Source organism: Comamonas sp. B-9, assembly GCF_000410635.1.
Lineage (GTDB): Bacteria > Pseudomonadota > Gammaproteobacteria > Burkholderiales > Burkholderiaceae_C > Comamonas.
Genome location: NZ_KE148631.1, coordinates 1 through 48,160 on the forward strand (window position 1 = coordinate 1; position 48,160 = coordinate 48,160).

Annotated in this window: 41 protein-coding genes; 23 read left to right on the top strand and 18 right to left on the bottom strand. The window is 64.2% G+C overall.

Annotated elements, in window-relative coordinates:
* The coding region (locus H928_RS28585) for a hypothetical protein (protein WP_373604928.1) at window positions 1-201 on the bottom strand (201 nt) is incomplete at its 3' end.
* 157 nt (window positions 202-358) lie between these two features.
* Between H928_RS28585 and H928_RS0117640 the strand changes: the two genes are divergently transcribed.
* The 3 genes from H928_RS0117640 to H928_RS0117650 all read left to right on the top strand — a co-directional run bounded on the left by H928_RS0117640 (window position 359) and on the right by H928_RS0117650 (window position 2,676).
* Complete coding sequence (locus H928_RS0117640; RefSeq protein WP_021027680.1) at window positions 359-820, top strand: RidA family protein; 462 nt, start codon at window positions 359-361, stop codon at window positions 818-820.
* Between the two features lie 124 nt (window positions 821-944).
* Window positions 945-1,406, top strand: coding sequence for a RidA family protein (locus H928_RS0117645; RefSeq protein ID WP_021027681.1), 462 nt, complete (start codon window positions 945-947; stop codon window positions 1,404-1,406).
* Window positions 1,407-1,527: 121 nt separating this feature from the next.
* The gene (locus tag H928_RS0117650; RefSeq protein ID WP_021027682.1) at window positions 1,528-2,676 is read left to right on the top strand and encodes an MBL fold metallo-hydrolase; all 1,149 of its coding nucleotides are present in this window, start codon (window positions 1,528-1,530) and stop codon (window positions 2,674-2,676) included.
* A 39-nt stretch (window positions 2,677-2,715) separates the two neighbouring features.
* Here H928_RS0117650 and H928_RS0117655 read toward each other — a convergent pair whose 3' ends face one another.
* Window positions 2,716-3,696, bottom strand: coding sequence for a tripartite tricarboxylate transporter substrate binding protein (locus tag H928_RS0117655; RefSeq protein ID WP_027011082.1), 981 nt, complete (start codon window positions 3,694-3,696; stop codon window positions 2,716-2,718).
* 130 nt (window positions 3,697-3,826) lie between these two features.
* Complete coding sequence (locus tag H928_RS0117660) at window positions 3,827-5,287, bottom strand: amidase (RefSeq protein ID WP_021027684.1); 1,461 nt, start codon at window positions 5,285-5,287, stop codon at window positions 3,827-3,829.
* A 107-nt stretch (window positions 5,288-5,394) separates the two neighbouring features.
* Between H928_RS0117660 and H928_RS0117665 the strand changes: the two genes are divergently transcribed.
* Window positions 5,395-6,309, top strand: coding sequence for a LysR family transcriptional regulator (locus tag H928_RS0117665; RefSeq protein WP_021027685.1), 915 nt, complete (start codon window positions 5,395-5,397; stop codon window positions 6,307-6,309).
* A 79-nt stretch (window positions 6,310-6,388) separates the two neighbouring features.
* On the opposite strand, the gene parC is transcribed toward H928_RS0117665, so the two are convergent.
* Window positions 6,389-8,749 (bottom strand): DNA topoisomerase IV subunit A, encoded by a 2,361-nt coding sequence (gene parC / locus H928_RS0117670; protein ID WP_021027686.1) that lies wholly within the window; start codon window positions 8,747-8,749, stop codon window positions 6,389-6,391.
* Between the two features lie 87 nt (window positions 8,750-8,836).
* Window positions 8,837-10,813 (bottom strand): DNA topoisomerase IV subunit B, encoded by a 1,977-nt coding sequence (locus tag H928_RS0117675; protein ID WP_021027687.1) that lies wholly within the window; start codon window positions 10,811-10,813, stop codon window positions 8,837-8,839.
* Between the two features lie 456 nt (window positions 10,814-11,269).
* Here H928_RS0117675 and H928_RS0117680 point away from each other — a divergent pair, with 456 nt between their 5' ends.
* The 6 genes from H928_RS0117680 (at window position 11,270) to H928_RS0117705 (ending at window position 16,113) form a co-directional block, all read left to right on the top strand.
* Window positions 11,270-12,493, top strand: a complete 1,224-nt coding sequence (locus H928_RS0117680) for an MFS transporter (protein ID WP_021027688.1) — start codon at window positions 11,270-11,272, stop codon at window positions 12,491-12,493.
* Window positions 12,494-12,506: 13 nt separating this feature from the next.
* Window positions 12,507-12,680, top strand: a complete 174-nt coding sequence (locus tag H928_RS32755; protein WP_021027689.1) for a hypothetical protein — start codon at window positions 12,507-12,509, stop codon at window positions 12,678-12,680.
* 3 nt (window positions 12,681-12,683) lie between these two features.
* A complete protein-coding gene (locus H928_RS28590; protein WP_021027690.1) occupies window positions 12,684-13,229 on the top strand; it encodes a bifunctional 2-polyprenyl-6-hydroxyphenol methylase/3-demethylubiquinol 3-O-methyltransferase UbiG in 546 nt (181 codons plus the stop codon).
* Window positions 13,230-13,488: 259 nt separating this feature from the next.
* On the top strand, window positions 13,489-13,746 hold the full coding sequence (locus tag H928_RS0117695) for a hypothetical protein (RefSeq protein ID WP_021027691.1): 258 nt from the start codon (window positions 13,489-13,491) through the stop codon (window positions 13,744-13,746).
* Between the two features lie 136 nt (window positions 13,747-13,882).
* On the top strand, window positions 13,883-15,421 hold the full coding sequence (locus H928_RS0117700) for an ATP-binding protein (RefSeq protein WP_306729951.1): 1,539 nt from the start codon (window positions 13,883-13,885) through the stop codon (window positions 15,419-15,421).
* Window positions 15,418-16,113, top strand: a complete 696-nt coding sequence (locus tag H928_RS0117705; protein ID WP_021027693.1) for a response regulator — start codon at window positions 15,418-15,420, stop codon at window positions 16,111-16,113. Before H928_RS0117700 ends, H928_RS0117705 begins: the two co-directional genes overlap by 4 nt.
* Before the next feature lie 64 nt (window positions 16,114-16,177).
* On the opposite strand, the gene H928_RS0117710 is transcribed toward H928_RS0117705, so the two are convergent.
* The 5 genes from H928_RS0117710 to H928_RS0117730 all read right to left on the bottom strand — a co-directional run bounded on the left by H928_RS0117710 (window position 16,178) and on the right by H928_RS0117730 (window position 21,778).
* Window positions 16,178-16,897, bottom strand: coding sequence for an MgtC/SapB family protein (locus H928_RS0117710; RefSeq protein WP_021027694.1), 720 nt, complete (start codon window positions 16,895-16,897; stop codon window positions 16,178-16,180).
* 37 nt (window positions 16,898-16,934) lie between these two features.
* Window positions 16,935-19,682 carry a magnesium-translocating P-type ATPase gene (mgtA, locus tag H928_RS0117715; protein ID WP_021027695.1) on the bottom strand — a complete coding sequence of 916 codons (2,748 nt, stop codon included), beginning with the start codon at window positions 19,680-19,682 and terminating at the stop codon, window positions 16,935-16,937.
* Between the two features lie 123 nt (window positions 19,683-19,805).
* A complete protein-coding gene (locus tag H928_RS0117720; protein WP_204366326.1) occupies window positions 19,806-20,012 on the bottom strand; it encodes a hypothetical protein in 207 nt (68 codons plus the stop codon).
* Window positions 20,013-20,337: 325 nt separating this feature from the next.
* Window positions 20,338-21,348: a tripartite tricarboxylate transporter substrate binding protein gene (locus H928_RS0117725; RefSeq protein ID WP_027011084.1), complete on the bottom strand. Its 1,011-nt coding sequence runs from the start codon at window positions 21,346-21,348 to the stop codon at window positions 20,338-20,340.
* Window positions 21,349-21,409: 61 nt separating this feature from the next.
* Window positions 21,410-21,778: a helix-turn-helix domain-containing protein gene (locus tag H928_RS0117730; protein ID WP_021027698.1), complete on the bottom strand. Its 369-nt coding sequence runs from the start codon at window positions 21,776-21,778 to the stop codon at window positions 21,410-21,412.
* 201 nt (window positions 21,779-21,979) lie between these two features.
* Between H928_RS0117730 and H928_RS0117735 the strand changes: the two genes are divergently transcribed.
* Window positions 21,980-22,987 carry an NAD(P)-dependent alcohol dehydrogenase gene (locus tag H928_RS0117735; protein WP_021027699.1) on the top strand — a complete coding sequence of 336 codons (1,008 nt, stop codon included), beginning with the start codon at window positions 21,980-21,982 and terminating at the stop codon, window positions 22,985-22,987.
* Between the two features lie 123 nt (window positions 22,988-23,110).
* On the opposite strand, the gene ilvD is transcribed toward H928_RS0117735, so the two are convergent.
* Together ilvD and H928_RS0117745 are read right to left on the bottom strand one after the other, a co-directional pair.
* On the bottom strand, window positions 23,111-24,976 hold the full coding sequence (ilvD, locus tag H928_RS0117740) for a dihydroxy-acid dehydratase (RefSeq protein ID WP_021027700.1): 1,866 nt from the start codon (window positions 24,974-24,976) through the stop codon (window positions 23,111-23,113).
* 245 nt (window positions 24,977-25,221) lie between these two features.
* Complete coding sequence (locus H928_RS0117745) at window positions 25,222-25,464, bottom strand: TIGR04438 family Trp-rich protein (protein WP_021027701.1); 243 nt, start codon at window positions 25,462-25,464, stop codon at window positions 25,222-25,224.
* A 146-nt stretch (window positions 25,465-25,610) separates the two neighbouring features.
* On the opposite strand from H928_RS0117745, the gene H928_RS0117750 reads away from it, so the two are divergent.
* The gene (locus H928_RS0117750; RefSeq protein ID WP_021027702.1) at window positions 25,611-25,916 is read left to right on the top strand and encodes a c-type cytochrome; all 306 of its coding nucleotides are present in this window, start codon (window positions 25,611-25,613) and stop codon (window positions 25,914-25,916) included.
* 94 nt (window positions 25,917-26,010) lie between these two features.
* Here the strand turns inward: H928_RS0117750 and H928_RS0117755 are convergent, their stop codons facing one another.
* Both H928_RS0117755 and acs read right to left on the bottom strand, forming a co-directional pair.
* Complete coding sequence (locus tag H928_RS0117755; protein ID WP_021027703.1) at window positions 26,011-26,475, bottom strand: hypothetical protein; 465 nt, start codon at window positions 26,473-26,475, stop codon at window positions 26,011-26,013.
* Window positions 26,476-26,634: 159 nt separating this feature from the next.
* Window positions 26,635-28,635, bottom strand: a complete 2,001-nt coding sequence (acs, locus tag H928_RS0117760) for an acetate--CoA ligase (protein ID WP_021027704.1) — start codon at window positions 28,633-28,635, stop codon at window positions 26,635-26,637.
* A 322-nt stretch (window positions 28,636-28,957) separates the two neighbouring features.
* Between acs and H928_RS0117765 the strand changes: the two genes are divergently transcribed.
* The 6 genes from H928_RS0117765 to H928_RS0117790 all read left to right on the top strand — a co-directional run bounded on the left by H928_RS0117765 (window position 28,958) and on the right by H928_RS0117790 (window position 35,847).
* Complete coding sequence (locus H928_RS0117765; RefSeq protein WP_027011086.1) at window positions 28,958-29,560, top strand: TIGR00645 family protein; 603 nt, start codon at window positions 28,958-28,960, stop codon at window positions 29,558-29,560.
* 849 nt (window positions 29,561-30,409) lie between these two features.
* Entirely contained in the window at window positions 30,410-31,714 is a 1,305-nt protein-coding gene (gene proV / locus H928_RS0117770) for a glycine betaine/L-proline ABC transporter ATP-binding protein ProV (protein WP_021027706.1), read from the top strand.
* Entirely contained in the window at window positions 31,711-33,000 is a 1,290-nt protein-coding gene (proW, locus tag H928_RS28595; protein WP_021027707.1) for a glycine betaine/L-proline ABC transporter permease ProW, read from the top strand. Before proV ends, proW begins: the two co-directional genes overlap by 4 nt.
* Window positions 33,001-33,162: 162 nt before the next feature.
* On the top strand, window positions 33,163-34,170 hold the full coding sequence (gene proX / locus H928_RS0117780; RefSeq protein ID WP_021027708.1) for a glycine betaine/L-proline ABC transporter substrate-binding protein ProX: 1,008 nt from the start codon (window positions 33,163-33,165) through the stop codon (window positions 34,168-34,170).
* A gap of 227 nt (window positions 34,171-34,397) precedes the next feature.
* Entirely contained in the window at window positions 34,398-35,411 is a 1,014-nt protein-coding gene (gene proX / locus H928_RS0117785; RefSeq protein WP_021027709.1) for a glycine betaine/L-proline ABC transporter substrate-binding protein ProX, read from the top strand.
* Window positions 35,412-35,526: 115 nt separating this feature from the next.
* Window positions 35,527-35,847 (top strand): YkgJ family cysteine cluster protein, encoded by a 321-nt coding sequence (locus tag H928_RS0117790; RefSeq protein WP_021027710.1) that lies wholly within the window; start codon window positions 35,527-35,529, stop codon window positions 35,845-35,847.
* A gap of 29 nt (window positions 35,848-35,876) precedes the next feature.
* Here the strand turns inward: H928_RS0117790 and rtcA are convergent, their stop codons facing one another.
* From rtcA to H928_RS0117810, 4 genes are all read right to left on the bottom strand, one after another.
* Window positions 35,877-36,947, bottom strand: a complete 1,071-nt coding sequence (gene rtcA / locus H928_RS0117795; RefSeq protein ID WP_021027711.1) for an RNA 3'-terminal phosphate cyclase — start codon at window positions 36,945-36,947, stop codon at window positions 35,877-35,879.
* 51 nt (window positions 36,948-36,998) lie between these two features.
* A complete protein-coding gene (locus H928_RS30275) occupies window positions 36,999-37,655 on the bottom strand; it encodes a zinc-ribbon domain containing protein (RefSeq protein WP_021027712.1) in 657 nt (218 codons plus the stop codon).
* Window positions 37,656-37,697: 42 nt separating this feature from the next.
* Window positions 37,698-38,918: an RtcB family protein gene (locus H928_RS0117805; RefSeq protein WP_027011088.1), complete on the bottom strand. Its 1,221-nt coding sequence runs from the start codon at window positions 38,916-38,918 to the stop codon at window positions 37,698-37,700.
* A 617-nt stretch (window positions 38,919-39,535) separates the two neighbouring features.
* Window positions 39,536-41,113, bottom strand: a complete 1,578-nt coding sequence (locus tag H928_RS0117810; protein WP_021027714.1) for a TROVE domain-containing protein — start codon at window positions 41,111-41,113, stop codon at window positions 39,536-39,538.
* 264 nt (window positions 41,114-41,377) lie between these two features.
* Here H928_RS0117810 and rtcR point away from each other — a divergent pair, with 264 nt between their 5' ends.
* The 5 genes from rtcR to H928_RS28605 form a co-directional block, all read left to right on the top strand.
* Complete coding sequence (rtcR, locus tag H928_RS0117815; RefSeq protein ID WP_021027715.1) at window positions 41,378-42,994, top strand: RNA repair transcriptional activator RtcR; 1,617 nt, start codon at window positions 41,378-41,380, stop codon at window positions 42,992-42,994.
* 1,133 nt (window positions 42,995-44,127) lie between these two features.
* On the top strand, window positions 44,128-45,495 hold the full coding sequence (locus H928_RS0117825) for an amino acid permease (RefSeq protein WP_021027717.1): 1,368 nt from the start codon (window positions 44,128-44,130) through the stop codon (window positions 45,493-45,495).
* Window positions 45,496-45,509: 14 nt separating this feature from the next.
* Window positions 45,510-46,187 carry an arylformamidase gene (gene kynB, locus H928_RS0117830; protein ID WP_021027718.1) on the top strand — a complete coding sequence of 226 codons (678 nt, stop codon included), beginning with the start codon at window positions 45,510-45,512 and terminating at the stop codon, window positions 46,185-46,187.
* Window positions 46,188-46,260: 73 nt separating this feature from the next.
* Window positions 46,261-47,577, top strand: coding sequence for a kynureninase (kynU, locus tag H928_RS0117835; protein ID WP_021027719.1), 1,317 nt, complete (start codon window positions 46,261-46,263; stop codon window positions 47,575-47,577).
* 30 nt (window positions 47,578-47,607) lie between these two features.
* Window positions 47,608-48,160 (top strand): PolC-type DNA polymerase III (locus H928_RS28605; RefSeq protein WP_239645004.1); only part of this gene is annotated, 553 nt, incomplete at its 3' end.

A 48,160-nucleotide genomic window follows, 5' to 3' on the forward strand; every position in this document is an offset into this window, starting at 1 on the left:
CCAGCGGCTCAGCAGCAGGCTGGCCACGGCCCCCAAGAGCGCCAATGCCGCGTACTGCCAGACAGGCGCCAGGCTGGCCTGCTGCAGCTGCAGCGCCGTGCCCGCCAGGATGCCCCAGAGCCAGGCCGCCGGTCGCCAATAGCCCGCCCAGCCCGGCCCCACACTGCGCTGGTCTGCCCGCTTGCAGGAAGAGGTCTCCATCATCTCCACATGCTAGGCAGCGCTGCCTGCAGGCCCGATCAGGGCTTGCCCTAGAGTTCGCCGCCGCCCCTCTCAGGCGACATGGGACATGGCGCCCTGGCAGGGCATTTGTGCCACACTTGGCGCTTTGCCCCGCCTCCACTTTTGAAAGGACTCCATGAGCGTTTACGACAAACTCCAGGCCCTCGGCATCAGCCTGCCGCCACTGGCGGTACCCGCAGCCGCCTATCTGCCCTATGTACAGACCGGCAACATGGTGTTTTTGAGCGGCCATATCGCCCGCAAGGATGGCAAGCCCTGGGTGGCGCAGTTTGGCCGCAACATCAACACCGAAGAAGGCAAGCTCGCGGCCCGCGCGGTGGCCATCGACCTGCTGGGCACCTTGCAGCATGCAGCTGGCGGCGATCTGAACCGTGTCAAGCGCGTGGTCAAGCTGATGAGCCTGGTCAACAGCACCGGTGACTTCACCGAGCAGCACCTGGTGACCAATGGCGCCAGCGAGTTGTTCGCCGAAGTGTTTGGCCCTGAAAAGGGTGCCCATGCCCGCAGCGCCTTTGGCGTCGCCCAGATCCCCATGGGTGCCTGCGTCGAGATCGAGCTGATCGCCGAACTGGCCTAAGCCAGGCAACCCGCCATGCGGCGCCCATGCCCTGCGGGTATGGCGCCGCATTGTTTTTGCATGCATCCACGCCCGGCGGGGGCTCTAAGATGCCTGTCTTCCACCCAGCAAGGACAACACCGGCATGAGCATCTACGACCAACTCAAAGCGCTGAACATTGAACTGCCGCCCGTGCGCACACCGGCTGCGGCTTACGCACCGTTTGCACAAACCGGCAAACTGGTCTTTATCAGCGGCCACACGGCCAGCAAGAACGGCCAGCCCTGGACCGGCAAGCTGGGCAAGACCATGGACACCGCCGAAGGCCAGCAGGCAGCGCGCGCGGTCGCCATCGACCTGATGGGCACCCTGCAGGCAGCAGTGGGCGGCGATCTGAACCGGGTCAAGCGCATTGTCAAGCTGATGAGCCTGGTCAACAGCACGGAAGACTTCACCGAGCAACATCTGGTCACCAACGGCGCCAGCGAATTGCTGGCCCAGGTATTTGGTCCCGACAAGGGGGCGCATGCCCGCAGCGCCTTTGGCGTGGCCCAGGTCCCCCGGGGCGCCTGTGTCGAGATCGAAATCATCGCCGAAGTGGAATAAATCTGTCGATTAATCAATAGATTTTTCGCTAAATCCCTACAAAAGCCGCAGCCATGCGGCTTTCTTATGGGCGCCGTATCATGGCAGTCGCTAACGCCCCCCTGCCTGATTGACACACCCCATGCAAGAGCCCCGCCCCGCGCCCTCCTCCAGCAACACCACCCGCGGCAACGGCGGCTTTCAGCGCCTGCGCAGCGGCTGGCTGGTGGCCACTGCCTGCTCATTGGTGGCCTGCGCCTCCACCCCCGACGAGGACAGCCAGCGCCGCTACCAGGCATCGCCCCAGTATTCCTCGGCCGACAAGCGCTTTCAGAACCCGCCCAACCCGGCTGCCAAGCCCCATGCCGGAGGCTTTCAGATCTGGTCGCGCTTTTTGTTTGGTGACAAGAGCGGCACCACACCGCAGGACAGCATTCCGGTCCACACCGTCACCCCGGCGCAGCTGCAAGCGCTGCCCGCCGATGCCAACCATGTGATCCGGCTCGGCCACTCCTCGCACCTGCTCAAGCTCCAGGGCCAGTACTGGCTCATCGACCCGGTGTTTGGTGAGCGTGTATCGCCGTTCAGCTTTATCGGCCCCAAGCGCTTCCACCCCACGCCGCTGCCCTTGCAGGACCTGCCGCCGATTGCTGGTCTCATCTTGTCGCACGACCATTACGACCACCTGGACGAGCCGACGATCAAGTTCCTGCTGGGCAAGGTCGAGCGCTACTTTGTGCCGCTGGCCGTGGGCGCGCGCCTGCGGGACATGGGCGTGGCGCCCGAGCGCATTGTCGAGCTGGACTGGTGGCAGCAGGAGCAGCACGCCGGCGTCGAAGTCACCGCCACGCCCAGCCAGCATTTCTCGGGCCGCACGCTCAATGACCGCAACAGCACGCTCTGGGCATCCTGGGTGCTGCAGACCGGTGGCCAGCGCATCTACTACAGCGGCGATACCGGCTACTTCCCCGGCTTCAAGGCCATTGGCGACAAATTTGGCGCGATGGACCTCGCACTGATGGAAAACGGCGCCTACGACGCCTACTGGCCCTCCGTACACATGACGCCGGAAGAAACCATCCAGGCCTTCAGCGATGTGCGCGGCCAGGTGCTCTACAGCGTGCACAACAGCACCTTTGCGCTGGCCATGCACGGCTGGCGTGAGCCGCTGGACCGGCTGGCGGCGCTGGCGCAGCAGCAGGGCATCCAACTGGCCACGCCCGAGATCGGCGAGGTGCTGACCGTGGGCCAGCCGCGCAGCAACAAGCAGTGGTGGGAAGCGCTGCGCTAAGCGCCGCTCCCAAGTTTCCCCAGCCGCTCAAACCAAGGCTTACTCCACCTCAATCTGGGCGCGCTGCGCCACATCGCGCATCAGCGGCAGCTCGCGCTCCACCCGTGCCTGCAGCGCACGGCCATTGCCCCAGGCGGGCGTGAGACCAATGCTTTCTAGCTTTTGCTGGGTAGCGGGCTGGGCCATCACATCGGCCAAGGCGGCTTCGAGCTTGGCACGCACCGGCTCAGGCAGGCCAGCGGGCGCCAAAAAGGCAAACCAGGTGCTCATGTCAAAACCGGGAAAGCCGCTTTCGGCCACGGTCGGCACCTCGGGCAGCAAGGCCAGGCGCTGGGCGCCCAGCGCGGCAATCGGTTTGATCTTGCCGGCCTTGATCAGCGGCGTGGTCGCCACCACGGTGTCCACTGCCAATTGCACCTGGCCACCCATCAGCGCCGTCAGGCTCGGCGTGCTGCCGTTGAAGGGCACATGCAGCATGCGCATGCCGGTCGCCGTCTTGAGCATCTCGCCGGCAAAGTGCACCGACGAGGCCGGGCCGAAGGAGCCGTAGGAAAAGCGGTCTGGCGCCGCCTTCGATTGCGCCACCAGGTCCTGCAGCGATGTGGCCTTGACGGCCTGGTTCGCCACCAGCACCAGGCCCATGTCTGCGACCAGGCCCAGCATGCTGAAGCTGCGCATCGGGTCATAGGGCAGCGCCTTGCGCACCACCGGGTTCATCGCCAAGGTGGAGCTGGCACCCAGAAACAAGGTATAGCCATCGGCAGCCGACTTGGCCACCTGGCCGCCCGCCACGGCCGTGCCGGCCCCCGGCCGGTTCTCGACAAACACCGACTGGCCCAGCTCCTCGCTGAGCTGCGAGGCCAATAGCCGGCCCAGGATATCGGTGGCTCCACCGGGCGCAAAAGGCACCACCAGCTTGATCGCGCGGTCGGGGTAGCCCTGGGCCCATGCAGGGCGCAAGGCCAGGCCGGCGGCACCTGCGGCCAGGTAGGTCAAAAAGCGGTGACGGGATATCGGCATGGACATGGGATCTACCTTTTTTGCGGAAAACGGGGGCAAGGGAGGGACCAGACAGGCGTTGCAGCAACGCCTTTCTGGGTGGAAGCGCAGCCTTAGAAGACGCGCCGGGTCAACGATCTACAGCGTGCTGTCAGCCCAGCAAAGGGCTGCGCACCCGGGCATGGCCGCTGGCCTGGTCATAGGCATGGCCGATCTGCAGCAGCGCCTTGTCGGCCTGAGCCGGCCCGATGATCTGCAGACCGGCAGGCAGCCCGTTGGGGCCAAAGCCGGCCGGCACCGACAAGGCCGGCAAGCCCGCCATCGTGGCGCCCACCACCGTCTGCATCCAGCGGTGGTAGGTGTCCATGCTGCGGCCGCCCACGGCATGGGGCCAGTCCAGCTCGGCCTCGAACGGGAACACCTGCGCGGCGGGCAGCACGACAAAGTCATAGCGCTCGAACAGGCGGCGCAGCACCTCGTACCAGCTGCTGCGCACCTTGGCGGCGGCATAGATATCCATGCCCGACAGCGCGCGGCCGCGCTCCATCTCCCACAGCGCTTCGGGCTTGAGCAGCGCCCGCTTTTGCGGGTCGTCATACAGCGCCGCATTGGCGCCTGCCACGCTGAAGCTGCGCAGATCGATCCAGGCCCGCCACAGCTGCTCCAGGTCAAAGTCGGGCAGCACCTCATCCACCGTGCAGCCGATATCAGCAAAGGCGCCCAGCGCCGCGCGGCAGGTCTCGAGCAGGCCCGGCTCGGTCGGCAAGTGCCCGCCCAGGTCGCCCAGCCAGGCGATCTTGCGGCCCCGGAAGTCACGCTCCAGGCCCTGGCCCCAGTCCTGCGCGCCTTCGCTGCGGCGCGTGAGCGGCAAGCGCGCATCAAAGCCCGCCTGCACCGACAGCAGCAAGGCCAGATCGGGAATATCACGTGCCATGGGCCCGGCCACGCTGAACTGCTGGAAGAACACCTCGTCGCCCGGGCCATGCGGCACACAACCCACGGAGGTGCGCAGGCCGTAGACATTGTTGAAGGCCGCCGGCGTGCGCAGCGAGCCCATCATGTCCGAGCCATCGGCCACGGGCAGCATGCGCAAGGCCACCGCAACGGCTGCACCGCCGCTGCTGCCACCGGCCGAGCGGCTCTGGTCAAACGCATTGCGCGTGGTGCCGTAGACCGGGTTGTAGGTGTGGCCGCCCAGGCCAAATTCCGGTGAATTGCTGCGCGCTACAAAGAGCGCGCCGCCTGCGCGCATGCGCTCAAAAATCACCGCATCGCTGCTGCTGACCTGACCCTGGAAGATCGGCGAGCCCTTGGTGGTGACCATGCCGGCGGCGGGCGAGATATCTTTGGGCGCCTGCGGAAAGCCGTGCAGCGGCCCCCGGCTTTTGCCCTGGGCCAATTCAGCATCGAGCTGCGCGGCCTGGGCCAGCAGGGGCTCGCGCGGCATGGGCGCGACCAGCGCATTCACCTGGGGGTTGAGCCGGTCGATCTGGCCCCAGAAGGCCTGCAGCACCTCGGTGCAGGACAGCGCACGCCGCTGGATAGCGGCGGACAGCGCCACGGCGCTCAACTCGACGATGCTGTGGTCGGCGGGAACAGGCTGGGATGGCATGGGAGGTATGTCTCTTGGATGTCAGAAAAATCCAGCATAGGCAATGCGGCCTATTTCGACAATCACAATTTTTTGCGGTTATCGTTGCGTTTTTTGCAAAGCAGACCATGACCCCCTCGCAGCACCTCCAGGACACCGCCATCCGCTATTTTCTGGAAGTCGTGCGCAGCGGCTCGGTGAGCGAGGCCGCACTGCGCCTCAATGTCTCGGCCTCGGCCGTCAGCCGCCAGATCGCATCGCTGGAAGAAGTGCTGCAGGTGCCGCTGTTCGAGCGCCGCCCGCGCGGCATGGTGGCCAGTGCGGCCGGTGAGCTCTTGGCCACCCATGCCAAGCGCCATGCGCTGGATGCCGAGCGCGTGGTCGCCGATATCGAGGCACTGCAAGGCCTGCGCCGGGGCCAGGTGCGGGTCTGCGCATCAGCCGGCTTTGCATTTGAGTTTTTGCCCCTCGCGATGGCCACGTTCCGCGAGCAGCACCCGGGCATGCAGTTCCAGCTGGTCTCGGCCTCGCCCGCCCAGGTGACCCAGGCGGTGCGCAATGGCGAGGCCGATGTGGGCCTGACCTACAGCCGCGCTGCCGTGCGCGATATCGATGTGCAGCACCGCCAGAACTCTCCCGTCATCCTGATCATGCCGCCCGGCCACCCACTGGCCCGCTTTGCCAGCGTCAGCCTGGCGCAGATGCATCCTTACCCGCTCGCGCTGCTGGACGACGGCAATACCGCGCGCCAGCTGTTTGACATTGCCAGCGGCCAGCGCGGCCTGGTGTTTGACCCGGTGCTCGAGAGCGGGCAGTTCGATGCGCTGGTGCGCTTTGTATTGCACGGCGGCGGGCTCACCCTGGGCGGCGAGGTCACCGTGCGCGAGTATGTGCGCCGGGGCCTGCTGCACACCGTGCCCATCCGTGAGCGCGGCATGCATGCACGCTCCATCGAGCTGCAAACGCTGACGGGCCGCAATCTGCCCCGGGGCGTGCGCGCCTTTGTCGACCATCTGCGGGCGCTGCTGCCGGCGCAGCGCTGATCATCGCTGCAACAACGGGGCATGAAAAAGCCCTGCCGGGCAATGCCGGGCAGGGCTGGGGCGTGATGGACCGCGCGTTTTATTCGACGCGGAACACGGCGCTGGGCTTGAAGCCCAGGTCGGCGAGCTTGCCCTTTTTGGCGCGGCAAGCCTTGGCGTTGTTCAGGCTGCGGATCTCCAGGGTTTCCTCGCGGGCCTTGCCGCCGCGCCCCACGCCTTCGATGCGGATGCTGCGCGTGTAGACGGCCACACCGGCCAAGCGGTCCTTGTCTTCCAGGTCAATCAGCTTGAGCCCCTTGCCGCCCTTGGCCATGTGATTGAGCTCGCCGATCTCGAACGTGAGGATGCGGCCACCCACCGAGGCGCAGGCCACATGGCTGGCATCGGCCAGCGGCAGGCTGCCGCTGCTGCCCGAGATATGCGAGGGGGCGCAGAGCGTATCGCCATCGTCTAGGCTGACAAAGGCCTTGCCGCCCTTTTGGCGCGAGACCATGTTTTCCACCAAGGCCGTGAAGCCATACCCCGCGCTGCTGGCCAGCAACAAATGGGCCGACAGCGGACCGGCAAAGTAGTACTGGATCTGGGTGCCCGCTTCAAGCTCCATCAAGGTGGTGACCGGCTGGCCATCACCGCGGCCGCCGGGCAGGTTGGCGACGGCGACCGAGTAGACCCGGCCGTTGCTGCCAAAGACCAGCAGCTGGTCGACCGTGCGGCATTCGAAGGTGCCATACAGGCTGTCACCCGACTTGAAGCTGAAGCTGTCGGCCGCATGGCCGTGGCCGGTGCGGGCGCGCACCCAGCCTTTTTCCGACACCACAACGGTGACCGGCTCATCGACCACCTTGACTTCGGCGACGGCCTTTTTCTCTTCCTGGATCAAGGTGCGGCGCGCATCGGCAAACTGCTTGGCGTCCGCTTCGATCTCCTTGACCATCAGGCGCTTGAGCGAGGCGGGGTTGGCCAGAATGTCTTCGAGCTTGCCCTGCTCTGCGCGCAGCTCGGTCAGCTCCTGCTCGATCTTGATCGCTTCAAGACGAGCCAGCTGGCGCAGGCGGATTTCCAGGATGTCGTCGGCCTGGCGCTCGCTCAGGTCAAAGCGCGCCATCAGCGCGGCCTTGGGCTCGTCGCTGGCGCGGATGATGGCGATCACCTCGTCGATATTGAGCAGAATGGTCTGCCGGCCTTCCAGGATATGGATGCGGTCGAGCACCTTGGCGAGCCGGTGCTCGGAGCGGCGCGTGATCGTCGTCTGGCGGAACTCGATCCACTCTTCCAGCATCAGGCGCAGTGACTTTTGCGTGGGCTTGCCGTCGATGCCGATCATCGTCAGGTTGACCGACGAGGAGCTCTCCAGGCTGGTATGCGCCAGCAGGCAGGTGATCAGCTCGGATTGCGGCGTCTTGCCGGTCTTGGGCTCGAACACCAGGCGCACGGCCGCATCCTTGCTCGACTCGTCACGCACCACATCGAGCAAGGACAGCACGGTGGCCTTGAGCTGGCTTTGCTCCTGCGTCAAGGTCTTCTTGCCGGTCTTGATCTTGGGGTTGGTCAGGTCCTCGATCTCTTCGAGCACCTTTTGCGAGGACACACCGGGCGGCAGCTCGTTGACGACCAGCTGCCACTGGCCACGCGCCAGCTCTTCGATGGTCCAGCGCGCACGCACCTTGATCGAGCCGCGGCCCGTGCGGTAGGCATCGGCAATGTCCTTGTCGCTGCTGATGATCTGGCCGCCACCGGGGAAGTCAGGACCGGGAATGATCTGCTGCAGATCGAAGTCGGTCATCGCCGGCTTCTTGATCAACGCCACGCAGGCATCGGCCACCTCGCGCAGGTTGTGGCTGGGGATTTCGGTGGCCAGGCCCACTGCAATGCCGCTCGCGCCATTGAGCAGCGAGAACGGCAGGCGCGCGGGCAGCTGGCTGGGCTCCTGGGTGGAGCCGTCGTAGTTGGGCACAAAGTCCACCGTGCCCATGTCGATCTCGTCAAGCAGCAAGCTGGTGATCTTGGACAGGCGCGCCTCGGTATAACGCATGGCCGCTGCGCCATCGCCATCGCGGCTGCCAAAGTTGCCCTGGCCATCGATCAGCGGGTAGCGCTGGGCAAAGTCCTGGGCCATGCGCACCAGCGCGTCATAGGCCGATTGGTCGCCATGCGGGTGAAAGCGGCCCAGCACATCGCCCACCACACGGGCGCTTTTGACGGGCTTGGCCGCCGTTGCGCGGTTGGGGCCGCTGTAGCCCAGGCCCATGCGCTCCATCGCAAACAGGATGCGGCGCTGCACGGGCTTCAAGCCATCGCAGACGTCGGGCAACGCACGGCCCTTGACCACCGACAGCGCATATTCCAGATAGGCGCGCTGGGCGTAATTGCCCAGGTCCAGGCTGTCGCCGTCGTCGGGCACCGGGTTGGACAACAGGTCCTGACCGTTCTCTTCACTCATAGGGGTTCAGCTTTCTTTGCTTGTGGCACGGCTGCGCGCGGCTGGCTTGGGTTCGATTGTTTATTCAGCGGCGTGGGCAGCAGGACATCAGATATCAATTTCGACCTCATGGCCGTGCAGCTCCATCAGGTCGCGGCGGGCCGCAGCCTCGCCCTTGCCCATCAGCTGGGTCATGACCTCACGGGTTTGCAGCACATCGGTCTGGCTCAGGCGCACCGGCAGCAGGCGGCGCGTGTCCGGGTTCAGCGTGGTTTCCCACAGCTGCTCGGCATTCATCTCGCCCAGACCCTTGAAGCGGCTGACCTGGCATTTCTCGCGCGGCACGCCGTCCTTGGCGGCCTTGTCAAAGATGGCATGCATCTCGGCCTCGTCCAGTGCGTAGACCTTGGCAGCGGGCTTCTTGCCCCGGGCAGGAATATCGACGCGGAACAGCGGCGGCCGCGCCACGCAGACATGGCCCTTGTCGATGAGCTGCGGGAAATGCTTGAAGAACAGCGTCAGCAGCAGCACCTGGATGTGCGAGCCGTCCACGTCGGCGTCGCTCAGGATGCAGATCTTGCCGTAACGCAGACCGCTCAGGTCGACCTCGTCATCGGGGCCATGCGGGTCCACGCCGATGGCTACCGAGATATCGTGGATTTCAGTGTTGGCAAACAGGCGGTCGCGGTCCACTTCCCAGGTGTTGAGCACCTTGCCGCGCAGCGGCAGGATGGCCTGGGTTTCCTTGTCGCGGCCCATCTTGGCGCTGCCGCCGGCCGAATCGCCCTCGACCAGAAACACCTCGTTGTAGGCCAGGTCACGGCTTTCGCAATCGGTCAGCTTGCCGGGCAACACGGCCACGCCGCTGCCCTTGCGCTTTTCCACCTTCTGGCCGGCGCGCTGGCGCGTCTGCGCCGCCTTGATCGCGATCTCGGCGAGCTTCTTGCCGTATTCGACATTCTGGTTCAGCCACAGCTCCAGCGCCGGCCGCACCATGCCCGAGACCAGGCGCACCGCATCGCGCGAGTTCAGGCGCTCCTTGATCTGGCCCTGGAACTGGGGATCGAGCACTTTGGCCGAGAGCACATAGCTGGCACGGGCAAACACGTCCTCGGGCATCAGCTTGACGCCCTTGGGCAGCAGCGAATGCAGCTCGATAAAGCTCTTGACCGCCTGGAACAGGCCATCGCGCAGCCCGCTTTCATGCGTGCCGCCCGCCGTGGTCGGGATCAGGTTGACATAGCTCTCGCGCACCGGCTGGCCTTCGTCGGTGAAGGCCACGCACCACGATGCCCCTTCGCCCTCGGCAAAATGGTCATCGCTGCGGCCGGCAAAGCCCTCGCCCTCGAACACGGGAATGATCGGGTCCACCGGCAAGGTCTGCAGCAGGTAGTCCTTGAGGCCGCCCTTGTACAGCCAGGTCTGCGTCTCGCGGCTCTTGTCCTGCGTCAGCTGCACGCTCACGCCCGGCATCAGCACGGCCTTGCTGCGCAGCAGGTGCACCAGCTCGCCCATCGGCAGGTGGCTGGATTCGAAATACTTGGCATCGGGCCAGACGCGCACCGTCGTGCCCTGCTTGCGGTCACCGCTGACCATCGCGCGCACCTGCAGGGGCTCGACCACATCGCCACCGGCAAAGGCCATCGTGGCGACCGAGCCATCGCGGTGCACCGTCACCTCCATGCGGGTGGCCAAGGCGTTGGTCACCGAGACACCCACGCCGTGCAGACCGCCCGAGAAGCTGTAGGCACCGCCCTGGCCCTTGTCGAACTTGCCGCCCGCATGCAGGCGGGTGAAGACCAGCTCCACCACGGGCGCATGTTCTTCGGGGTGCAGGCCAAAGGGAATGCCCCGGCCATCGTCCTCCACGCTCACCGAGCCATCGGTGTGCAGGTAGACGCGAATTTTCTTGCCAAAGCCGGCCAGCGCCTCGTCGGCCGCGTTGTCGATCACCTCCTGGATGATGTGCAGCGGATTGTCGGTGCGGGTATACATGCCCGGGCGCTGCTTGACCGGCTCAAGCCCCTTGAGAACCCGTATCGAGCCCTCTGCGTATTCACTGGTAGACGTGTTTTTGCTTGCCATAACTTTCCATTCTAGCGGCTGCCATTGTAAATAGCTGTATAGATAAACAGGTGGAACTTGTTGACGATTCACGACGCTTGGCCGCAAAAGCCTGCAATGGGCTTGGGCGGCCACCGGGCAATATGCGGGCGACAGCCGGTTTTTGGCGTTGGAGTAACAATTTCTAGAACGTGCTTACGATCTCCTCGCGCCGCGACAGCGGTTTGGCGGGATGGGGTGCTAGGCGCAGTGCGCAGCCAATAGCCAGCTACTGGCAAGCGCTGCAACGCCGCAGACCGCCCGCAAAGCCACTGTCCCTACGGGTTGGAGTGAAATCGGGCGATTTCTGCGCGCTGGCCCTTGCTTGCACCCCGGTGCAAGCTGCGTTCCATCCCTTCGAACTCGTCCCGATTGCGCTCCAACGCGGCTGCGTAGAGACCGTAATCACGTTCTTAAATAACGAGACATCCTTAGACTATGCAAAACAACGCACAACGATTGTCCATGGCCCGCGTGCTGCTCTGTGGCGGCGCCGTAGTGACCCTGTCCATGGGCATCCGCCACGGTTTTGGCCTCTGGCTGCAGCCGATCACCCAGGAGATGGGCTGGACGCGCGAGTCCTTCGCCTTGGCGCTGGCGGTGCAAAACCTCAGCTGGGGGCTGATCGGCATCTTCACCGGCATGCTGGCCGACCGCTTTGGCGCCAGCAAGGTGCTGGTCTGCGGCGCGCTGCTGTACGCGCTGGGCCTGGCCGGCATGGCCTGGGCGCCCAATACGCTGATGTTTGCGCTCACCGCCGGCCTTTTGATCGGCATGGCGCAAACGGGCACCACCTATGCGGTGATCTATGGCGTCATCGGGCGCCAGTTGCCCGCTGAGAAACGCTCTTGGGCCATGGGGGTGGCCGCGGCTGCGGGCTCCTTTGGCCAGTTCTTCATGGTGCCGGTCGAGGGCCAGCTGATCGCCAGCCTGGGCTGGCAGAACGCGCTGCTGGTCTGCGCGGTACTGGTGCTGACCATCGTGCCGCTGGCCATTGCGCTGCGCGAGCCCAATTTCCATGCGCTCAAGCGCAGTGCTGGCGCTGGCGCGCAGCAAACCATTGCCCAGGCCGTGGCAGAGGCCTTTCGCAACCCCAGCTTTTTGCTGCTGACCGCAGGCTATTTTGTCTGTGGCTTCCAGGTGATGTTCATCGGCGTACACATGCCCAGCTACCTGAAGGACTTTGGCCTGCCACCCCATGTGGCCAGCTATTCGCTGGCGCTGATCGGCCTCTTCAATATCTTTGGCACCTACCTGGCCGGGTCGCTCGGCCAGCGCATGGCCAAGCGCTACCTGCTCTCGGGCATTTATTTCATCCGCGCCATCGCCATCGTGGTGTTCCTGCTGGTGCCCCTGTCGCCCTGGTCGGTCTATGTCTTTGCCGCCGTGATGGGCTTTTTGTGGCTGTCCACCGTGCCGCTGACCAATGGCGCCATCGCGCAGATCTTTGGCGTGCAGCACCTGTCCATGCTCAGCGGCTTTGTGTTCTTCAGCCACCAGATCGGCAGCTTCCTGGGCATCTGGCTGGGCGGTTACCTCTATGACCACACCGGCAGCTATGATGTGGTTTGGTACGTGGCCATTGGGCTGGGCGTGTTCGCCGGCCTGGTCAATCTGCCGGTCAAGGAAGAGCCCGTGCAGCGCCTGCCGCTGACGGCCTGATAAGCGAACTTTCATGCAACAGCCTGCACCACCCTCACTCCCCACTGCTGGCGCCGCGCCGCTGCGCGGCTGGCAGCGCGCCGCCATCTGGCTGCTGGTGGCGGTGCTGCTGACGCTGGTGTTCATGCTCTACACGCAACCGGAATTCATGGTGCAGATGGCCGACCATGTCTGGGCCTGTTTCTAGCGCATGTCCCATAGCCCCGCCCCCTCGCCCTGGATCACCCGCTTTGCGCCGCTGATTCCCATCGGCGGCCAGGTGCTGGACCTGGCCTGCGGCCAGGGCCGCCATGCCCGCTACCTGCAAGCACAGGGCTTGCGGGTGACAGGCGTTGACCGCGATGGCGCAGCGCTGCAATTGCTGCAAGCAGATACGGCGGGCGAATGGCTGCTGGCCGATATCGAAAACGGGGCCTGGCCGCTCGAAGGCCGGGTGTTTGATGCGGTGGTCGTCACGCACTATCTGTGGCGCCCGCTGTGGCCGCAGATTCTGGCCAGTGTGGCGCCCGGCGGTCTGCTGCTGTACGAGACCTTTGCCCAAGGCAATGCCGCCTATGGCAAGCCTTCCCGGCCCGACTTCCTGCTGCAGCCCGGCGAGCTGCTGCAAGTCTGTGCCGGCTGGTCCGTCATCGCCTATGAAGCGGGCCTGCTGCGCACGCCGGAGCGGGTGGTGCAGCGCATTGCGGCACGCCGCCCACTGGGTGACAGCCCACCGCCACCCGCGCCGCTGCCCTGAAGCCAGGGCCGCTTTGCATAACTTTGCGGCGCTGCAAAATCGGCCTGACCCCGCCCAAACCCAATGGGCATGCGGTTTTCGCTTTGTCACACCTGCCACAAAGCCGGCCCAACTTCCTCCACATTTGGCTCCTATAGTTCAGTCATGGGCTCTGCGGAGAGGCGTAAACACACTCCAGTTTCTCTGTTTCACCCGCTTCTTTCTGTCCCACACCAGATCGCGGCCTGGCCGCAGAGCCTCTTTTTACACAAGGAATGCCATGAGTTCTCAACCACTTCGCCACCGGCTGCTGTGCAGCACCGCCGTGACTGCAGCCCTCTGGATCGCCGCCGCCCAGGCCTACGCGGCCAGCCCCGCCAAGCCCGCGCCGTCCAAGCAAGCCATTGAGGCCTGCCAGGGCAAGAAGGCCGGCGATAGCGTGCAGCTGACGCTGGACAACGGGAAAACAGCCAAGGCCACCTGCCGCCTGGTGGGCAAGCAGCTGGTGGCGCAGCGCGGCGCCACCATCGGGCCTTGATAAGACCGCTGGCATTGCGCCGATCAAGCAACACTTTTACACACCCACGCACTGTGTAAGAGAATAGCCGGGCAGGCATTGCGCCTGCCCGTTTTTGCCGTTTGGCCCTCTCCGTCCATTTGCCCACCTGCCCTCTGTGACCACACCCCGCCTTCAGCTGTTTCGCTTTACCCGTCTGCAAACACGGGTGCTGCTGGCCATGGTGCTGCTGCTGCTGGGCCTGCTGCTGGGGTTTTTCGGCTTTTCGTACTGGAGCCTGCAGCGCGGCCTGGGCGGCTATGTCGCGCAGATCGAGCTGGGCCGGCTGGAATACCTGGAGAGCCAGCTGCGGCGCGAGTATGCCAAGGACCCGCACTGGGTCTCGCTGACGCCGGAGCGCTGGAATGCGCTGACCCGCTTTGGCAGCCAGGCGGCTGTGCCCGTCTCGCCCCCGGCGGAGAGCGAGGCGCCGCGCCGCGCCACGATTGGCCCCATGCTGACCCAGCAGTTGCGCCCCATCGAGCGCCACCCGCTGCACCAGCGCCTGGGCCTGCTCGACAACCAGGGCAAGCTGATCGCTGGTGTAGCGCCCACACCAGGCAGCGCCAAAAACCCGCTGTTCGACAGCCAGCACATGCTGATCGGCACCCTGACGCTGAACCAGCCTGAAGACCTGAAAAACCAGATCGACAATGCCTTTTTGAAGGAGCACCTGGTGTTCCTGGCCATTACCGGTCTGCTGGGCCTGCTGCTGGCCGGCGCCCTGTCCTGGTGGCTGAGCCGGCGCTGGATTCGCCCCATCGAGGCTTTGAGCGAAGGCGCCAAGGCCTTTGCCAGCGGCCAGCTCGACTACCGCATCGCCGTGGCGGGCCACGACGAGCTGGTGGAGCTGGCCGACCGCTACAACCACATGGCCGAGCAGCTCTCCCAGGCCCAGGCCCAGCAGCATGAATGGCTGACCCAGGTGGCCCACGAGCTGCGCACGCCGCTGGCCGCAGTGCGGGCCGAGATTGAAGCGGTGCAAGACGGCATCCGCAGCTTTGATGCGCAGACGGCTGCGCGCCTGCACCGCCAGATTCTGCGCCTGACCCAGCTGGTCAGCGACATGCGCGCCACCATTCCCACAGCCCTGGTCGTGCATGCGCCCGAGGCCGCACCCGCACTGCAGCTGACCGCCCACCTGCCCGCCACCGCGCGCCCGCTCGATATGCGGGCGCTGACCATCGAGGCCGTGGAAGCCGTGCAGATCCGCTTTGGCCAGGCCGGCATCGCGCTGCCCACGGCGCAAGAGCTGCACACCGCGCTGCCGCCCGCCTGGGTGCAGGGCAATGCCCAGCAGCTGCACCAGGTGCTGGGCAATATTTTGGAAAACAGCCTGCGCTACACCGATGCCCCCGGGCGGCTGAGCATCAGCGCCAGCCTGCACGGGCCCGCGCCCGCGTCGGGCCAGCGCTGGCTGGAGCTGCACCTCGATGACAGCAGCCCCTCCGTGCCGCCTGCGGAGCTGCCCCGCATTTTTGAACGCTTTTACCGCGTAGAGACTTCGCGCAGCCGCGCCAGCGGCGGCTCCGGCCTGGGGCTTGCGATTTGCAAAAGCATTGTGCAAGCCCATGGAGGACAATTGCAGGCCTCCATCTCGTCCTTGGGCGGGCTGCGCCTTACCTTGATCCTGCCCTTGATAGACCCTGTTGCATGAACACCGCCAAACCCCGCATTCTGTACGCCGAAGACGAGGCCGATATTGCCTCGGTGGTCATCGACTACCTGCACCATGCCGGCTTCGAGGTCGAGCATTTTGCCGATGGCAGCCAGGCCATGGCTGCGCTGCGCGCGCGCCCGCCGCAGCTGGCCATTCTTGACCTGATGCTGCCCGGCACCGATGGCCTGAGCATTCTGCGCGAATGCCGCGCCCGCCAGATCTGCCCCGTCATCTGCCTGACTGCCAAGGTCGAGGAGGTGGACCGCCTGGTGGGCCTGGAGATGGGCGCCGACGACTACATCTGCAAGCCCTTTTCACCGCGCGAGCTGATTGCCCGCGTCAAGGTGATCTTGCGCCGCCACGCGCCGCCCGCCCCTGGTGCGCCAGCCAGCCTGGCCGCCAGCGACTGGCAGCTGGACGAGACCACCAGCCAGGCCAGCTGGCGTGGCCAGGACCTGGGTCTGACGCGGCGCGAGTTTGCATTGCTGCACATCCTGCAGCGCCACCCCGGCAAGATCTACCCGCGCAGCCAGCTGCTGGATCTGGCCTATGCCGATGCGCTGGAGGTGAGCGACCGCGCGATCGACAGCCATATCAAGAACCTGCGCAAGAAGCTGCGCACGGTGATGGGCGATGATGCGGACTGCATCCGCTCGATCTATGGCGTCGGCTTTGCGTTTGAAGACTGAGCAAGCCGCCAGACACCGCACTGTGGTGGTCTGGGCGGCCTGAGCACCTGCCCTGGCGCCCTCATCAATCCCGCGTGCTGGGGCTCCAGAACGCCTGGCGCACGCCCGGCTTGGCCGCCAGCTGCTGCACCATCGCATCGAGCTCCTCGCCCTCCACCGATTGCGCGGCCAAGGTCGCTTCGATGACGACCTCGCCCTCGCCAAAGGGCTGGATGTCGATGTCGCCAGGCGGGTAGCCGCCGCGCTCGAGCACATCCTGCAGCATGGCCAGCGCCAGCCGCTGGTGCAGGCGCTCGGCCACGACAAACACGGCATTGGTCATTTCGGCGGAGGCCACATCCAGCGGCTTGCGGTTGATGGCGTTGACCAGCGGCCGCAGCAAAGTATTGGCCGCCAGCACCAGCACGGTGCCCATGGCCGCCTGCACGATCAGATCGGCGCCTGCGGCAGCGCCCACTGCGGCCGAGCCCCAGAGCGTCGCGGCGGTGTTCAGGCCGCGCACATTGCCCTCTTCGCGCATGATGACACCGGCGCCCAGAAAGCCGATGCCCGAGACCACATAGGCCATCACGCGCACCGCGCCATCCGGCCCGGCAATGGTGTTGGCGCTGTCGACAAAGATGGCCGCCCCCACGGCGACCAGCACATTGGTGCGCAACCCGGCCGTGCGTTGGCGGTACTGGCGCTCCAGGCCAATGACCGTGCCCAGCACAAAGGCGGTGACCAGGCTGATGGCCGTGTTGATCAGCGAATTGGCTTGTGTGTAGTTCAGCGCTTCGAGCATGGCGCCCTCCTTAGCAAATGGTTATTTTTCATGGCGCTTATTGCCAGCCGTAGCGACGGATGTACCACTTTTTCATGACCTGCGTAAGACCCATATAGGCCAGCAACACGGCAACGAGGAACACAAAGTACATGCCAGGCAGGGGCTCCAGCTTGAAATAAGGGGCCAGCGCACCCATGGGCAGGTAGATGCCGATGGCGACCACCACCAGGGTCATCAGGCCCACCGGCCAGGCAGCGCGGCTTTGGATGAACGGGATGCGCATGGTGCGGATCATGTGCACGATCAGCGACTGCGTGAGCAGCCCCACGACAAACCAGCCGGACTGGAACAGCGCCTGGCGCTCGGGCGTGTTGGCGCCAAACACCTTCCACATCACGACAAAGGTGGTGATATCGAAGATCGAGCTGATGGGGCCGAAGAACAGCATGAAGCGGCCCACATCGGCAGGGTTCCAGCACTGGGGCTGGGTCAGCAGTTCAGGGTCCACATGGTCAAACGGAATCGCCGATTGCGAGAAGTCATACACCAGGTTCTGCACCAGCAGCTGCATCGGCAGCATGGGCAGGAAGGGGATGAAGGCACTGGCAATCAACACCGAGAACACATTGCCAAAGTTCGAGCTCGCCGTCATCTTGATGTACTTGAGCATGTTGGCAAAGGTGCGCCGGCCTTCCTGCACGCCCTGGTCGAGCACCATCAGGCTCTTGTCCAGCAAGATGATGTCGGCCGCCTCCTTGGCTACATCGACGGCCGTGTCCACCGAGATGCCGATATCGGCCGTGCGCAGCGCTGCGGCATCGTTGATGCCATCGCCCATGAAGCCCACCACATGGCCATTGGCCTTGAGCATGCGCACAATACGCTCCTTGTGCGCGGGGCTCAGTTTGGCAAAGATATGGGCTTCTTCGACCACCTGGGCCAGGCGCTGGTCGTCCATCTGCTCGATGTCGCCACCCAGCACGATGTGCTGCGCGGTGATGCCCACTTGCTCGCAGACCTTGGCGGTGACAGCGGCATTGTCGCCCGTCAGCACCTTGGTCTGCACGCCATGCCGGGCCAGCGCCTGCAGCGCCGGCGCTGCGCTTTCCTTGGGCGGATCGATAAAGGCCAGAAAGCCGCACAGCACCATGCCGGCCTCATCGGCCACGCCAAAGTTGTCTTGGCCCGCCTGGGTCTCGCGCGTGGCCACGGCCACCACACGCAGCCCCTGGGCATTGAGCGCCTCGGCTGTTGCCACAATGCGCTTGCGCAGGCCCGCATCGAGGTCCAGCACGCCGCCTGCGGCCTGCACCGTGCTGCTGACCTGCAGGATTTCCTCGACCGCGCCCTTGGTGATGATCTTGCCGACGCCAGCAGCGTCACTCACCACCACCGACATGCGCCGGCGCACAAAGTCAAACGGCACTTCATCGACCTTGGCGTAGGCATCGACCAGCGGGGCGCGCTCGGCATGGGCGAGCACGGCCACATCGAGCAGGCTCTTGAGGCCCGTCTGGTAGTAGCTGTTCAAGTAGGCCATGTCCAGCACATGCTGCGAGACATCACCCCAGGCATCGAGGTGGCGCTCGACCGAGATGCGGTCCTCGGTCAGGGTGCCCGTCTTGTCGGTGCACAGCACATCCATCGCGCCAAAGTTCTGGATGGCGTCCAGGTGCTTGACGATCACTTTCTTGCGCGACAGAAACACCGCGCCCTTGGCCAGGGTGGCGGTCACGATCATCGGCAGCATCTCCGGCGTCAGGCCGACGGCCACCGACAGCGCAAACAGCAGGGCCTCGGTCCAGTCGCCCTTGGTCAGCCCATTGATCAGCAGGACCAGCGGCACCATCACCAGCATGAAACGGATCAGCACCCAGCTGACCTTGTTGACGCCCATCTGGAACGCGGTGGGGCTGCGGTCCATTGCCGAGACCTTGCCGGCCAGCGCGCCCAGGTAGCTGTGGTTGCCGGTGGTCAGCACCACGGCCAGGCCAGCGCCCGAGACCACGTTCGTGCCCATGAACACCAGGTTGCACAGCTCCACCGGGTTGTGCTGTGCGCCATCGGGCAGCTGGGCAAATTTCTCCACCGGCATGGACTCACCGGTCATCGCCGATTGCGCCAGAAACAGGTCCTTGGCGCTCAGCAGGCGGCAGTCAGCGGGCACCATGTCACCGGCAGCCAGCTGGATGATGTCGCCAGGCACCAGCTCGCGCACGGGCAGCTCGCGCACGGCCTGCAATGCCGACAGGCGCGAGGGTGGTGCATCCAGCGCCCGCCCCTCTTCATCTTGCGCCATGCGGCGCAGCACGGCGGCAGTGTTGGAGACCATCGCCTGCAGGCCGGCAGCGGCCTTATTGGCGCGGCCCTCCTGCCAAAAGCGCAGGCCGGTGGCCAGCGCCACCATGCTGCCGATCACCACCGTAGCCTTGGTATCGCCGGTCAGCCACGAGACGGCAGCCAGCACCGTCAAGAGCAGGTTGAAAGGCGTGCGAAAGCACAGCCACAGGTGCTCGCTGCGGGTCATCGCCTGGTCCTGCGCAATGCTGTTCCAGCCCGCTTGCGCACGGGCTTGCTGCACCTGTGCATCGTCCAGGCCCTGGCGGCTGGTGTTCAGGCTGTGCAGCAATGCGGGTTCAGGGGCATGGGCGGCGTCGCGCAGCCGCTCGCCCATGGCCTTGGAAATACCGGCATCCACCGGTGTCTGGGCCAGTTGCTCCAACATGGGCAAGCGGCGGAAATGCACGCCCCAGTGGCGCGAGCGCAGAAAGTTGACAAATCCATTCTTCAGCAGGTTCAACATGACCAATCTCCCAGCCAGGGGCGCGGCTGATCCACGCCGCATGGCGTCTGCAAGCAATACAGGCGTGCAGCTGCGCTGCCGCTGCAGTGCGGCCGCACATATGCACCTCAGACAGAAGAAAGGTCAGCGACTGAAGGGGTCCAGCGCAGCCGATGCCGAGCAGGACTGCGCTGCGCCCTTGCCCACCGGGGCGCGGCGGCGCAGCATGGTCGCGAGCTGGCGCTGCAGGCGGCAGGACAAGCCCAAACCGCAGCAAGGCGTGATGGCCCATGGCGCAGCCTTGCGCCGCAGTGCGCGCAAGGGGGCCAGCGAAGACATACGCAGTGGCATGAAAAGCTCCCACACCCGGCGTGGCAGCGCGCAACAAAGGCACTCGCCACGGGGCAAGACTGGAAGATCGAATGGGATGCCGTAGGCGCGTAGGTCTAAAAAACTACGGCGCCTGACAGCTGCCCGCCTGGTTGGGCAAGGCAGCGCGCAAAGCTGGGGCGTTTGCGATTACCTTGCCTGTGGTCGGTTGGCCGCTGGCCAACAACTCGGTAAGTCCACAGGGTTACTCCTGATAAAAAAGTTGGCCGATTGTAGATCAACGCTCCCGAAACTGCCAGTGGTTTGGAAAGCGCAAATCACGCTTTACCTGCGCTTTTCAAAACGCTCAATCCAGCACCAGCTTGCGCTGCTGCACCAGTTGCAGGATCTGGGCGCGCGTATCACTGATCAGCAGCGCAAAATCTTGCGGGCTGCCGCCCATGGGCACAACACCCAACTGCACCAGGCGCGCCTGCACGGCCGGTTGGCGCATCGCTTCTTGCGCTGCGCGGTTGAGGGTGTCGACCACGGCCGGCGGCGTGCCAGCGGGCGCCACCAGGCCAAACCAGGTGATCGCCAGGCGGTTGAGCGCGGGGTAGCCGGCCTCCACCAAGGTCGGCACGTCCGGCAGCGCCGGCAGCCGCTGGGGCGCGGCCACGGCAAACGGAACCAGCCGCCCCGATTGCACCAGGCTGCTCGACGAAGGGTACTGGTCGCTCAGCACCTGGGTCTCGCCGGCCAGCGCACTGTTGATCACCGGGCCCTGGCCTTTGTAGGGAATATGGCGCAGGCGCACGCCCAGCGCTTCATTCATCGCCTCGGCAATCAGGTGGCCGATGGAGCCCACACCCGCCGATCCGATCGTGTAGTGCTCAGGCTTGGCGCGCAACGCAGCCACCAGGCCCTGCAGGTCGTGTACCCCCAGGCTGGGATGGGTGGAGAACACCGACGGAATCTGCGCCAGTGCAATGACCGGTGCCAGCGCTTGCAGCGGATCGCGGCGCACCGATTTGAGCATCACCGTATTGACGGCCAGGGTGCTGATGGTTCCCACGCCAAGGGTGTAGCCATCGGGCTGGGCACGGGCCACTGCCTCGGCGCCGATGAGGCCTGCGGCACCAGCCTTGTTTTCCACCACCACCGGCTGGCCCAGCGGCTCGCGCATCGCATCGGCCAGCAGGCGCGCCACGATATCGGTCGAGCCGCCCGGCGCAAAAGGCACCACCAGCTTGACCGGCTGGCTCGGGTAGACGGGCCGCTCCTGCGCCTGCGCCGTCACAGCGCCGGCCAACGCCAGGCCCAGGCAGAGCAGCGCGGACAGCAGCGCAAAGGGGCGCAGGATGGGAAAGCGGGACATCATGGCAGGTGGGCACGCAACATCAGAGAGGAGAATTATCCTCCCGAGCGGGGACCTAGGACTAGGCCGCGCAGCTGGCCTGCACGCCTGGCGCCTCGTCCTCCAGCCCTTGGGATTGCGCATAGTCCATGCCCCAGTCGCGCATCGCAATCAGCACCGGTTTGAGGCTGCGCCCCATGTCGGTCAGCGCATAGTCCACGCGCGGCGGTACCTCGGCATAGACGGTGCGCGCAACAATGCCGGCCTCTTCGAGCTCGCGCAGCTGCAGGGTCAGCATGCGCTGGGTGACATTGGGAATGGCCCGGGACAGTTCGCTAAAGCGCTTGGTGCCATGGAGCAGATGGAAAAGCACAATCGGCTTCCAGGTGCCGCCCATGACGGACAAGGTCACCTCCACCGCGCAACCACTTTTGCTGTTCAAACGCTTCATATTCTCTCCACCGAGCCAGACGACCAGGATGCCATCCTAGCGCCAAGCCAATGCCCATGCATTGCTTACATTTTTAATACTAGACCACAAATATGTTGGTTCTGGCTTTCTGCGCCCGGCGCTTGCATGATGGCCGGGTGGCTGCGCCGTGCAGCCTTCACCGCTCTTCAACGTGATAGCAACCCAGGAAAGAGAAACGCCATGAAAGCCATACAAGTTGCCGCCCCCGGTGGCCTGGACCACCTGCAGTTGGTCGACCTGCCAGCGCCTGCTGCGCCCCGCGCAGGCGAAATCCAGGTGCGCCTGCATGCCAGCTCGCTCAACTACCACGACCTGGCCATTGCCGCTGGGCGCTCGCCCACGGCCGATGGCCGCATCCCGATGGCCGATGGCGCCGGTGTGGTCACGGCCGTGGGCGAAGGCGTGACCGAGTTTGCCGTCGGCGACGCCGTGGTGTCCTGCTTTTTCCCGCTGTGGCAATCGGGCAAGCAGGTGCCGTCCACCTTTTCCACCGTGCCCGGCGATGGCGTGGACGGCTTTGCGCGCGAGCAGGTCACGATGGCCGCCACGGCCTTTACCCATGCACCCAAGGGCTATACGCATGAAGAAGCCGCCACCCTGACCACCGCTGGCCTCACGGCCTGGCGCGCTTTGGTGGTTGACGGCCGCATCGAAGCGGGGCAAACCGTGCTGGTGCTGGGCACCGGTGGCGTCTCCATCTTTGCGTTGCAACTGGCCCATGCGATGGGCGCCAAGGTGATTGCGACCACCTCCAGCGCCGCCAAGGCTGAGCGCCTGCGTGCCCTGGGCGCCGATACCGTCATCAACTACCGTGACCAGCCCGAATGGGGCGATGCGGTGCTGCAGGCCACCGGCGGTCGCGGCGCCGATATCGTCGTGGAAGTGGGCGGCCCCGGCACGCTGCCACAGTCCATCCGCGCCTGCGCGCCTGGCGGCCATATTGCACTGATTGGTGTGCTGACCGGCTTTGCCGGCGCTGTGCCCACCGTGGAGCTGATGCGCAAGCAGCAGACCTTGAAAGGCCTGATCGTCGGCAGCCGCGAGCAGCAGCAAGACCTGGTGCGTGCGCTCGAGCAGCTGGCGCTGCGCCCCATCATCGACAGCAGCTACCCGCTGGAGAAAATCGCCGATGCCTTTGCGCACCAGATCAGCGCCCAGCACTTTGGCAAGATCTGCCTGAGCTGGTAAGTGGTGGCGGTGGGGCAAGCGCGCTGCCGTCTGCCCCCATGCCCCCAATGGCCCCAATGGCCCCATGAAAAAACCGCCCCCGGCTTGCGCCTGGGGCGGTTCTTCATGGAAGGCGAAGGACGCTCAGTCCAGCAGCGAGATATCGCGCACCGCGCCCTTGTCGGCCGAGGTCACCAGCTTGGCATAGGCCTTGAGCGCGGTGGACACCTTGCGTGGACGGGGCTTGGCAGGCTTCCAGCCCAGCGCATCTTGCGCTTCGCGGCGCTTGGCAAATTCCTCGTCGCTCACCAGCGCATTGATGGTGCGGTTGGGGATGTCGATGAGGATACGGTCGCCGTTTTGCACCAGGCCAATCGCGCCGCCAGCCGCTGCCTCTGGCGAGCAGTGGCCAATCGACAGGCCCGAGGTACCACCCGAGAAACGGCCATCGGTCAGCAGTGCGCAGGACTTGCCCAGGCCCTTGGACTTGATGTAGCTGGTCGGGTAGAGCATCTCTTGCATGCCGGGGCCGCCCTTGGGGCCTTCGTAGCGCACGATCACGACATCACCAGCCTTGACCTTGTCGCTCAGGATGTTTTCCACCGCCTCGTCCTGCGACTCGACCACATGGGCCGAGCCTTCGAACACCAGGATCGAGTCATCAACACCGGCGGTCTTGACCACGCAGCCATCCAGCGCGATATTGCCGCGCAGCACGGCCAGGCCGCCTTCTTTGGAGAAGGCATGGTCGTAGGAGCGGATGCAGCCTTCGGCGCGGTCCAGATCCAGGCTGGGCCAGCGCGTGCTTTGGCTGAAAGCCACCTGGGTGGGGATGCCGGCAGGGCCCGCCATGTAGAAGGTGCGCACGGCCTCGTCTTCGGTACGCACGATGTCCCACTGGTCCAGCGCGTCCTTCATGGTCTTGGCATGCACGGTGGGCACATCGGTGTGCAGCTTGCCGGCGCGGTCGAGCTCACCGAGGATGGCCATGATGCCGCCTGCGCGGTGCACGTCTTCGATGTGGTACTTGTTGGTATTGGGTGCCACCTTGCACAGCTGCGGCACGGTGCGCGACATGCGGTCGATGTCGGTCATCGTGAAATCGATGTCCGCCTCTTGCGCAATCGCCAGCAAGTGCAGGATGGTGTTGGTCGAGCCGCCCATCGCGATGTCCAAGGTCATCGCGTTCTCGAAGGCCTTGATGCCGACGGCGCGTGGCAGCAGGGTCACTTCGTCTTGCTCGTAGTAGCGCTTGGCCAGCTCCACGATCAGGCGGCCTGCGCGCTTGAACAGCTGCTCGCGGTCCGAGTGGGTGGCCACGACGGTGCCATTGCCTGGCAGGGCCAGGCCCAGCGCTTCGGCCAGGCAGTTCATCGAGTTGGCGGTGAACATGCCCGAGCAGGAGCCGCAGGTCGGGCAGGCCGAGCGCTCGACTTCGGCCACATCGGCATCGCTCACATTGCTGTCAGCGGCCATCACCATCGCATCGACCAGGTCGAGCTTCTTGATCTGGATGGTCTTGCTGCCGTCAGCCGCCGGCACGGCCAGGCGCACCTTGCCCGCTTCCATCGGGCCGCCCGAGACAAACACCACGGGGATATTGAGGCGCATCGCAGCCATCAGCATGCCGGGGGTGATCTTGTCGCAGTTGGAGATGCAGACCATGGCATCGGCGCAGTGCGCGTTGACCATGTATTCGACCGAATCGGCAATCACCTCGCGGCTGGGCAGCGAGTAAAGCATGCCGTCATGGCCCATTGCAATGCCGTCATCGACGGCAATGGTGTTGAACTCCTTGGCCACGCCGCCTGCCGCTTCGATCTCGCGGGCGACGAGCTGGCCCAGGTCCTTGAGGTGCACATGGCCCGGAACGAACTGGGTAAAGGAGTTCACCACCGCAATGATGGGCTTGGAGAAATCGTCGTCTTTCATGCCGGTGGCACGCCACAAGGAGCGGGCACCAGCCATGTTGCGACCGGCGGTAGAGGTTTTGGAACGGTATGCGGGCATCGTGGTGTACGAATCAGTAAACAATAAGAATGCGGCCTGTCTTGCATAGTGCGGGCCTGGATATACGCCAGGGCCAGCGGGCAAGTTGGCGAGAACCTCTTGAGTGCACGCCGATGTGAGCGATGATTATCGCGCAGCTGGGCAAATGACGGAGACACTCGGGTTCCAGCCAGTAACGGTCGTAGGGGCAGCGCGAGGGCAGAAAAAAACCGCCTCGTCGGCGGTTGGTGCTCCAGCAGCCGCTGTCAGCGGCGCCGGCGGGCCGATTGGCCCAGCGCTTCTTTGGATTTCTGCAGGCGGCGCTCTTTTTTCAGCACCTCCTGCTCCATCGCCTTGCGCTTGGTGTAGCCCGACCAGTCGGCCCAGGCCCACCACAGCGCAGCCAGGCCAAAAGGGGCCAGCACGGCAGTCCAGGACCAGGCCGCCACCGGGCCTATCTCCAGGTACTTCAACAACAGCAGAATGATCCCCAGGATCAGAAAATACATGGTCTCTCCATCCGCTTTGGCCCCTTGTATGTCGGTGGCGTAAAGCCCGTAAAGAATGCAAACTTGTGGAACATCCTGGCGCCCCCGCAGTCCTATGCGGCGAGCCATTAGAATTAATGTACCTCATGCGCTAAGGAGATAACACGATGAACCGTATTCTGATTGCCACGGCACTGGCCTTGTCGGCCAGCGCACCTGCGTGGGCTGATCAGGCATTGGCCCAATCCAAGAACTGCATGGCTTGCCATTCGGTCGACAAGAAAGTAGTGGGCCCCGCATTCAAAGATATTGGCGCCAAGTTTGCAGGCCAGCCCGGCGCATCCAACATGCTGGCCCAGAAGATCATCAAGGGCAGCGCCGGCGTCTGGGGCCCCGTGCCCATGCCCGCCAACACCCAGGTCAGCGAAGCCGATGCCAAGAAACTGGCCGACTGGGTGCTGACCCTCAAGTAAAGAGCGCCTCGCATGCAGGTCGGGCCTGCCGGCCCACTCCCATGAAAAAACCACCTCGCGAGGTGGTTTTTTGCTGGCTGCGCAAGTGCGTCCTTCAGAACGTATTGCGCGGCGGCTCGACATGGCGCATGCGGTCTTCAATCTGGCCCAGGTAAGCGGCATTGCTGTTGTCCGACTCCTGGGCACGGGCCACCAGGTGCGCTTCCAGCTCTGCCAGGCGGGCCAGCAGTGCCGACTGGCCAGCGGCGTGCTGGCTCTCCAGCACCTGGCGCAACTCGGTAAAGCGCGATGCCTCGGCCTTGTCGGCCAGCTCACGCTGGGCCGTCATCTCCTTGTTGTGGCGGCGCGCCTCCAGCATGACCGAGCCCTGCAAGGACAGCACATAGGCGATGAAGATGACGCACAGCAGCACCGTCAGCGCCAGCATCAGCACCCCCAGCGGGGCGTGGATGGTGGTCAGGCCGAGATTGACCTCGGACGGGGTGGACAGCACCTCCCAGTTGAGGGCCGCCAGGCCGCCGATGAGCACGGCGATTATGAGAAGAAGAATGCTGCGCATAGTGGATTTTGATGGCAATAGTGGAACGCATAGACCATAGCACGGTCCATGCACCAGCGCTTGTCAGCCAATGCTGGCAATTTCTCACCGGTTCTTCAGCTTTAACAACAGCTTAGCGCGCTGGAAGGCTCCAGCGCGCCATTTGTTGACATTTACCGGTCAGTGGGTATCGGACAGCTGGTCGAGGATCGCCGGGTTCTCCAGGGTGGAGGTGTCCTGCGTGATCGCCTCGCCCTTGGCGATCGAGCGCAACAGCCGGCGCATGATCTTGCCCGAGCGCGTCTTGGGCAGGTTGTCGCCAAAGCGGATGTCCTTGGGCTTGGCGATCGGGCCGATCTCCTTGGCCACCCAGTCGCGCAGCTCCTTGGCAATCTGCTTGGCTTCGTCACCGGTGGGGCGCGAGCGCTTGAGCACCACAAAGGCGCAGATCGCCTCGCCCGTCATGTCATCGGGCCGGCCCACGACGGCCGCCTCGGCCACCAGGTCGGTCTTGGCGACCAGGGCCGACTCGATCTCCATCGTGCCCATGCGGTGGCCCGAGACGTTCAGCACATCGTCGATGCGGCCAGTGATGCGGAAGTAGCCGGTCTTGGCATCGCGCACCGCGCCGTCGCCGGCCAGGTAGATGCTGCCGCCCATCTCTTCGGGGAAATAGGCTTTCTTGAAGCGCTCGGGGTCGTTCCAGATCGTGCGGATCATCGACGGCCAGGGCTTGCTGATCACGAGGATACCGCCGGTGCCGTTGGGCAGCTCCTTGCCGGTCTCATCGACGATCTGGGCCATGATGCCCGGCAGCGGCAGGGTGCAGGAGCCCGGCACCAGCGGCGTCGCACCCGGCAGCGGCGTGATCACATGGCCGCCGTTTTCCGTCTGCCAGAAGGTATCGACAATCGGGCAGCGCTCGCCGCCGATATTGCGGTAGTACCACATCCAGGCTTCGGGGTTTATGGGCTCGCCCACCGATCCCAGAATGCGCAGGCTGCTGAGGTTCCAGTTGCGCGGATGTACCTTGTCGTCCGAGTCAGCCGCCTTGATCAGCGAGCGGATCGCCGTGGGGGCGGTGTAGAAGATGGAGACGCCATGGCGCTCGATCATCTGCCAGAAGCGCCCGGCATTGGGGAAGGTCGGCACGCCCTCGAACACCACCTGGGTCGCGCCAGCGGCCAGCGGGCCGTAGGCAATATAGGTGTGGCCGGTGATCCAGCCGATATCGGCCGTGCACCAGAACACATCGCTGGGCTTCAGATCAAAGGTCCACTCCATCGTCATCTTGGCCCAGAGCACATAGCCGCCGCTGGCGTGCTGTACGCCCTTGGGCTTGCCGGTGGAGCCGCTGGTGTACAGGATGAAGAGCGGGTGCTCGGCATTCACCGGCACCGGCGCGCATTCCTTGCTCTGGCCGGCCAGCGCCTCGCCAAAGCTCACATCCCGGCCGTCGACCTTGTTCCAGGCCGTCTGGGTGCGTTCAAACACCAGCACTTTCTTGACGGTGTCGCAGCCCCCCATGGCCAGTGCGTCGTCGACAATCGCCTTCAGCGGCAGCTCCTTGCCGCCGCGCATCTGGTAGTTGGCGGTGATGATCAGCACCGCACCGGCATCGATGACGCGCTCATTGACCGCCTTGGCCGAGAAGCCGCCAAACACCACAGAGTGGGTCGCGCCAATGCGCGCGCAGGCCTGCATCGCCACAATGCCCTCGACGGTCATCGGCATATAGATGAGGACCCGGTCCCCCTTTTGCACGCCCTGGGCCTTGAGCGCATTGGCAAAGGCGCTGACCTTGTCCAGCAGCTCGCGGTAAGTGATCTTGGTCACTTGGCCATCATCGGCTTCGAAAATGATCGCTGTCTTGTTCTCCACCGGCGTGCCGATGTGCTTGTCCAGGCAGTTGGCGCTGACGTTCAGCTCGCCATCCTGGAACCACTTGAAGAACGGTGGATTGCTCTGGTCCAGCACCTCGGTGAAGGGCTTGGTCCACTGCACATGCTCGCGGGCACGTTGGACCCAAAAACCTTCAAAGTCGGACTCGGCCTCGGCGCACAGCGCCTGGTAGGCCTCCATGCTGCCGACGCGGGCCGTGGCAGACAGGCTGGCGGGTGGGGGAAATACGCGGTTTTCGACCAGAACGGATTCAATGGTTCCTTGGGCTGGGGCTGTCATGGGTGGGTCTCCTTTGCAAACATTGTAGGTATGAAAATCGCTGCTACTGTGGACCGGCGCACTTACAGGCATCTGACAACGCAGCACTGGCTGCCACCGCTTGCGATAGACAAAACCAACCACCCGATCCGGGCGAGGAATTTTCCCAATCGCCACACGGCAGACGCAGGGCGCTGGCTACAATGCGCTACGCTCTTTTTAGCGGCATTTCCGCACGCGCTGAGCCAGCATCCGGACAGGCTGGCACGGACCTCAGCGATGGACGGCCGAAACACAGATTCCAAACCTGCTGCAGGGCACTCTCTCCACTACCCCCTCCACCATGTCTCTCCCTCAAAATGCTCCTTTGCGCCCCTTGCCGGCGCTGATTTTTGCCAGCCGCTGGCTGCAACTGCCGCTCTACCTGGGCCTGATCGTTGCCCAGCTGGTGTATGTCTGGCATTTCCTGGTCGAGCTGCTGCACCTGGTTGAAGCGGCCTTTGGCAGCGATACCGCGCTGCGCATCCTCGTCACCTCGGTGGGCTACTCGCCCGATGTCCAGATCACGGCGCTCAACGAGACCATCATCATGCTGGTGGTGCTGGGCCTCATCGATGTGGTGATGATCTCCAACCTGCTGATCATGGTGATCGTCGGCGGCTACGAGACCTTTGTCAGCCGCATGCACCTCAACCGCCACCCGGACCAGCCCGAATGGCTGGGCCATGTGAACGCCTCGGTGCTCAAGGTCAAGCTGGGCCTGTCCATCATCGGCATCAGCTCCATTCACCTGCTCAAGACCTTTATCAATGCGCCCAATTACAGCGAGAAGGTGCTGATGTGGCAGACCATCATCCATGTGGTCTTCCTGCTGTCCGCGCTGGCCATCGCCTGGACCGACCGCATCCTGCACCCCGCAGGCCCTGCGCACAAGGACAGCCACTGATCCAGCAGCCGCTACGCGCCCCCTCCAGCCCCGCCCCGTGCGGGGCTTTTTCATGGGCGCTTGGGTGATCCTTATTGGCGAAAAATTCCTACATGACAGTCCTTGGTTTTCAGATATCAGTAGTCATTTACCCTTAAAAGACAGCATCCTCAGCACAAGCAACGCGATCGGTGCGCAATTGCCAAAATTGGGGTCTTTTCTGCATTGGCTTCGCATAAAATTGAAACTAGATGTTTCCTTCTCATGCAAAGCCCTGACCGCTTGATCCGACCATATTTGGTTTTTTATTGCTATTAAAAAAGTAGCAAAACAGAAATCAGATGCTGCAAATGGCCGCGTTGAGCGCTAAATTCGCCCGGATGAAACCCGCTTTTTTTGACTTCTATATTTCCAATACGTATACTTAAGGGATGTTTTACAACCTGCAACGCAGGTAATCCGTGCCTTTCTGACAGGTGCGGATCGTCTCCGTCGGGTCTTTGGCGCCACGCCAAAGTCCGTCAACAGGCCGGAATATTCCCGGCCCTGATGCCCCGGCGTGGTGGCCTTTTTACAGTGTCCGCCGCGCTCGCGTGATTGAAACGATCGGGTTTCAATGCGCACGAGAGACCCTGTACCTGGCTCGACCCTGGAGCCCATCGCTGCTGGCATGCACGCCCGGTACAGGCAGAAATTGTTGGTCACATTGCGTGTCCTACCCACCCCACGAGGGCTTGCCATGGTTGTCGCTTCGACAGCCAGGCGCAGCTATCGGCATCAGGGTTGAGAGATTGACGGTCCCGTGCTGGACGACGCCCTTCAGGGGCGTCTTCAGCGTTGTAGCCACTACAACTTAGGGAGGAGCCACACATGGCCAAACAAATCCGTATCGAGCACGTGTTCAAGGTGTTCGGAGATTCCCCAAAAGCCGCGCTCGAGCTGGTGCGCAAAGGCGCCACCAAGCAAGAAGTCATGGAGAAGACCGGCAACTCCATCGGCGTGTTTGACGCGAACTTCACCATCGAAGCCGGTGAGATCTTTGTCGTCATGGGCCTGTCGGGCTCGGGCAAGTCCACCCTGGTGCGCATGCTCAACCGCCTGATCGAGCCCACCAGCGGCGCCATCGTCGTCGATGACCAGGACATCAACCAGCTGTCGGACAGCAAGCTGCGCGCACTGCGCCGCAAGGACATCTCGATGGTGTTCCAGTCCTTTGCGCTGATGCCCCACCTCACCGTGGTCGAGAACACCGCGTTCGGCCTGGAGCTGGCCGGCGTGGCTCGCGAAGAGCGCCTGACCGCTGCCGAGCAAGCGCTCGAGCAGGTGGGCCTGGCCGGCTGGGGCGCGAGCTACCCCGATGAGCTGTCTGGCGGCATGCAGCAGCGCGTGGGCCTGGCCCGTGCGCTGGCATCGGACCCCTCGATCCTGCTGATGGACGAGGCCTTCTCGGCGCTCGACCCGATCATCCGCACCGAAATGCAGTCCGAGCTGATGCGCCTGCAGGAGATCAAGCGCCGCACCATCGTCTTCATCTCGCACGACCTGGACGAAGCGATGCGCATTGGCGACCGCATTGCCATCATGAAGGACGGCATGGTCCAGCAGGTCGGCACGCCCGATGACATTCTGCGCAACCCTGCCAACGACTATGTGCGCGCCTTTATCCAGGGCGTGGATGCCGCAGCCGTGTTCAAGGCCGCCGATATCGCGCGCCGCGGCATCACCATCGTCAAGGAAAGCGACCAGCGCGGTGCGCGCGCCGCAATGCAACTGCTGCAGGACGAGGACCGGGATTTCGCCTATGTCGTTTCGCCCCGCAAGCAGTACCTGGGTACGGTCTCGACCGAATCCCTGCGCAATGCCTTGAAGGGCCATGTCGGCCCGTTGGGTCTGCAGCATGCCTACCTGGACAAGGTCGAGCCCATTGCCGAAGACGCGCTGGTGGCCGATCTGTTTGGCCAGGTTGCGCAGGCACCCTGCCCGCTGCCGGTGCTGCGTGCCGATGGCCGCTTTGTCGGCGCGATCAGCAAGAACACCCTGCTGCGCTTCCTGGACCGCGACACGCCGCCGGTGCCGCCGACCGACCCTGCGGTGATCGCCATGCAAGCGGCCACCGAGGCCGCTGCCGCTGAAGCCGCCAATACCGACAACAACGACAACAGGAGTGCCGCATGAGTACCGACAACACGCTGACCATCGCCCAGAACACTGCTGCGGCCGACCCTTGGGCCGATACCGCATCGACGAGCTCGAGTGCGGCCACCGCATGGACCTCCACCGACGCTACGGACGCCGCCACGGCACCCACCCAGGCCGCACCGGTGGACGACCCCTGGGTTGCCGTGGGCAATGTCTCGGGCAACACCGACTGGCTGGGCGGCCCCGACGCCGTGGGCCAGACTGCGGACGCCGCCCAGGCTGCGGCGCAGCATGCGCAGGCCGCCCATGACAGCGGTTTCCACCTGAGCCAGCTCTGGGACGGCAGCCTGCCGGTGCAGGACTGGATCAACAGCGGCCTGACCTGGGTGGTGGCCAATTTCCGCCCCTTCTTCCAGACCGTGCGCGCGCCGATTGACGCCACGCTCACCGGTGTGGAGCATTTTCTGACCGCCATCCCGATGCTCGCGATGGTGGCGATCCTGGCGCTGATCGCCTGGCAATTTGCCGGCGGTGCCCTGGCCATTGGGGCCGTGGTGTCGCTGCTGATCATCGGCATGCTGGGTATCTGGCACGAGGCCATGGTCACCCTGTCGCTGGTGCTGACCTCGCTGGCCTTCTGCATCATCATCGGTCTGCCGCTGGGCATCTTGCTGGCCAGCAGCGACCGGGCACAGAAGTTCTTCCGCCCGGTGCTGGACGCCATGCAGACCACCCCGGCCTTCGTCTACCTGGTGCCGGTGGTGATGCTGTTTGGCATTGGCAATGTGCCAGGCGTCGTGGTGACCATCGTGTTTGCGCTGCCACCGCTGGTGCGCCTGACCAACCTGGGTATCCGCCAGGTACGCCCTGACCTGATCGAAGCGAGCCGTGCCTATGGCGCCTCGCCTCTGCAATTGCTGTGGAAGGTGCAGCTGCCGCTGTCCATGCCCTCGATCATGGCCGGTATCAACCAGTCGCTGATGCTGTCGCTGTCGATGGTGGTGATTGCCTCGATGATCGCCGTGGGCGGCCTGGGCCAGATGGTGCTGCGCGGTATTGGCCGCCTGGACATGGGCCTGGCCACTGTTGGCGGCCTGGGCATTGTGCTGCTGGCCATTTTGCTCGACCGCATCACCCAGGCCATGGGCCAGCCACGCCGTGGCGTGCGCCACTGGTGGCAGACCGGCCCGGCCGGCCTCATCGCCCGCACCCTGCACAAGCCAGAAGCCAGCCCTGCGCCCAAGCCTCTGCCCCAGGCAGCGGCCCAAAAGCAGGCACAGGCACCCACGCAGCCCGGCCAGGACGCCGTGCCTGCCGCCTAAGCCCAGCCAGGGCAGCCGCCACCGCCCGCTGCCCTGCCCACTCGCTTGGCCCCATTTGCACATTGATCGGCGGCGCGCACTGCGCCCGCGCCAAACCCCTAACAAGGAGCATCCATGACATCCACCCCCCATTCCTGGCAGGCCTTCGCGGCCCCCACCCGCATGGTCAAAAGCCTGCTGACCACCAGCCTGCTGGCCGCTGGCCTGGCCGCCGCCGGCCATGCTGTGGCCCAGGACTTGCCCGGCAAGGGCATCAAGGTCCAGCCGCTGCAAAGCTCGATCGCCGAAGAGACCTTCCAGACCCTGCTGGTCAACAAGGCCATGCAAAAGCTCGGCTATGACGTCCAGCCCATCCGCGAAGTGGAATACGCCACCGCCCACGTGGCGATCGGCAATGGCGACGCCACCTACATGGCCGACCACTGGGATCCGCTGCAGGCCGACTTCTACAAGAATGCCGGCGGCGCCGACAAGCTCTACCGCGAAGGCGAGTACTCGACCAGCGCCGTGCAGGGCTACCTGATCGACAAGAAGACTGCCGATGAGCACAAGATCACCAATATCGAGCAGCTCAAGGACCCGAAGATCGCCAAGCTGTTTGACACCGATGGGGACGGCAAGGCCGACCTGACAGGATGCACCCCCGGCTGGGGCTGCGAGGGCGCGATCGAGCACCAGCTGACGGCCTACAAGCTGCGCGACACCGTCACCCATGTGCAAGGCACCTATGCCGCGCTGATGGCCGACACCATCGCCCGCTACAAGTCCGGCAAGCCCATCTTCTACTACACCTGGACGCCGTACTGGGTCAGCGCCGAGCTGCGCCCTGGCCGTGATGTCGTCTGGCTGCAAGTGCCGTTCACCGCACTGCCCGGCAACCAGGCCGATCTGAAGACTGCGCTGCCCAACGGCAAGAACTACGGCTTCCCGCTCAACACCCAGAAGATCGTCGCCAACAAGAAGTTTGCCGAAGCCAACCCAGCGGCCGCCAAGTTGTTTGCGATCATGAAGCTGCCGGTCGCGGACATCAACGCGCAGAACCTGGCGATGAAGGACGGCCAGAACAAGCCTGCCGATATCGAGCGCCATGCCGACGGCTGGATCAAGGCCCACCAGGCCGAGTTTGACGGCTGGATCAAGACGGCGCTGGACGCCGCCAAGGCGCAATAAGCCTACCTGCAGCACCAGCCTGGCAGGACCTTGCCGGGCCGGCGCCTTCCCCCCAGGGCATGCCGCCATGCCCACCGCTGCAGCGCCAGCGCTGCACAGCCCCATCCCCCGCAAGCTGCAAACAGACCAGCCGGCACCACCGGCCGGGCGCCGTCTTGCCCCAGGGCTGCCCATGTTCCCTCTCGGTGCACATCGGGTGCATCGCGTATCCATCCAAGGAGAAGACCATGACTGATAAAAACCGCCTCAATCGCCCCGTCCACCTGGCCTGCGCCGCTGCCATCGCGCTGATGGCCTGGGGCCCCGTCGCCCAGGCGCAAGACCTGCCCGGCAAGGGCAAGGATGTGCTGCCGCTGCTGGGCACCGTGGACGAGGAGATGTTCCAGACCCTGATCGTCTCGCGCGCGCTGGAAAAGCTCGGCTACACCGTCAAGGACCCCAAGGGACTGGAGAACGGCACCGAGCACGTGGTCGTCGGCCAGGGCGATGCCACCTTTATGGCCAACCACTGGATTCCGCTGCACCAGGAGTTTTATGAGCGCAATGGCGGCGCCAAGGTCTTCTACCGCGAAGGCATGTTCTCGACCAATGCGGCGCAGGGCTACCTGATCGACAAGGCCACGGCCGAGAAGTACAAGATCACCGACATCATGCAGCTCAAGGATCCCAAGATCGCCAAGCTGTTTGACACCGATGGCGACGGCAAGGCCGATCTGACCGGCTGCAACCCCGGCTGGGGCTGCGAGCTGGCGATCAACAAGCACCTCAAGGGCCTGGGCCTGGAAGGCAGCGTGACCCACCGCCAGGGCAACTATGCGGCGCTGATTGCCGACACCATTGCCCGCTACCAATCGGGCAAGCCGGTGCTCTACTATGTCTGGACCCCCTACTGGGTCAACGGCGTGCTCAAGCCCGGCCAGGATGTCGTCTGGCTGCAGGTGCCCAACATCCCCAATGCCAAGGGCGATGACGACACCCGCCTGCCCAACGGCAAGAACTATGGCTTCAAGGTGAACAACCAGTACATCCTCGCGAACAAGAAATGGACCGACGCCAACCCGGCCGCCGCCAAGCTGTTTGCGCTGATGCAGGTGCCCATCGAGGACATCACAGCCCAGAACCTGCTGATGCGCAATGGCGAAAACAAGACCGCCGATATCCAGCGCCATGCCGACACCTGGATCAAGAACCACCAGGCCAAGTTTGACGGCTGGATCAAGCAAGCGCTGGCCGTTAAGTAAACCTGGCGCCTTCTGCACCGCATCCCGAGCCCGCTGACCCAGCGGGCTTTTTTGTGGCGTTCAGCGGCGCAAAACTACAATAGCCGCCAAACAACGCCCACGCCCCCCACGCCCGATGTCCCACCCCTGCCTCAGTTGCGGCGCCTGCTGCGCCAGCTTTCGCGTTGATTTTTCGGTCCATGAATGCGACAGCAACGGCGGCCGTGTGCCCTCGGGCCTGGCCGAAGAGGTGAATGACGCCACCTGCCGCATGCGCGGCACCGACTATGCCCGCCCGCGCTGCGCGGCCTTGACCGGCACCATCGGCCAGCAAGCCGCTTGCGGCATTTATGAATGGCGCCCTTCGCCCTGCCGGGAGTTTGCCGCCGGCAGCGAGGCCTGCAACAAGGCCCGCCTGCGCCATGGCATGCAGGCGCTGGAAGGCGGGCTGTACTAGCCAGCCCGCCAACACTCTCACACGCCGCGCTACAGCGGTGCGATGCGCACCACCGGCGCACTGGCGGTCTCGATCGACATGCGCAGCGGCAGGAACTGCGCAATCCCCGCCATATTGCTGTGCAGGTGCTCGGTGGCCTCGCTGCAGCTGAAGGCCGCGGGCTGGCCGCTTTGCCACACGGCCAACGCCTGCAGCAGCAAGAGCTGGTCGGCCAGGTAGGCGCAGACAGCGGCATCGGGCTTTTTCTGGTAATCGCGCAGGTCCTGGCAGAGCTTGCGCGCCACCGCTTCGGACGATACGCCGTGCGCCCCCAGGCACCAGAACAGCTCGGTGACATGGTCATAGCGCAAGGTGGCCTGCAGCAGGTTGCCCGGGCCGTCCTCCTGGCTCACCGGCAGCAGCTCCATCGCGCGCCGGTCCCAGCCGGTCAGCCGCGCCAGCTCATCGAACTCGCGCATCGCCACGCCACGCGGCACGGCCGCGCAGACCGCCTCCACCGACACATGCTGCAGCATGCCGCGCGCCAAGAGGTCAAAAGGCTGCAGGCCCTGCGCTGCCGGGCTGATGCAGGCCAGCGCCTCGCCACCACCCGCCGGGTAAAAGCCATAGCGGCGCAGGCGCATGTCCAGCCCTGCCCCCATGCGTGCCACCAAGGGTACATAGGCGCGCTCGATGAAATGGAAGTTCGGCGCCAGCGGGTTGTGGGTGCCGCCCGCCAGCTGCACCGTGCTCGCGCAATCAGCCATCAGCAGCGCCGGCAGCACCGTCTGCAGCACCAGCATGGCGCTGCCCGCGCCCGAGATCGGGAAGCGGTAGTCCCCGGCCTTGAGCGTCGCAGGCGCAAACTGCAGCTCCGTCACGCCCGCAGCGATGGGCGACAGCTGCGCCTCGCTGATGGTCTGCGCTGCCTGCACACAGGCCAGGTGCTGGCGCATCAGGCCCGGCTTGGAGCGCTTGGCCCGGATGCTGTGCATCGCCAGCGGCCTTTGCGTGATGACCGACAGCGCCAGCGCCGTGCGCAGCATCTGGCCGCCGCCCTCGCCTTGCGAGCCGTCGATCTCGACCAGGCCCTTTTCTATCCATTGGCTTGCGGTTTGCATTGGAATCGTTTCCCTCTCACTGTTTTCTTCTTCTGATTGACCTGCGCTGGCTCAGTGGCCGGACAGCGCAGCGCCCATCGTGACGCGCGGATAGCTTACTACCCGGCAGACGCGATGCACACCGGGACGTAGCTCCACCTGGCGCCGCAAGATGCGGTCGATACGCGGCGCCCAGCTGCGCTCCAGGCTCAGCGCCTCCAGCTGCGCATGCGCTGGCTTGTCACCAAACTGCACCCACCACCAGGCGAGGGCCTGCGCTGCCAGGCTGCGCAAATCCGGCGCCTTGGCCTGCAAGGCGGCATGCACACGGGCACGGGCAGACGCATCGGGGCGGTCACGCCATAGCGAACGCAAAGCCGCCATCTCGGCCGCATCACAATGGCTTTGGCGCCAGGCGCGGTGCCGCGCACGGCAGTCCTTGCAGCAGCTGGCACTGGCATACAGGCTGCCTTGCACTTGCTCGTACCACCATTTCTGGTCCTGCGCGGTCCAGACACAGGCTGCACCGCAGTCACAACAGCGGTAGCTGATATCCATGTAGTAACTCACATGGCAAACAGATTGCCCATGGATCAGGGCCAGAAGCTGCGTATCTGCAGCCAAGGCTGCATGCGGCATGGCCGGCAGCAGGGCCGCCTTGCGCTGCTGCTCCATACGGGCCCAACGGCGCTGCTTGATCTCTGTCTTGCGCTGCTTATTGCTCTTCATCACCCTTCTCCTCAGGGTTGCGGCCCCATGGCCGCCCCTTGTCTATCCCTTCACACACACCACCTGCTTGAGCGTGTACACCACCTCCACCAGGTCACTCTGCGCCGCCATCACCGCGTCGATGTCCTTGTAGGCCATGGGGATCTCGTCGATCACCTCGGCGTCCTTGCGGCATTCCACGCCTTCGGTGGCGCGCATCTGGTCCTCGACGGTGAACAGCTTCTTGGCCTTGGTCCGGCTCATCGTGCGACCGGCGCCGTGGCTGCAGCTGTTGAAGCTCTCGGGGTTGCCCTTACCGCGCACGATAAAGCTCTTGGCCCCCATGCTTCCCGGGATGATGCCCAGCTCACCCTGGCGGGCGCTCACCGCGCCCTTGCGGGTCACAAACACCTCCTGGCCAAAGTGGGTCTCGCGTTGCACATAGTTGTGGTGGCAGTTCACCGCTTCCAGGTGCGTCTCGAACGGTTTGGTGATCACCTTTTTCAGCGCGTGGATCACGCGGACCATCATCACCTCGCGGTTGGCACGCGCAAACTTCTGCGCCCAACCCACCGCTTTGACATAGTCGCCAAAGTAGGCGGCGCCTTCTTCAAAGTAGGCCAGGTCCTTGTCGGGCAGGTTGCGCTGGTGCAACTCGGCATCCTTCTTGGCCAGCTCGATGAAGTGGGTGCCAATGGCGTTCCCCACCCCGCGCGAACCCGAGTGCAGCATGATCCACACGGCCTGGTTCTCGTCCAGGCAGACTTCGATGAAGTGGTTACCGGACCCCAGGGTTCCCAGGTGCTTGTAGTTGTTGGTGTTCTTCATGCGCGGGTGCGCTTCGCAGATCTCCTCGAACTCTTTCACCAGCACCATCCAGGCGGCATCGGTTTCCTCAGGCGGCGTCTCCCAGCTTCCCTTGTCGCGGCCATAGCGCTTGGGCGTCATACCCACGGGCACCGCCCGCTCGATCGCAGCGCGGATCGGCGCCAGGTTGTCGGGCAGATCGCTGGCCGTCAGCGTGGTCTTGCAGGCCATCATTCCGCAACCCAGGTCCACCCCCACCGCCGCCGGGATGATGGCCTTGAGCGTTGGCACCACCGAGCCGATGGTGGCACCAATCCCCAAGTGCACATCAGGCATCACCGCCACGTGCTTGAACACCACCGGCAGGCGCGAGATATTGGCCAGCTGGTTCTGCGCTTCGGCCTCGACCGGCACGCCATTGGTCCACATCTTCACGGGCACGCCATTAGGCACTTGCATTTCGTTGTATTGCGACATCTCTTAGCTCTCTTCTTTATCTTCACACCGCTGTTTGACAGCGATGACTTGGTAGGGGTGACACGGTGAGCACCTCTGGGCTGCGACCAGGGTTTGGTGAAACACTTCCGGAGCTCTGGCACTGAGCTACAGGTTCAAAGAACCTGGCGGGATTCCAACCCGCATCGCCGGATTCCAATGTAGTTCCACCGGCATTCGCAGCCAGCGATGCAAACCTTCCCAAAAACACTATCCCAACAAAAGCGCGACCAGGGTCGGCAAGACAACTGCCACACCGGTTTCCCGGCTGAGGATTCGAACCCCCGGCGTTCCGAATGTAGTCTTGCCAGCATTCGCGCAAACCAAAAATCTTGTGCAGATGGGCCACCTGCAGCGACTAAAAAGGTGAAATATTTTTCGTGCTCTACCCATGAGCTACAACTTGCGTTGGCAGGACTCGAACCTGCTCCCTCGAGCGTTAAAGGCTGTAATTTCACCGGCATTCGCCGCAGGCCACCCAAGCCTTTCAAACCTTATTCATTGTCGATATCCACCGTTGGCGACCAGATTGGTGGTGTGACGCAACAGTTTTGGAATGTAGTCACACCGGCATTCGCCAACAGCAGATAAAACACAGCTCACTGGGCGGGCAGCACGATCTGCTCGATCTCGCCCACCCAATGTTCGGCACCCAGCTTGCCTTCGGCAAAACGGGCCACCACATCAAATACCGCATCGCTGAAACCACCGATATTCAAGATATCGGCACGCTCCTGCGCCTGCGTCGTCGCATAGGGCTGGATGTCGATACACACCAGTTTGGCAGCGGGGTTGCATTGCTTGATGCGCGCCCATTGCTGCATCGTCTCCGTCGCACCCACGCGCTTGCCATCCACCCAGGACTCGTTGTCCGAGACCAGGATCACCAGATCCACCGCCGCCTTTTCATCGGCCAGCAACTTGAGCGGTGCACTGCAGTTCGTACCGCCTCCGCCCACAGCCGCCAAGCGGGAGGCATTGGTCATCACCGAATCACGGCCGTTGAGCGACAGCGACACCACCTTGCACTCAAAGGGCAGCACCCGCGCCTCGCGGTTCTTGCGCAGCACGGCAGCCGCCATCAGGCCGGCCACATCGATGCAGCGCACCTTGCTGGTGGCACCGGCCCGGTAACCCGTCACCGACGATCCCATGGAGCCGGAGACATCGGGGCAGACGGCGACCCGGCCCGCAAATTGCGGCACGTTGGCCGTCGCCAGCTCCATCGCATCCTGCAGCGCCTCTGTCACGGCTGCCGGCACCTGCTGGCCCGCAGCCTGGTAGGCCGACAGCAGCTGGTAAGGCATCGCACGGGCCTTGGCCACAGCTGCCGCATCCTGCAGCTTGGCGGCCACGCGCTCGGCCATACCGGGCAGCTCAAACACACCATGGCGTGCCAAGGTGTTCAGGTTCTGCCGCAGCATCTGCCACGAACCCTGGCTCGCAATCTGCGCCCACTGCTGCGCACCCAGGCCCAGCGCGGTCAGCATCTGGAACGGTACCTCCGGCACCTGCTCGGGCATCTCACCCTGGGCCACCGCACGCTTGAAGCGCTCTAACGCCAAGGTGATGGGTGGCAGGCTGGCCTCGTCATACGACTTGCCAATCAGCCAGGCAAACCAGGCAGCGCGCCATGCCTCATCGGGCTTGGGATGCACCATCTTGACCACATCGGCGAGCGAGGGCTGGCTGCCAATGGCGGCGTTGAGCAACTGCTTTTCCGTCGCCGTCAGCAACCACTGCTGCACCAGCTTCTTGGGCCGGGTACCGAGCGACTTGCGCCCCAGCACCCCGCTGCGCAGGATCTGCACAAAATTGCGCAGCATCTTGCCGTTGTCCACCACGCGGGGAAAGATCTGTGCCAGCAGCTCGACATCACGCACGGCCAGCACCGCCGCCAACGTGGCAGGCATGTCCTTCATATAGCCACGCTCACGGGCATAGATGGCCGTCTTGGCAATAAAAGTCGCTTCGACCTTGGCCAGCACGTCCATCAGTTGCGAGAGCTGGTCCTGCGGGCTGGCATAAAAAGTCTGGCCCAGGCAGCCGGTCAGCGCCATTTGCGCCAGCTGGTGCTGCGGGCCAAATGCATAGGCCGCCACACCCGATTGGTTGGTGGCATCCGCCGTTGCCAGCTGGGCGCCCTTGTAGGTTTGAAACAGTTGCAGGTTGACCATGGTGTTCTTCTTTCTTATTCATTCAACGCCTCGGGAAAGCAGAGACCCTGCTCTGCTTTCCCCAACTCACGCCACGTGGCGCTTGTTAGGTTCATTGCCAAAAGCGTGCCAACTTTTATATCCAGCATTTTTCCGAAAATAAATTATTGATTTATATATAAATTTTCATATCACTGCCAATCCTCACTTCAGCATCGTCTCGTTATTTTTATCTTTCTAGCTAAGATATTTATAATATGGAATCGTCTTCAAGATCGCAATCGCATGAAACCCATCACCGTCATCGGCTTTCTCGGCACCCAGCTCGACAGCGGGCGCGGCGCAGGCCGCTGGAGCAAATGGCGGCCCTCGGTGGCCATCACCCAGCATGAAGACATGGTGGTGGCCCGCATGGAGCTGCTCTACACGCGCTCGCATGTCGACCTGGCCCGGCTGGTGCAAAAAGACATCGCCACGGTCAGCCCCGAGACCGAAGTCCACCTGGTGGAGCTGCCGATCCGCGACCCCTGGGACTTTGAAGAGGTCTACGGCGCGCTCTATGACTGGACCAGCAGCTACCCCTTCGACAGCGACCAGGCCCAGTACTGGCTCAACATCACCACGGGCACCCATGTGGCGCAGATCTGCCTGTTCCTGCTGGCGGAATCGCGCGCGATACCCGGCGTGATCCTGCAGGCCTCACCGCCCAAGCGGCAGATCGATGGCGCGGCGGGCAACTATGCGCTGATCGACCTGGACCTGTCACGCTACGACGCGCTGGCCACCCGCCATGCGCAGGCCCAGCAGGATGCGGTCGCTTTTTTGAAGAGCCATATCCCCACCCGCAACCCGCGCTTCAACCAGCTGATTGCCGAGATCGAGCAGGTGGCAGGCCGCTCGCAGGCCCCCATGCTGCTGGTGGGCTCGACGGGCGCGGGCAAGTCCTTTCTGGCGCGCCGCATGTACGAGCTGAAAAAGGCGCGCCACCAGATCAGCGGTGCCTTTGTCGAAGTCAACTGCGCCACCCTGCGCGGCGACAGCGCCGCCAGCACCTTGTTTGGCCACAAGAAAGGGGCGTTCACCGGCGCCGCCGCTGAGCGCGCCGGCCTGCTGCGCACCGCAGACCAGGGCCTGCTCTTTCTCGACGAAATCGGCGAGCTGGGCGCCGACGAGCAGGCCATGCTGCTGATGGCCATCGAGGAAAAGCGCTTCTACCCCATGGGCTCGGACAAGGAAGTGAGCAGCGACTTCCAGCTGATAGCCGGCACTAACCGCGACCTGCGCCTGGAAGTCAGCGCCGGCCGCTTTCGCGAAGACCTGTTTGCCCGCATCAACCTCTGGACCTACAACCTGCCCGGCCTGGCCCAGCGCAGCGAAGACATCGAGCCCAACATCGACCACCTGCTGGTGCAGCACGCCCAGCAAACCCACCGCACCGAGCGCTTCAACGCCGAGGCGCGCAAACGCTACCTGCAGTTCGCCCAAAGCCCGCAAGCGCTGTGGAGCGGCAATTTCCGCGATCTGCATGCCAGCGTGACGCGGCTGGCTACGCTGTCGACCAGTGGCCGTATCACCGAGGACCAGGTGGAGGCGGAGATTGGGCGTTTGCAGTGGCTGTGGCAGCGGCCGGATGCTGTGGCTGCTTCTTCCGACGTTTCTGCTGACGTGGCGTTGGAGGCATTGTTGCCTGGTGATGCTCTTGCGGCGATGGATTTGTTTGATCGGATGCAGTTGGCGGCGGTGGTGGGGGTGTGTCGTGCCTCTGGCAGTTTGTCGGAGGCGGGGCGGCAGTTGTTTCAGGCTTCGCGGGCACAAAGGGCGGTGGTGAATGATGCGGATCGGTTGAGGAAGTATTTGCAGAAGTTTGGGTTGAATTGGGATGTGGTTTGTTCTGCTCGTTGAGCTGGATGCTCTGCTTTATTGACACTTTTTAGCGACTGCTGTTTGGTTGAATTTTGCTGGCCGGATTTCGCTCGATGGGCGATTTCTGCGCTCGGCCCACAACTGACAGAGTGCAGCTCTTGCTTATGCATATGCCTGCGGGGCTACTTAGTTTTGCTGGCCGGAGTTCGCCCGGCGGGCGAGGTACTTTTCTTGCGCAGCCAAGAAAAGTACCCAAAAGAGGGCTGCCCCTGCTGACTGCGTCCCTTCGCTGCGCTGCGGGCAACCTGTGGTGCTCGGGTATGTGCTGCACCGCGAAACTCACTACGCGCCGGGGGCGCTCCGTTCAAACAGACGCGGTGAGTCAGTTCACGATGCAGTTGCACTCTGCGGTGCAACTGCCCAGCCCATACCCTGTGCTCCTCGGCGCATTCAGAAGGGAAACTGAGCAGACGCAGGCCATCGCTGCGCTCGGCCCCCAAAACAGGCCGAGCGCAGCGATGGCCTGAAGGCTGTTGGCTGTTGGCTGTTGGTATTTTTGAACACCCCCTTTTGCATGCGCCTGGGGCGTGGTGTTTGCGGGGTGGCGCTGGCACCGAAGAGTGCCAGTGCATCGTCAACTAGCTTGCCGCGTCTGTCCGAACGGAGCGCCTACGGCGCGTAGAGAGTTTCGCGGCATACCCCGCAAACGCCACGACACAGGTTGCCCTTCGCAACGCGAAGGGTCGCAAGCAGCAGGGGCGGCCTTCTTTTGGGCACTTTTCTTGGCCGCGCAAGAAAAGTACCTCGCCCGCCGGGGCGAGACCCGGCCAGCTGCCCTACGCAGTAGTAAGCAGATCCGATAAACAAGCACAGCGGCCAGCCGACCAGAAAAAGACAGCACATCAAAGAAGCTATCCCGAATCCCCCGTTTTGCATGCGCCTGGGGCGTGGCGTTTGCGGGGTGGCGCTGGCACCGCAGAGTGCCAGCGCTTCGTCAACTAGCTTGCCGCGTCTGTTCGAACGGAGCGCCTTCGGCGCGTAGTGAGTTTCGAGGCATGCCACAAACACACAACATGGATTTCCCACAAATCCTAAAATCCCCACCTTCCCCCGCGCACCAGCGGCCCGCAAAGCCGCCACAGCGCCACCCCAGCCACAACAAGCAAAAACCCGTGTCCCCTTTTGAATCGATTGCCCGCCGCGAACGCGGGCTGCTGCAGCAACTCACTGCAGCCCAAATGACGATGATCGCCATCGGCGGCGCCATCGGCACCGGCCTCTTCATGGGCAGCGCATTTGCCATCGGCTTTGCCGGGCCCAGCGTGCTCATCAGCTATGCCATCGGCGCGCTCATCGGCCTGCTGCTGATGGGCTGCCTGGCCGAGATGACCGTCGCGCACCCGACCAGCGGCTCGTTTGGCGCCTATGCCGAGCACTACCTCAGCCCGCTCGCCGGCTTTGTGGTGCGCTATGCCTACTGGGCGGCCGTGGTGCTGGCGGTGGGGATGGAAGTCACCGCCGTCGGCAAGTACATGAAGTACTGGTTCCCCGAGGTGGAGCAATGGGTTTGGGTAGCGCTGTTCTCGGTCGTGCTGGCGGCCGTCAATGCCACCAGCGTCAAGGCCTTTGGGCAGATGGAGTATGTGTTCTCCATGGTCAAGGTCGTGGCCATCGTCGCCTTTATCCTGATCGGCGCCTATGTGGTGTTCGGCTCGCGGCCCGAAGGTGTGGGTTTTTCCAACTACACCGCAGACCGGGGCTTTTTCCCCAATGGCTGGTGGGGCACCTGGGTGGGGGTGATCATCGCCATCTTTAGCTACCTCAGCCTGGAGTCGATCGCGATTGCCGCCGGTGAGGCGCAGAACCCGCGCCAGGCGGTCACCTCGGCGTTCAAGACCACGGTGTTGCGCCTGGTGCTGTTCTACCTGCTGTCGCTGGCTTTGATGCTGGCCATCGTGCCCTGGAGCCATGCCAGCACCGACAAGAGCCCCTTCGTCAAGGTGATGGAGATCGTCGGCATTCCCGGCGCGGCCAGCGTGCTCAATTTTGTGGTGCTGGTGGCCAGCCTCTCGGCGATGAATGCGCAGCTCTATGTCACCTCGCGCATGATGTTCAGCCTCTCGCGCGGCGGCTATGCGCCAGCAGCGCTGGGCAAGGTCAACAGCCGGGGCGTGCCGATGGGCGCGATTGCGATCTCCTGCCTGGGCATGGCGGTGGCCATGGTGCTCAACGTGCTCAAGCCCGAGGAGTCGCTCACCCTGATGATGTCGATCTCGATGTTCGGCGCCATGTTTGCTTGGTTCATGGTGTTTGTTACCCACCTCTTTTTCCGCCGCCGCTGGCAGCGCGAGCATCCGGGCGAGCGCCTGCAGTTCCGCATGTGGGGCTTTCCGGTGCTGACCCTGCTGGGCGCCGTGCTGATGCTGGCCGTCATCATCACCACCTATTTCACCGATGTGTTCCACATGACCACCCTGATCGGCGTGCCCATGCTGCTGGTGATGACCGCCGTCTACCTGATCTGGTACCGCAAGCGCTGATACATTGCATAGCTATGCCAAACACGCCTCATTCCGAGCCAACCCTGTGGGACATCTCGCCGCCCGTCTACGTCGGCATGCCGGTGTTCCCCGGCGACACGCCCTACCAGCAGCAATGGGTGGCCAGTATCGGGCCGGGTTGCCCGGTCAATGTGGCCAGCATCACCAGCACCCCGCATGCAGGGGCCCACGCCGATGCGCCGCTGCACTATGCGCCCGATGGCGCCACCATCGGCCAGGTCGATCTGGCGCACTATCTGGGCCGCTGCCGTGTGGTCCATGCGATTGGCTGCGGCCCGCTGATTGAGTGGCAGCACATCGAACACGCGATACGCGACGACCTGCCCGAGCGCGTGCTGGTGCGCACCTACCAGCAGATGCCGCAAACCCAATGGGATGCGGGCCTGACCGGCTACGCGGCCGAGACCGTGGAGCGTCTGGCTGCGCTGGGTGTGCGCCTGATCGGCATTGACACCGCCAGCATCGACCCGGCCGACAGCAAGGCCCTCCCCAGCCACCAGACCATCCGCCGCCACGACATGCGCGTGCTGGAGAACCTGGTGCTGGACGCCGTGCCCGAGGGCGACTACGAGCTGATCGCGCTGCCGCTCAAGCTTGTGCAGGCCGATGCCTCGCCGGTGCGCGCCGTGCTGCGCGCGCTGCCCGGCACCTACAATCAGGCCTCGGTCTGAACCACCCCATCCCTTGCGGCAGGCGCCTGGCCCACCAGCGCCTGCCCGCCACCATTGACAAAGAGACATAGCCATGACCACCTTGGAAGCCTGCCGCGACGTTGACCAGCAAGAGCCGCTGGCACCGCTGCGCCATCTGTTCGACCTGCCCGACGGCGTGATCTACCTGGACGGCAACTCGCTGGGCCCACTGCCCAAGGCCACGGCCGCGCGCGTGGCCGATGTGGTGCAGCGTGAATGGGGCCAGGGCCTCATCCGCAGCTGGAACGATGCCGGCTGGATCGACCTGCCCCAGCGCCTGGGCGACCAGTTTGCGCCCTGGATAGGCGCCAAGCCCGGCGAAGTCGTGTTCACCGACACCACCTCGGTCAACCTCTACAAGGTGCTGAGCGCGGCCATCCGCCTGTCGCAGCAAGAGTTCTCAGACCCGGCGCCGCGCACCAAGGTCATCAGCGAGCGCAGCAACTTCCCCACCGATCTGTACATTGCCGAGTCGCTGTGCAAGCAGCACAACCTGGAGCTGGTGCTGATCGAACCCGAAGAGCTGCCCGCCTGCCTGACCACCGACGTGGCCGTGCTGCTGCTCAGCCACGTGAACTACCGCACCGGCCATATGCACGACATGACCCAGGTCACGCGCGATGCGCATGCCCAGGGCGTGCTGACCGTCTGGGACCTGGCCCATGCGGCCGGCGCCGTGCCGGTGGACCTGAATGCCGCCAACGCCGACTACGCCGTGGGCTGCAGCTACAAATACCTCAACGGCGGCCCTGGCGCCCCGGCCTTTGTCTGGGTGCATGCGCGCCATACCGACAAGTTCTGGCAGCCGCTGTCGGGCTGGTTTGGCCATGCCGAGCAGTTCGCCTTCACCAGCGACTACCAGCCAGCTGCCGGCATCCGCCGCTACATGTGCGGCACCCAGCCGATGATTGCGCTGTCGGCCCTGCAGTGCGGCCTGGACATCTTCAGCGAAGCCGAGAAGTACGGCGGCATGACGGCGCTGCGCCGCAAGTCCATCGCACTGACTGACCTGTTCATCGAGCTGGTGGAGACCCGCTGCGCCGGCTACGGCCTGGGCCTGGCCACGCCGCGCGATATCTTTGCGCGCGGCTCGCAGGTGTGCCTCACGCGCGACGACGGCGCGGGCGTGGACGGCCAGGGCAGCGGCGCCTATGCCATCGTGCAGGCGCTGATCGCCCGGGGCGTTATCGGTGACTTCCGCAAGGGCGATGGCGGCAACGGCCCGCACAAGGACATTCTGCGCTTTGGCTTCACCCCCCTCTACACCCGTTTTGAGGACGTGTGGAACGCGGTCGAGCACCTGCGCCAGGTGCTGGAATCGGGCGAATGGCAAAAGCCCGAGTTCAACCGCATCCATGCGGTGACCTGATTGCCGAGCACCTCCAGCACCCGCCCCGCCATGTCCGAACGCATCGCCATTCTCGACTTTGAAACCACCGGCATGAGCCCCGCGCATGGCGCGCGGGCGGCCGAGGTCGGCATTGTCATGGTCGAGAACGGCCGCATTGTGGACCGCTACCAGAACCTGATGAATGCCGGCCAGCGCATGCCCAGCTTTATCACGCAGCTCACCGGCATCACCACCGCAATGCTGCAGGCGGCGGCGCCCGCTGAGCAGGTGATGCGCGAGGCAGCAGATTTTGTCGGCACGGCGCCGCTGGTGGCACACAACGCATCGTTTGACAGCAAGTTCTGGCTGGATGAGCTGGAGCGCGCAGGCTGCGCAGCCAGCCCGGCCGCAGCGCCTGTCGGCAGCCTGTTTGCCTGCACGGTCTTGCTGTCGCGCCGCCTCTACCCCGAGGCGCCCAGCCACTCGCTGGGCAAGATCGTGCGCCATCTGCAACTGCCGCCGGCCGACAAGGCCCACCGGGCGCTGGCCGATGCAGAAATGACCGCCCATTTGCTGCTGCGCATGCAGGCCGACCTGCGCAGCCGCTGGCATATCCCCGACC

Excerpts from the sequence above, each read along its gene's own strand:
- H928_RS0117640 (WP_021027680.1), top strand. The coding sequence starts at position 359 with ATGAGCGTTTACGACAAACTCCAGGCCCTCGGCATCAGCCTGCCGCCA.
- H928_RS0117645 (WP_021027681.1), top strand. The coding sequence starts at position 945 with ATGAGCATCTACGACCAACTCAAAGCGCTGAACATTGAACTGCCGCCC.
- H928_RS0117650 (WP_021027682.1), top strand. The coding sequence starts at position 1,528 with ATGCAAGAGCCCCGCCCCGCGCCCTCCTCCAGCAACACCACCCGCGGC.
- H928_RS0117655 (WP_027011082.1), bottom strand. The coding sequence starts at position 3,696 with ATGCCGATATCCCGTCACCGCTTTTTGACCTACCTGGCCGCAGGTGCC.
- H928_RS0117660 (WP_021027684.1), bottom strand. The coding sequence starts at position 5,287 with ATGCCATCCCAGCCTGTTCCCGCCGACCACAGCATCGTCGAGTTGAGC.
- H928_RS0117665 (WP_021027685.1), top strand. The coding sequence starts at position 5,395 with ATGACCCCCTCGCAGCACCTCCAGGACACCGCCATCCGCTATTTTCTG.
- parC (WP_021027686.1), bottom strand. The coding sequence starts at position 8,749 with ATGAGTGAAGAGAACGGTCAGGACCTGTTGTCCAACCCGGTGCCCGAC.
- H928_RS0117675 (WP_021027687.1), bottom strand. The coding sequence starts at position 10,813 with ATGGCAAGCAAAAACACGTCTACCAGTGAATACGCAGAGGGCTCGATA.
- H928_RS0117680 (WP_021027688.1), top strand. The coding sequence starts at position 11,270 with ATGCAAAACAACGCACAACGATTGTCCATGGCCCGCGTGCTGCTCTGT.
- H928_RS32755 (WP_021027689.1), top strand. The coding sequence starts at position 12,507 with ATGCAACAGCCTGCACCACCCTCACTCCCCACTGCTGGCGCCGCGCCG.
- H928_RS28590 (WP_021027690.1), top strand. The coding sequence starts at position 12,684 with ATGTCCCATAGCCCCGCCCCCTCGCCCTGGATCACCCGCTTTGCGCCG.
- H928_RS0117695 (WP_021027691.1), top strand. The coding sequence starts at position 13,489 with ATGAGTTCTCAACCACTTCGCCACCGGCTGCTGTGCAGCACCGCCGTG.
- H928_RS0117705 (WP_021027693.1), top strand. The coding sequence starts at position 15,418 with ATGAACACCGCCAAACCCCGCATTCTGTACGCCGAAGACGAGGCCGAT.
- H928_RS0117710 (WP_021027694.1), bottom strand. The coding sequence starts at position 16,897 with ATGCTCGAAGCGCTGAACTACACACAAGCCAATTCGCTGATCAACACG.
- mgtA (WP_021027695.1), bottom strand. The coding sequence starts at position 19,682 with ATGTTGAACCTGCTGAAGAATGGATTTGTCAACTTTCTGCGCTCGCGC.
- H928_RS0117720 (WP_204366326.1), bottom strand. The coding sequence starts at position 20,012 with ATGCCACTGCGTATGTCTTCGCTGGCCCCCTTGCGCGCACTGCGGCGC.
- H928_RS0117725 (WP_027011084.1), bottom strand. The coding sequence starts at position 21,348 with ATGTCCCGCTTTCCCATCCTGCGCCCCTTTGCGCTGCTGTCCGCGCTG.
- H928_RS0117730 (WP_021027698.1), bottom strand. The coding sequence starts at position 21,778 with ATGAAGCGTTTGAACAGCAAAAGTGGTTGCGCGGTGGAGGTGACCTTG.
- H928_RS0117735 (WP_021027699.1), top strand. The coding sequence starts at position 21,980 with ATGAAAGCCATACAAGTTGCCGCCCCCGGTGGCCTGGACCACCTGCAG.
- ilvD (WP_021027700.1), bottom strand. The coding sequence starts at position 24,976 with ATGCCCGCATACCGTTCCAAAACCTCTACCGCCGGTCGCAACATGGCT.
- H928_RS0117745 (WP_021027701.1), bottom strand. The coding sequence starts at position 25,464 with ATGTATTTTCTGATCCTGGGGATCATTCTGCTGTTGTTGAAGTACCTG.
- H928_RS0117750 (WP_021027702.1), top strand. The coding sequence starts at position 25,611 with ATGAACCGTATTCTGATTGCCACGGCACTGGCCTTGTCGGCCAGCGCA.
- H928_RS0117755 (WP_021027703.1), bottom strand. The coding sequence starts at position 26,475 with ATGCGCAGCATTCTTCTTCTCATAATCGCCGTGCTCATCGGCGGCCTG.
- acs (WP_021027704.1), bottom strand. The coding sequence starts at position 28,635 with ATGACAGCCCCAGCCCAAGGAACCATTGAATCCGTTCTGGTCGAAAAC.
- H928_RS0117765 (WP_027011086.1), top strand. The coding sequence starts at position 28,958 with ATGTCTCTCCCTCAAAATGCTCCTTTGCGCCCCTTGCCGGCGCTGATT.
- proV (WP_021027706.1), top strand. The coding sequence starts at position 30,410 with ATGGCCAAACAAATCCGTATCGAGCACGTGTTCAAGGTGTTCGGAGAT.
- proW (WP_021027707.1), top strand. The coding sequence starts at position 31,711 with ATGAGTACCGACAACACGCTGACCATCGCCCAGAACACTGCTGCGGCC.
- proX (WP_021027708.1), top strand. The coding sequence starts at position 33,163 with ATGGTCAAAAGCCTGCTGACCACCAGCCTGCTGGCCGCTGGCCTGGCC.
- proX (WP_021027709.1), top strand. The coding sequence starts at position 34,398 with ATGACTGATAAAAACCGCCTCAATCGCCCCGTCCACCTGGCCTGCGCC.
- H928_RS0117790 (WP_021027710.1), top strand. The coding sequence starts at position 35,527 with ATGTCCCACCCCTGCCTCAGTTGCGGCGCCTGCTGCGCCAGCTTTCGC.
- rtcA (WP_021027711.1), bottom strand. The coding sequence starts at position 36,947 with ATGCAAACCGCAAGCCAATGGATAGAAAAGGGCCTGGTCGAGATCGAC.
- H928_RS30275 (WP_021027712.1), bottom strand. The coding sequence starts at position 37,655 with ATGAAGAGCAATAAGCAGCGCAAGACAGAGATCAAGCAGCGCCGTTGG.
- H928_RS0117805 (WP_027011088.1), bottom strand. The coding sequence starts at position 38,918 with ATGTCGCAATACAACGAAATGCAAGTGCCTAATGGCGTGCCCGTGAAG.
- H928_RS0117810 (WP_021027714.1), bottom strand. The coding sequence starts at position 41,113 with ATGGTCAACCTGCAACTGTTTCAAACCTACAAGGGCGCCCAGCTGGCA.
- rtcR (WP_021027715.1), top strand. The coding sequence starts at position 41,378 with ATGAAACCCATCACCGTCATCGGCTTTCTCGGCACCCAGCTCGACAGC.
- kynB (WP_021027718.1), top strand. The coding sequence starts at position 45,510 with ATGCCAAACACGCCTCATTCCGAGCCAACCCTGTGGGACATCTCGCCG.
- kynU (WP_021027719.1), top strand. The coding sequence starts at position 46,261 with ATGACCACCTTGGAAGCCTGCCGCGACGTTGACCAGCAAGAGCCGCTG.